This window comes from Bacteroides sp. OF03-11BH, from assembly GCF_003604005.1.
Taxonomy (GTDB): Bacteria; Bacteroidota; Bacteroidia; order Bacteroidales; family Bacteroidaceae; genus Bacteroides; species Bacteroides ovatus.
Genome location: NZ_QTMW01000002.1, coordinates 115343 through 173013 on the forward strand (window position 1 = coordinate 115343; position 57671 = coordinate 173013).

Consider the following 57671-nt stretch of genomic DNA (forward strand, 5'->3'; position numbering starts at 1 on the left):
TCCATTACAGTATCGGCAACTACGGAAGAAATAGTATCAGTCACATTATTGAAAGAGAACTCATATATCTTTTTCAGCTTTGAACGAATCATACAATCGCCACAGCGCTTTTCCGGCTCATAAATCTGTTCGACAGTATACTTCTCTATCTCATTATTATGTATCTGATAAGCATAATACTTTCCCATTCCATCCGTGCCATATTGCATGGAAGTACACGATTTACCATTACTTATATAATGCCAGGCAGCTTCTTTCCCGCTTTTGGAAAAATGGACTCTATAAGATTCCGTTGAAACCTGATCCATTTCTTCCCCGACTTTCAATTTGCCGGTCAATGAATCTAAAGACAACTTGAATGAGCGAAAACGAAGCATCGAAGGATTTCCTTTCAGGTCATACACCTTCAAGGCATCATTTTGTGCCCCAACATACGTATTTGCATTTATAATACAAACTACGAAGAAAAATATAATTTTACTGATACTCATAACATTCCGTTTTAAATTGAGTACTTCACATTCTCATACTGTAAACGTTTGTCCAGTATTTCGACTTTAACATTTGGGAAATCGTCTTTTGCGTGCCTGATAGCTGCATAAGGTACCCGGTCGAACAATACTCCTTCCTGTTAGGAGAAATATATCAATCTCTCATCAGCTATCGTCCAAAGTAGGATTCCGCCTTTCTGATACCATCTTCAAACCAACTTTTGATAGCGGATTCACGTCTCTTTCCAGATCCTATCCATTTCACAAAATCTCCATTTCGATTATATATTAGTATCAAAGTCGGAATTGAATTAACTTTATATCTATCCGCTAATCCATCGCTCTCTTCGTGGTTATCAACATCAATATGACAAAGTCTATATTTACCATTAAAAGTACCAAATAAAGTATCCCAATCTCTATTTAACTCGTTACAAGGTGCCGCCCAAGCCGCATAAAAAGATAAAATTATAGCTTTATTCATATTGGGTAATATCTGTTCCTCAAAAGTCTTTGTAGAAATAAATGACGCTGGTTTATACAAGGGTTTGTTTTGAGTAGATTTTTCAGAAGGCATCACAAATGGTAAATATTTTCCATCACGTAATCGAAAAACAATAGGAATATAAGTTTGAAAACGAACATTTATAAACTTTGAGCTATTACCACGATACCCCGCAGGAGTCCACCTAGGCATAATAGAAACAAGCCTCAAGGCTTCACGAATCAATGCCGGATGTCTATCTTTTGAACTTTCTGATACTTGCGCAGAAATTCGTCCATCCTTTTCAACAATAATCTTTAGCATAATTCTTCCTTCGATATTGTTCGATATACACTCTTTCGGATATATCAAATTTCTATTAATGAAATCAAATAGAGCATTCATTCCTCCAGGAAACTCTGCTATTTTTTCAGTACTAACATAAATCTGATTATCCGCATCCTCGTCTTTTGAGTTTGAATTTGAGTTTGAGTTTGAAGAAGATCTGCCACTGAGATCTATTCCGATAAACTCTAAAATTGCATCATTTACCATTTCATCAACAGTCTTATCCTCTTGTGCTCTTACAACAGTAAAACAACACATCAACATAATTAATGTAATAATTGTACTTTTCATAATCTTAATTTATTATGTTCATTAATAATCTTTTATATACTTCAGACATTGACTGTCAACGTTCAATTCTTTCATTTTTTCTTTCCGCTCAACAGCCATCTGATATACGACTTCTACAGTTTGTTTTGAGATACCTTCTTTGAGAAATTCCGGATATGCACTTTCACGCATAATTAACTGTTTAATAAGAAAATTGACGCAAGTAGCGTATTGACGTTTTTGCATATCGGATAATCTCAATCCAGGCACTTTCATCCTCTTACTAATAACCTGACAAACGATTCCGAATGTATCAGTTTTGGCAATAGACAGCATAGAATCTCTAAACAGCATTTCTTTTCGAACTACATTTGCTATCTTTTGTACAACTGCATCATCCACCTTTGGAACTCTAACGTCTTTAGATTGAGCTGCCTTGACAGCTCTCCGTGTTCCCTCTATAGCTGCTCCTTTCCAACCCTGCGCATACCCGCTACAAAGGCAAAACGCAAAAATACACGTAAACAAACATCTCATATACATAAGCCAATCACATTAAAGTTTACATACTTTTGTTTCATCATCTCACTGCTTTTTCACTATGACCTCCACTATCACAGGAATATTTTTTGCTATTTTTGCCATCTCTTCTGATGAAAACTCTATTCGTTTTGAAATAACTTCATCTGCGGATGAAGAAGAATAGTCCGATACATAATATTGAAAAAAATCAAAACGAAGTACCTCGGAAATACGTTGTAGTTTTAACGTATCAAGCGTCTCACTTTTATAAATATTATTCACATTAGTTCGATGACAATTTATCAGATTGGCAAACTGACTGTTCGTAAGACCTAATTCCTTTACACGCTTTTGAATCTGTGCCCCAATATGCATATGTCCTTGCTTTGTTTCCATAATAAACCTCATCTTAACTATTAGCAAAGAAACTAACTTTTACAAACACTTCAAGCCATTTCGCGTGAATAGTCCAATCACATGCGTTAGAAATATTCACGCTGATAAAGACTGTTCTTTAATATCGTTATCTTCTATGGTGCAGAGATACAGGTGTCAGGAGTGTCTATGAACAACATCAGTGGCCAATAGGAAACTTTATAACTACCTTAACAGGGTAATGGTCTGATGGAATTCGGATTGTACAATCCCGAAATACACATAATTTCTTTTCATGGCATTAATGATTAATTGTGTATATCTATGATAATCTCATGATTAATTGCATAATTATAGAGCCAATAGCTAATATCAGCATAGCTTTTCCGTGGCTTCGGGTACTTCTGTTATATTTAGGAAATTTCTCTCCATTAACAGCGGTCTGGGAAGTAAATGCATAATTAATAGCAAAGGCTAAACCGACCAGGCCACCGAGAAATGAGAATATATATCCCAGAACGATGTATCGGCCTTGCATTCCCTCTTTGAGGAATTGTTTATTGCGACTCTTTATTCCGTACAAGGAAGAGATATCGAATCCTCGTCTTTTAAGCTCATTTTCCGCCAGTTCTTTCCAGCTTTTTACGTAATCAGAGTCATTAGTATAAATCTCCACAAGTTCATCAATCTCTTTTTTTCGGATAATAAGAAAATCAATATTATTTTCTTCCACTTCTGAAGGTACATATCCCCTAAGTGCCAGTTCCTCTTCCGCCAACTGATTAAACAAGGAGTTATAGTCAGCCTTGTTACTATACGCCAATAATAAATTGCGATCTTCCATTTCCTTAATTTTTTCAAGGAAAATAGTTGTTTGATAATTGATAGTTGCTTCCATGTTATTTATGTTTTTAAAGTAATTTTCCATTTGGATTCATCGCAAAGATAACAAACTTTTTTCAACATTTACATCATAGCACTTCCCCCTACTTCCCTTAAACGCTACTATTATTTCCATATTTGACAGGCTACAACCAATATATGAAATTATTACTATCCTCTATACAGCAAGAACAAAAAAAATAAATATAGCACTTTATATACCAATAAAATAGCAACAACAAAAAGAGTTTATCATTTTTCCCTTTACTTCTCTTTAATTCTCTTTACTTCTCTTATCTGAAGAAAATTACACATTTTAAATACATACAAATAATTATTTAAAATTATAGACAAAGGGAATTAAAAGGCTAAAAGCTTATTTATATCATAAAATTTCAACAGGTAAAATTGGGTAAGATAAAACCGAAAAGGGGTAGGAGTTATATTCATTTCGGTACGAAAATGAATGAAACGGTGCAGAAATGAATGAAAGTTTTTCCTACTATAAAGTTGAAAAACTCTACGGGGAAACGACAGTATCCTTACGTAGAAACTGTAGTATCCCGCCTTAGAAACTCTCGTTTCCTGCCGTGGAAACTGTAATTTCTAATGCCGGAAACGACAGTTCCCCGCCTGGAAACGGGAAGTTAATGTATACAATAAACTTCTGCACTCATGGAGAATTTGCTTATGTAAGGTTTATACTGTGTTGCAGATACTTTATCTGCAACTTATCTGCCGCAGGTATCTGCAACGCTCCAACTATTTATCAACTAGTGAATTACACGCTTTTCGTTGCAGGTGGCAGATGTTTTCATGTTTTTTCAACTTTATGGTAGGAGGATTACGCATCAAAATTATGCTCACAACCATAAGTCATAAAACAAATTCACCTCTGTGCCCTCCGTGTCCTCTGTGGTGAAAAGAATCAAATCTGTGCAGAAACAAAGTAGTCAAAGTTAGCAATAGGAGACAAATTAGCGCAGTTCACTACTAATCGTTGTCAGATTTCGGAGCATTGTTACTAAGGGACGAGGTATCATCTGACTTTTTATCTCCTCCCAGCCGACTATACAATAAGCCTATAATTTTGTCTTCTCGCATTACAGGTTCTTGCTTATACAATTCTTCAATACATTTACGTGCACAATTTTTAAATTTTTGTATATTGTTGATTTTTTGTTTACCCTGCAGCCCCAAAGATGCACAAATAGTACTAGCCTTTATATCTGGTATAAAGTATAATACAGCAGCATAAAAGCGGATATCACTTCTCTTTTTTTGCATAAAGGACAATTTTCTTAGTTGAGAATATGCATTGACAAAGTCATCGCATCCTTTTTTGACCATCCTGGAGGATTGCCTTCCATCAACTTTCTCCTTCAAGGATTTTATTTTCTCTTCATGCCCAACAGCTGCATACTGTTCGTAAAAAGTTTGGCTATAGGGAGCTATGCAATCCGCCAAACCATTTTCTAATTTTAATAGCTTCTCTTTGAGTTTATCTATTTGTGTTGTCGTTTGATATTCGATATCTGTTCTTATCTTGTCTTTATCTTCAATAATCTTTTTCAATGATTTTTCAAGCTCATTTGTTCTTATTTTAGGCAGGCTCATTATATTTTTTATACGTTGCTCTACTTCTGCAAGACCCTTCTCGATGTCGGCTGTTGTCATTCCGTCCATACGATTGCGACAAGAAACCATATTGTCCGCCAGATCTCTTTCCAATATCAACAGTTTCTGTTTGAGTGAGTTAATATGCTTTATCGTTTTATATTCGGCATCAACACTTATCCTTTTTTGATATTCGATGATTTCTTCCAATAAATTCTCCTGTTCCTCTTTCTCTATTTTAGGCAGATTCTTCATTATTTCTATTCGTTGAGCTACTTCTTCCAAACTCATTTCGATATATTCATTTAAGGTCAAAGCCTTTTTGAAAAATTCGGTTCTCAACTCATTTACATTCTCTTTCATTTCCCTGACAAAAATACCGGATATATATTCCCCTTGCTTTCGCAGGAGCAGTTTGCCTATAAGATCATCAAATTTCATCAAAAGTGCTTCTCTGTCTTCTTTCTTCACTAAAAGAGATACTTGCGACTTTAACGCATTAACTTCATCCATATATTCAATCAGCTTATTGCTTCTGTATTGCTGTTTCTTTTTCTTTATATAAAAACAATATATTACTGCTCCGCCAATAAGCAACAAAAGCCCCATGATAAAAATATATAAGGTAGTATAGTCTTTTTCTTCTTGTATCGTAATAGGAGATAACGCAGACTGGTCAAACAAGAACAGTCCAAACCGACTGCCCAAAACACAACTTTCCCCTTTGACTGCGATACAGGCCTTACTGAAAGCTATGTCACTGAACAAAGGAAAGGGGCTAACTCGTTTTTCAATCAAGCTATGTGTCAGGCCTTGATAATGGATGCCATGATAATACAGAATAAAGATTCCGTCGCTGGAATTATCCTCATGTACTCTGTAAATCGCCTTAATATCCGCTTTATCAAGAAAGCTCAAAGTCTTGATGTCATCGTTATAAATAATGCCTTCCGATGTATTCAACAGCAAATCCTCTTTACCAGTTATTGCCAACCCGTATGTGCTACCATATTTTTCAGAAAGCCAAATTTTCTCAAATTTTCCCTGTTTTCCTGTCTTCTGAAATAACCCTTTATTCAATGTAGCCACATATATGCCGTCATCCCTGCCTGAAATATCAACTACATACAAATCGGTGGTATCCATATCGGCTATGGATTCAATGGTGTATTCAGATGGTACTTTTCTTCCACTGCCACAAGCAATGCTCCCCAGATATCGCCTCGTCCCTATATACAGTTTCTGCTCATCAGGGGAGAAATACAATGCACTGAAATCATTATCATTGTCCATTTTATTAAAATCCACAATGCACTCGGCAGTATTCCCTTTTATCTTATAAAGATTCTTTTTCGTTGCTAAAAAGAAAACGTTACTACCTGTATGTATAAATTTCACTATTTCATCGTGCACATTCAATCCCTTTAGTTGTCCCATGGGTTCGGAATTATACTTGTCTTTTGAGGTATTATCGAAACGATATTTATGCAATTTAAAATCGCTGGTGATAAAATAGATCCTATCGTCACCGCCGGTTCTGTCGCTCACTGCGATGACACTACTTGCCAATCCCTGTGTATTTTGTCTCAATGGAAATGCCAACAACAATTCCCTGTAAGCAATATAATAGAAATCATTATCCATTAAACCAACCTGTTTGCTACTTGGAGTTATGCCGGAAGGAAGTTTATGTTTATATGTTATTCCTTTTTTCTTTAAAAATACATTCCGTCCGGAAAGAAGCCATTCTTCATTGTCCGGTGTTTTACTGTAAGAGTAGAACTCTCCTGAAGCGATGGTCTTATATACAGAGTCGTTTGTTTGGTAAGGATTGTCTATCTTGACGATAGAATTTTGAGTTAATGCATATATCGTATCATTATCCAGTATTACATTATTGACTCTGACGCCTTTTATAGGATTAAAAAATCGAGAAGGGGATTTGCTGATAAAAAGCCCCGGATCTCCGGCCACATACAAGGTGCTATCCCTAAATAAAACTTTATGAATACCATCCTGTTTTTTATCTCCTAATTCCACACGTTCGAGCATTACCAAACCGGGGTTGTTTTTCAGATCCATCTTGAATAATCCGTTACTGGTTCCGAAATAAAGAATCCGGTTGATACTATCCTCGGCAATACTATACACAGAATAATTCAAATCTTTACTTTCGATATTGAAGTCTTCCGATTTAACACACGAATCATTTTTGAGTGTTATCAATTTTAAGCCACCGTCTCTTGTCCCTATAAACAACGAGTCCTTATTATGTTCCCAAATATCGTATATGATTCGTTTGTCTCCTCCTGAATAAACGTGCCGTTTATCTCCTTCCATCTTCACTATAGAACCATTTTCCAAACCGATATATAATCTGCCGGAGTTACCCACCGATTTAGAAATGGCATGGACAGGTGCTTCAAATGTATTGATAGTGCATGCCAGTTCTATTTCTACAACATCATTTGTGACTTTACCACATGCTGACAACAAAATGATGCCCCCTGCTATAACGATGAAAATGTTTTTCATATCTATCAAGATAAAAGGTTCTTTGGCAAAAATACACAATAATCTTTATATTCATAGAGTTAGCTATAAAAACGTATGAACTAATTTTGTGTAATTAGATAATCCAAATACCATCCAAGACAGTCTACCGGAAATGTTAAGAGATGATCAATGACCTTAGAACTCTTATAAACTCGTCTACATCTTCTTCTGTCGTATCAAAAGAAGTTACCAGACGGATTTCATTCCTCTCTTCGTTCCAGAAATAAAAGAAATAAGACTCCAGCATGCGGTCGATAACCGGGCGAGGCATGGTGAGGAATAACTGGTTACTTTCGGCTTTTTGAGTGAAAGTTACTTCGGGCAGTTTCTTCAATTCAGTGTAAAGTTTGGCAGCCATTGCATTGGCATGGTTGGCATTCTTCAGCCAGAGGTTATCTGTGAGATATGCCGTAAACTGGCAAGAGAGGTAACGCATCTTCGAAGCGAGCTGGGCGGATTGCTTACGGATGAAGCGGGCTTCCGGTTGCAGGTCTTTATTAAATACAATCACACACTCTCCCATCATCAGTCCGTTCTTCGTTCCGCCAAAACTAAGAATATCGACTCCGCAGTCTACTGTCAGTTCCTTTAAGGAAAGATTCAAAGCGGCACAGGCATTGGCTATTCTGGCTCCGTCCATGTGTACATACATACCATTCAGATGGGCAAAGTCAGTCAGACGTTTTAACTCTTCGGGAGTATAGATGGTGCCAAGTTCGGTACATTGGGAAATATAGAGAGCTCTGGGTTGCGAATGGTGCTGATCGCCGAAACCATGCAGATAGGGTTGCGTCAATTCCGGGGTAAGCTTACCGTCGGGAGTGGCAATCGGGCGAATCTGACAACCTGTCATTTTCACAGGAGAGCCGCATTCATCTACATAGATATGAGCCGTTTCCGCACAAAAGATGGAATGATACGGACGGGTCATCAGCTGCAATGCTACCACGTTGCTACCCGTTCCGTTAAATACAAACAAGGGGACACAGTTGGGCGTAAAGGTTTCCTTTATTTTCGCTACGGCTTCTTCTGTCCATTTATCATCGCCATATCCTAAAGAATGGTCTATATTAGCCCGGTTCAATGCTTCCATTACCAACGGATGCACACCGGAATTATTGTCGGAGGCAAAACTTCTCATTGTTTCTTACATTTTAATTCGTGATGCAAAGTAACAGAATTATTTCCGGAAATCCATTGAAAGGAAGAAACATAAAGCAGAAAAAGGATAAAAAAACAAGAATCTCCGAAGTGCTGACTATGCTGTCATTCCTCCGGAGATTCTTCTGTTCTCGTTAAAGCGTCAAACTCTTTCAGCCAATATAAACATTCACACAGAGATATACATAAAGCTCTTCATCGCACTGATCGAACTCTATTTTGCTCTCTCTTGACAACCACCCCAAAGCGGCACCCAGCTCTTTATCTTTCAGCCCGGATTTTCTCTTCAAAAGTCCATAGCTCCACTTCTCATTATTACTAAGCAGTTGCCAAACCTTACCGGCATTCACACCGATTTCATTTCTGTTCATTTTTCTAGAGTAATTAAGAGGTTTAATACATTAGGTTAAGATTTCGCTTATAAAGATAACAAAAGGATATTGCAATTGTTTATACATCTTTACTAAAAAGTTGTTACAGAATTAATTTTAACATAAAAGTGGTGATGTGTCCCGACACAAAGGCGTTATTAGCATATGTTAAATCAGAACTTTTCTTTGCAGCCATCTGTTATTACATAAAAATCAATCCTAAACCAATTACAGCTATGGCAAAAAAAATAGCAGAACAGTTGATAGATACTCTGGTAAAATCCGGAGTTGAACGCATCTACGCCGTAACAGGCGACAGTCTGAATGAAGTAAACGAAGCAGTCAGAAAAAACGATCAAATAAAATGGATACATGTGCGCCACGAAGAAACAGGGGCGTATGCCGCTGCGGCAGAAGCACAACTGACCGGTCGCCCGGGATGCTGCGCGGGAAGTAGCGGGCCGGGACATGTTCATCTGATTAACGGCTTGTATGACGCACACCGGTCCGGCGCACCGGTAATCGCCATCGCCTCTACAATTCCCACCGGAGAGTTCGGTACGGAATATTTTCAGGAGACGAATACCATCAAACTTTTTAACGATTGCAGTTATTATAATGAAGTAGCCACTACTCCCACACAATTTCCACGTATGCTCCAGTCGGCCATACAAACGGCTGTCACCCGCAAAGGGGTGTCCGTTATCGGGCTTCCGGGTGACTTGGCAAAGGCTTCTGCCGTTGCTGTCGACTCGTCGGTTATCAACTATCCTGCCCCACCGGAAGTTTGTCCGTCGGAAGAAGATCTGGCTCAATTAGCTGACATGTTAAACAAACATACGCGTATCACTCTTTTCTGCGGCATCGGTTGCCGGGGAGCTCACGAGGAAGTGATTGCTCTTTCCGAGAAGCTGAACGCTCCGGTTGTATATACTTTCAAAGGAAAGATGGAGGTGCAATATGAAAATCCGTATGAAGTGGGTATGACCGGATTGTTGGGAATGCCGTCAGGCTATTACAGTATGCATGAAGCCGAAGTGCTTCTCATGCTCGGCACAGACTTTCCTTATTCCGCTTTCCTGCCGGATGACATCAAGATAGCACAGATTGATATAAAGCCCGAACGTCTGGGACGTCGTGCAAAGGTGGATATCGGACTTTGCGGTGATGTTAAACTGAGCATCCAAAGTCTATTGCGTATGCTGAATCCGAAGACAGATGATTCGTTCCTGTTGAAACAACTCAAAAGATATGAAGGCGTAAAGAAGGATCTGGCTGCTTACACGGAAGATAAAGGCGACGTAAATAAGATTCATCCCGAATATGTGATGTCCGAAATAGACAAACTAAGTTCGGACGATGCTGTGTTCACAGTAGATACGGGAATGACTTGTGTGTGGGGAGCACGTTATCTGCAAGCGACAGGCAAACGCCACATGCTGGGTTCTTTCAATCATGGTTCTATGGCAAATGCTTTGCCGCAAGCCATCGGTGCCGCACTAGCTTATCCGGATCGCCAGGTAGTGGCGCTTTGCGGAGATGGTGGCTTGTCTATGACTTTAGGAGACTTGGAAACCGTTGTACAATATAAGTTACCAATTAAAATTATCGTATTCAACAACCGTTCATTGGGAATGGTGAAGTTGGAAATGGAAGTGGACGGATTGCCGGACTGGCAGACAAATATGTTGAATCCAGACTTTGCTCAAGTGGCCGAAGCAATGGGAATGACCGGATTTAATGTCAGTGATCCGGAAGAAGTGTTGACTACCTTACTGAATGCATTTGAGTTGGACGGTCCGGTACTTGTTAATATCATGACTGATCCGAACGCACTGGCCATGCCTCCCAAAATTGAATCCGGTCAAATGGTGGGCTTTGCACAATCAATGTATAAGTTGTTAATCAACGGTCGTTCACAAGAAGTAATTGATACGATCAATTCTAACTTTAAGCATATACGGGAGGTATTTTAAGTTATTCTATTTTTAATATTTTCATAACCTCTCTCAAGGTATGACCTACTATTATTGTCAATTTCAATAAGGTAAGTCATACCTTTTTATAGTCTATCTTGAGGTGATAATCATTTTATTTTCTTATGTTTGTAATCATCAAAAAGCAAAAACACATGGAAAAGACCGACTCTTCGCCTTTATCCCGACAAGCGCTGTACGCAGATAAAAAGCAATGGAATCAATTCCTTTCTATTTTTTTATTGGCAGTGGGCGTTGGTTTTACAGTGGCAGGAATTATCTTCTTCTTTGCCTACAACTGGGAGGAATTACCCAAATTTGCAAAGTTAGGAATAGTAGAAGTGTTATTAGTAGCTTCTGTCCTGCTCGCTACATTCACGCATTGGAATAAGCTCGTCAAACAAATTCTCCTGACCGGAGCTACATTCCTGATAGGCACGCTTTTCGCTGTCTTCGGACAAATCTACCAAACGGGAGCCGATGCTTACGATCTTTTCCTTGGATGGACTCTCTTCACTATTCTCTGGGCGGTTGCTATCCGTTTCGCTCCGTTATGGCTGACGTTCATCGGATTACTTTGTACTACGATATGGTTGTACAATATACAGATTGCCAATGCCAACTCCTGGGAAATGACTTTGCTGGCCAATGCAGTAACCTGGATATGTGCCTTAACAACGATCATCACGGAATGGATGAGTGTAAAAGGTCATTTGGACAGCAACAATCGCTGGTTTGTCAGTCTTCTTTCACTGGCTACTATTATACATACCAGTTTTCTGTTAATGATGGCAATCTGCGAAGAGAATGCCATATTGTCTGTTCCTCTCATAAGCACCCTCCTTTTATTCTCTGCGGGACTTTGGTATGGATGGAAAATAAAAAGCCTGTTCTATCTGGCTATCATTCCGTTTGCTGCGTTAATGATTCTATTGACTACATTCATATCACAAAGCGGTCTTAGGGATGTTCAGGTATTCTTCTACGGAGGGGTTATTGTCATCACCGGAACAACTTTACTCATTTACATCATTCTTCATCTAAAAAAGCAATGGTATGACACAGAAGCATAGCCTCACCATTCAAGCCGTATCTATTATCGGAGGAATCCTGACGGCTATTTTCTTTCTGGGATTTCTGGCACTTGCCAGAATCCTCCGCTCCGATATTTCTTGCCTGATTGTAGGAAGTATATTAATTCTCGCTACCCTAACAATCAGCCGCATGGTGATCCGGTCTTTTCTGGATGCAATGAACATCACTTTATACATAGCCGGGTGTGTATTGATTGGTTTTGGTATAAATGCCAGCATTAATATCCTCTTCACTACACTTATAGGAATCAGTATTCTCACATTCTTGTTATCAAGAGGGTTTATCCTCCCCTTTCTTTCAGTCATTCTGTTTAATATATCTTTCTTCGGAGAAGCCGCCCATGTCTTTTCTTCATTTTATCCCTTGCAAATAGCTGTAGTTCCTATCCTTGCACTATTTCTATTTGCCAACATCTTTGAAACTAAGTTGTTTGAATGTATAGGAACAGAGAATTACTTTTCCAAATACAAACCATTTCATTTCGGATTATTCATATCCGGTATCGTCTCACTGGGAGGATTATCAATCAATTATCTGATATCAGAAACAAATAGCTGGCTTGTATCCTGCATACTGTCTGTTTGTATATGGATCGGTATTCTTATAATGGTTCAACGAATCATGCAGGTCATGAAAGTGGATCATCCGGTGAACCAGATTGGTATCTATATTCTTTGTATTGTTATCTGTCTGCCTACCGTGTTTGCTCCTTATTTATCCGGCAGTTTGTTGCTGATTCTAATATGTTTCCATTATGGCTACAAAGCGGAGTGTGCTGCCTCGCTTCTTCTTTTTATCTATGCCGTTTCCAAATACTATTATGATTTGAATTTAAGCCTGCTCACCAAATCCATGACACTTTTCTTCATCGGAATTGCATGTATTACAGCCTGGTATTTCTTCACTCAAAAAAGAACAAGACATGAAAAAGTATAGCCGAATATTGATTATTGCAAACCTGATACTGCTACTGGGATATTTCAACTGGTCGGTTTATAAAAAAGAGCAAACTTTGAAAGACGGACAGTTGATTTTGTTACAGCTAGCTCCCGTCGATCCCCGCTCTCTTATGCAAGGAGACTATATGAGGCTTAGCTACAAAGAAGCTTCATCAGATCTGCTAGACCAACAAACTGCCATACGCGGTTATGCCATACTTCAAATTGACAGTAATCAAGTAGGAAAAATAGTGCGGCTGCAAAACGCTTTAGAGCCTGTAAACGACAATGAGCTAGTCATCAAATATAAAATAGTACGTCACCGGATCTTCCTCGGTGCCGAGTCTTTCTTCTTTGAAGAGGGACAAGATACTCTTTATCAAAAAGCCGTATATGGCGGGCTGAAAGTGGATGGTAAAGGACAAAGCCTGCTCGTAGGACTGTATGACGAGAACTTCCATTATATTCAATCCGATAAATAAATAATAATGAAAAAGCCCGGACTTTCGCAAGCCCGGACTTTCTATATTCTCAAAACATCTCCTTAATCTATAGGGAAATAAGGGACTAGCAAATTGGTTTCTAGTGCAAATAAGGAGATGTTATGAAATAAAGAAAAGGGATACCTGTGGGAAATAAGGGAGGTATCCCTTTCTATAAGAAGAACAGAATTGGAAGGATTGACTTTCACAAGCCAAATCCTTCACTCTGTTTCTTCTCGGCGTATTCTTCACACAAGGTGAAGAAGGGTTTTATTATTCTGAATTTGGAGTAGTTTCAACTGTAATACAATCCTTTGCTTATATAAAGCATTAAGAGGTTTGAAGCAACTCTCCAATTTTTCTTCTTATTCTGCCGGAATAGTTACTGTAATTGTATTCTTTCCTTCATAATTCTTAATTGTACCCCACTTAGATGTAGCTTTTACTTCTACAGTATAAGTTACAGCTTCGTAGAAATGGTGAGATTTACCTTCTGCTGTAAAGGTCACCTTTCCTGTAGCATCATCAAGAGACAGATAAGTTGACGCAGCTGCTTCTTTGAATTCAAAAACAGGAGCTGCCAGACCATAGATATCAAGAGGATTAGTAACTGAATTTGCAAATCCATTGCTTCCTGTTCCTACTACCACAGCACCATCCTTCCACATAGTCTTACCTGCCAAATCATTCCAAGCAAAACCTGTTGAAACATTATATTCTACAGACTTATCAGATAAAGAAAGAGTCGTTGCAGTCGGAGCAACCCAAGTTCCACTAATATCTTTCACTTCAACAATACCTTCAATCGTATCCTCAACTTTACCATTATAGCTAGCTTTAATAGTAAACTTAACTACAGCAGGTACAGTCTTACCACCAACAGTCATCTTACCAGTATAGAGATCTTTATCAAACGTAAACTTAGCCTCGTTTTCATCATAGCTAACGCCAGCAATGCTATTTTCCGTAATGTTAGTAGTAATTACGAAAGTACCACCTTTAGCCAAAACAGCAGCTTTAACAGCATCAAAGTTGGAGAATATAGTAGCAAGCTTAAATTCGGAAGTAATAGCAGTAGCCGCTGTCTCAGAATCTTTTGTCGGAGTAAAGCCTGTACGAGTTTGATCTGAAGACCACATTTCCGACACTCTAGCCAATTTAGCCAAAGTGATAGGCTTAATCTTAACTGGAACATTTACAACAAGCGTATAGCCATCTCCTTCGAACTTAGCTGTTGCGGTATAATCACCAGCAGCTGTATTTTTAGGAATGATTAAAGTCAAGGCATTATTTGCACCATTTTCTAAGCGTATACCTATTGTAGGAAGAAGTTCAACCAAACTCAAACTTTCATAAGCTGATGGGCGGATATTCACAGCCGGATCGTTATAAATGTCAGCAACATTTAGAACTACTCTCTCCTCTGCAGCAACTGCTGTTTCATTAGTCCAGTCACGTTCTACCAAAGCATACGCATGTATAAGTTCATCAATAGTACGTGTTACTTTTACAGTTCCTAACTTTTTAGGATTATCAGAACTAGTTTCCAAATAGAAACCTGGAGCCGTTACTTTAGCCATAACATTAGCAGTTTTATCCAAAGAAGCAATCAGACCGGATGTTTTTAGACTAACGCTACCTGCAGTAGAAACTTCAAATAGATTTGCATCTGTTCCAGTCAAGCTATAAGTCGTCGCAAAGATATTCTCTACATTCAGTTCTTCTAATGTTTTTGTAAATGCTGTGCTTCCACTTGCAGTTGTTGTATATGAAACCGTCAAAGTTCCAACTCCTGAATAATCAACCGGTTGGGGAGCATCATAGATAATCTCGCCTGCTTTCTCTGTTACTACCTCATAATAAGCAGTCTTCAGATAATAACTAGACTGTATCACTGCGATATAATCAGAATTAACATTTGTCGGAGTCAATCCTTCTTTACCTTCCGCATCTTTTGTGCTTACAATATTCAAAGATATCGCATGGCTCTTTTCGCTTGAAGTTGTTAATGATACTGTAAGAACACCAGCTTCACAGTTCTTCACTTCTACGGCAAACGGTTCAGCAGCACGAGTCCAGTTACGTTCTTCAGCATTTAACTTGATTTCGTAGTTTTTATTGAAATCCTCCAATGTCATAGCAGCAGAAGCCGGAGAAATACGGAATTGCAATTCTTTTGCATCTGCACTCTTCGCTGCAACAACATAAGAAGATGAGGTTGAAGTTTTCTTAGCATACAAAGTATAGAAATCTACGCTACGATCTATGCTTGTAGGAATATATACTACACTCTGAATCATACCTTTAATAGCAACACCCAGTTTTGCAAGGTCATCTTCTAACGTATCTATACGGCTATTTACAGTCGTCAGTTCTGCTGAAACAATCGCCTTGACTTTTTCACTGAATTCTGCGCTTGCATAAAGACCGGAAAGAGTCGTTTTAAGAGATTTCACCTCTGCAATAACGGCTTCTACACTCTCGAAACCATTTTCTACCGCTTTATCTTCCAATGCTGTTTGATAGTCTTCCAGCGCAGTCAGTTTAGCAAGGATACCAGTTTTATCAGCATTAATAGCAGCATACAATTCTTTAATAACATCTGCTACAGTTGCATCCTCTCCGGCAAGAGCAGCAACTTCCTTCATACTGCCAAAGTCTGCAAGAACCTTTGTTTGAATAGCATCATTTATTGCAGCGGCAATCTCCCCATCTTCTCCCAAAGCTGTGGCAATTTCATCACTGATAAGTCCTGACAGTTTTGCAGATTCAACGTAGTTCTTCAGCTCTTCTTTTGTAGCGAAATTGACTTTTAAACCATCCAATTCCTCTTTAAGGGCTTCCAGCTTTACAATTCTTGCTGTCAAACCATCAATATCAGACTTTTGAAGTTTCTTCAGTGCTTCTAAATCATTCTTAGCTGTTGCCAAGTCTTTTGTCAGCTGGTCGACCGTTGCCTTATCAGCAGTCTTTGACAATTTGTCCTCCAAATCAGTAATTTTCAGACCCAAATCTTTAATTTGAGAATCCTTATTCTCCAATTTTGTCTTTAAATCAGCCAACTGACTTTCCAAGGCACTTTTAGCCGCATTAATGGCAGTTTGCATGTCTCCCACGCTTACAGGATTGTTTGACTTGATCTGGTCAATTTGTTCCTGTACACTTTTTATGTCATCATCATAGTCCTTACAACCTACATAGGTGACAGTAGAAAGCGCCAACGCCCCGAAGAACATCACTTTTACAAATTTTCTTTTCATAACTACTTAAAAATTACATTAATAATATATTATTAAACACTAAGTTTCAATAATAGACTGCCCGTTACTTTGTAGGTAACGGGAAAACCTTTGTGCCTGCTCTTCGGGAGTAGTCAATACTGAAAAATAATACGATATGCAATGAAACTTTTTTACCCCTGCTTCTGAAAGGCAGTAGAGGGAAGGAGATCTTTTGCAAAAATTTAGAAGTTAACAAAGCCCTAATACAAAGAATCCGCGTGTTTTATTTGGTTAATTCCTGTTTTGAGTAGTTTATTAGAAAAAATGTATGATTTCGTTTGGTTGTTTTAAGAAATATGCTCATATTTGCACCGATATTCATTCCCGTTACCTACAAAGTAACAGAGTAATTTTCAAGCGCTTACACCTACAACAGAGCGTTTCACGAAGTCAAGAACTTGTTTATTTGCTTCATCAATTTTCTTACTTCGGAAAGGTTTCAGATAGGTTTCAGTGACGGTGATAGACGAATGTCCCATCGCTTCGGAGATAATGCCCGGATGGATTTCACAATAATAAGCTGTCGTAGCCCAGGTATGGCGGGCGGTGTACGAGCTCAACTTATCGGATAATCCCAATAATTCACCTAGCAACATCAACTGTTGGTTAAAGCTGCGCAATGCCAACTGATATTCGCGATACGCCTCTTTGGTTCCTTCACGGCTTTTCAACAATGGAAACAAATAAGGAGAAGAAGGATCACGATTCATATACTTCTTCACCAGGATCATCGCTTCGGGAGTCAATGTCACTGACAATGGCCGTCCTGTCTTACGTCTGCGATACGTTATTACGTTATCACGCAAATCACTCTTACGCAAATAAGCGAGATCCACAAATGGCATACCACGAAGCGAAAACATCAGAATAAATAACTCTTGCGCCTGATATACCGCTAATGGCACACCGGACGTACGAGACAATTTTGCAAATACCTTTTTCATATCTTCATCGCCCAATGCACGTTTATGGTCGGCACGAGTACCGGTATAAACAGAACGGAACAGATGAGGTACATAAGAAGCTTTCCGAAGATCAACGGCACGATTGTAAACCGCACGAAACGTGCGCAAATAAGTGGAAACGGTGTTCCAACTGCAACCACGACTGCGAAGATATACTTCAAATCCCTTTAACCACTCCGGACTCACTCCATCAAAGGTGAAGTCCACTTTCCCACTATAAGCAATGATGGCATTCAGACTGCTACGATAGACGTGCGCAGTACCGAAGTTTCCCTCCACCTGTAGCCCGTTAGCTACCTGCTTCATAAATGTTAATACTTTCAACATCTCACTTTTATTAATAAATTTGATTCTAAATATACGAAGTATTCTCATTACTAAGAATACGTTGACCAAACAAAATATAAAGCAAGGATGTTTTGAAAAGATCAATTTGCAGAATAGATTGATAATAAAAAGAACGAGGGTACCCTTTTCGGACACCCTCGTTTTCATATTCATTCAGCGAAAGCCGGAATTACATCATTCCGCCCATGCCTCCCATTCCGGGAGCGCCCATCGGCATTTCTGGCTTATCTTCCTTCTTTTCTACAATTACACATTCAGTAGTCAGGAACATACCAGCGATAGAAGCTGCATTTTCCAAAGCTACACGAGCAACCTTAGCAGGATCTACTACACCGGCAGCGTGCAAGTTTTCGTAAACGTCCGTGCGGGCATTGTAACCGAAATCACCTTTACCTTCACGTACTTTCTGAACAACTACTGCACCTTCTTTACCAGCGTTAGCAACAATCTCGCGAAGCGGTTCTTCGATGGCGCGTTTGATGATACCAATACCAGTTGTTTCATCGGCATTATCACCCTTCATTCCTTCCAAAGAATCAATAGCACGGATATAAGCTACACCACCACCCGGGATGATACCTTCTTCGATAGCAGCACGAGTTGCACGCAAAGCATCGTCCACACGGTCTTTCTTTTCTTTCATTTCTACTTCAGAAGCAGCACCTACATAGAGAACAGCTACACCACCTGACAATTTAGCCAGACGTTCCTGCAATTTCTCACGGTCATAGTCAGACTTAGTTGCTACAATTTGTGCTTTGATCTGTTCGCAACGTTCCTTGATGCTATCTTTGTTACCTGCACCGTTTACAACAGTTGTATAGTCTTTAGTAACTGTAACTTTGTCAGCAGTACCCAACATTTCGATGGTAGCCTGTTCCAGTTTCAAACCTTTTTCTTCGCTGATAACAACACCACCTGTCAGGATAGCGATATCTTCCAGCATTTCTTTACGACGGTCACCGAAGCCCGGAGCTTTCACAGCACAGATCTTCAATTGAGAACGCAGACGGTTTACTACCAATGTAGTCAATGCTTCGCTATCTACATCTTCTGCAATTACCAACAGAGGACGACCTGTCTGTACAGCAGGTTCGAGGATAGGCAAGAAATCTTTCAGGTTAGAAATCTTCTTGTCATAGATCAGGATGTAAGGTTTCTCCATCTCACATTCCATCTTTTCCGTATTTGTCACGAAGTAAGCAGACAAATAACCACGGTCGAACTGCATACCTTCTACTACACCGATAGTAGTGTCTGTTCCTTTTGCTTCTTCGATAGTAATCACACCGTCTTTAGAAACTTTACGCATAGCGTCAGCAATCAATTTACCGATTACCGGATCGTTGTTTGCAGATACAGTGGCAACCTGTTCAATCTTGTCATAGTTGTCACCTACAGTTTCAGCCTGATCCTTGATTGATTCTACCACTTTGGCAACGGCCTTGTCGATACCACGTTTGATATCCATCGGGCTAGCACCGGCAGTTACGTTCTTCAAACCTTCAGCTACGATAGCTTGTGCAAGAACGGTTGCAGTAGTTGTACCGTCACCGGCATCGTCACCTGTCTTAGAAGCAACTTCTTTTACCAACTGTGCACCAGTGTTCTGGTAAGCATCTGCCAATTCGATTTCTTTTGCTACTGTCACACCGTCTTTTGTGATGTGCGGAGCACCGAATTTCTTCTCAATGATAACGTTACGTCCTTTCGGGCCCAGAGTTACTTTTACTGCATTTGCCAAAGCATCGACACCTTTTTTCAATTGGTCACGGGCATCGATATTGAATAATATTTCTTTTGCCATCTCTTTATTTACTATTTAAAGATTTACTATTTACTATTATTAATTAACCCAAAACAGCGAGAACATCGCTCTGACGCATAATCAGATATTTAGTACCTTCAACGTCAAGTTCTGTTCCGGCATATTTACCATAAAGAACTGTATCGCCTACTTTCAATACCATTTCTTCGTCTTTCGTACCGTGACCTATTGCCACAACTTCACCCTTCAAAGGTTTTTCTTTTGCTGTATCAGGGATAATGATACCACCAATTGTTTTTTCTTCTGCAGGTGCAGGGAGGATAAGCACTCTGTCTGCTAATGGTTTAATGTTCATAGTTACTTGTTATATTTTAGTTATACATTTAATAGTAGATGTTACCCGCCATTTTTCAGGCGGAACGCTAAAGTTATTGCGAAAAGCGTGCCAAAGTAAATAAATGATTCTTTGTCAGAAATAGACTGACAAAATGACTGACAACTTGCATTGTATGGCAAAAAAGTATATTTGTCACCTACTTTTTAAACAAAACAAAAGGATTATTCCTTATAATGACGTATATTCGTAAACGAACCATCAAATGCACTGTATAAATAATATGAATGGAATAGCATCCGGCCTCATCATCGCCTCTTGCGTCTTCTACTCCTGCACTTCGCGTACAGGAGAGATTTCTCCTGTACACGAACAACAAACAGACTCGCTGTCACAGGATACAATAGTTCAACCCGAGGTTAAACCTGTTAATAAAAAACTCACGGCAGAGCAGATAGAAATCTCCAAAGATTTATTGTATGACCAATACACATTGGAAGATACCTATCCTTATAAAGACACTACCCGGCAGTTTCAGTGGGATAAAATCAAAGAACGGCTGGCATTACTCGAAAATATACAGTTGCAGCCTTCCACCTGGGCCATTCTCCAGAATTACAAAAACAGAAATGGAGAAGCACCACTTGTGAGAAGTTTCAAAAGAAACGCTTACGGACGAGCGGCAGATACTCTTGGCATAGAACGTTACCAATCCGTTCCGCTTTATCTATTGACTGACACATTAGTACCCGAACGTTACGGACAGGATGGGGAATTAACCCGTTTTATCGAAGATGGAGAGAAATTCATAAAAGCAGAGCCAATGTTTACCGGAGATGAATGGATGATTCCTAAAAAATATGTCAAAGTAATCGGAGATACGATTGTTTTTAACAAAGCTGTTTTCGTAGACCGCCACAATCAGAATATCGCTTCTCTTGAACGTAGCGGAAAAGGGCAATGGGTGGTTCGCAGTATGAATCCTTCCACTACGGGACGTCATCTGCCCCCGTATGCACAGGAAACTCCTTTAGGAATGTTTGTTTTACAAGAAAAGAAAGTGAAAATGGTATTTCTAAAAGACGGCTCGAAAGAAACGGGAGGTTATGCTCCTTATGCGAGTCGTTTCACGGACGGGGCCTATATTCACGGAGTACCGGTCAATGCTCCCCGCAAGACGCAGATAGAATATAGTCCGTCGTTGGGAACTACTCCACGCTCACACATGTGCGTGCGGAATGCAACTTCCCATGCCAAGTTTATCTATGACTGGGCCCCCGTAAATGAAACTATTATTTTTGTATTGGAATAACCGTTGAACAAATCAGCATCGCCATTCCCTGATTCTTATTATCTATCTTATGAAATATGGTTAGAAAACATATTCTCTATAAGGAGGAAACTTACTTTCTTCCTTGGGAAAAGTTGCTTTTCCCTTATCCCAAACTATAACTGCAAGTTCCGGTTATAAAACTGCAACTTTCAGTTATGTAATCAAAAGTTTCAGTTATATAATCAGAACTTGTGGTTATAGTTTATCTTATACTCTAAACAAGTTTTCTCCCTATGCAAAAGAAGTTGGCATAGGATGAAAAGAAACTTACCTATACGTACTTGAGAGAGAAAACAAAGAGGTCCGAACTCTTCAGTCCAGACCTCCAATTATAAAAAGGGATTTCTTTATCCCAGATGATCTCTTATCAATCAAATATCTTCTTTCTTTTATTTTCTCCGGTTTCACTCAACCCATACTTTGCCCTCGTTATATTCTGAATTATCTCTCTCTGTACACTTTCCAATGACTTATTTCTTTTTGTAATAACTCCAAGGCAGAACCTTTCTGCAATAAATAAGACCGTTCAGTATATTTTATATAAGAAGTCGGAATCTCCTGCTTCTTTTCTTTATAATAGGCAATCGCATATCGCAAAGCTTCCGATCTATATTTGCAGACAGCCTTTCGTTCGGCATAGTACAAATCTTTATAAGCATTCTCTTCACTTCTCAACTTTTTCCAGAATGCGGAAAAGGCTGTTGATACAGCATCTTTCTCTTCCTTGGTTACCGCTTCCTTTTGCTTCTTCACCAGATCTTTATATTCTTTGTATGTATTTAAAAACTTATCCAGTTCCTCTTTACTGGCTTTATGTTCCAGACGATAAGTCTCCAAAGAAGCAGGACGCTCATATTCGACAACCTGTTGCAGATAAGGCAAATCATTCCAACTTATATATTTATTGTTTGCTTCACAATAATCTGCGTAAGCAGCTGCAAGCTGCCAACTATATTCTTTTGTCTTTTGACTCAATTCCTCGTTGATGGCGGACAAGTTCTTTTCCATCTCTTTCAAGTCCTGTGCTAATACCGCTTGCATACTTCCCCATCCGGAGAGAAACAAACAAAGCATACTCCATAAAACTGTTTTCATAATAAGATGATTTAAATTTTCTCCAAAGTTATTGTTTCTCTACAGAATTCCAAACACAATTACAGATTTGCGATATATTTCCATAATGGAGCAGCATTCAGCGCTTGCATAATTTCGTTCTTATCGAGCAGACTTCTCACCTCTTCCAATGTGAGCAGATGGACGGTGATATCTTCAGTAGCTTCCAGATGCTGATGGTCTATCAGTTCCACGTCTGTGGCAAGAAAGCAGTAAGTCAGATTGGTATGAGTGCTCGGATTAGCGGAAATCACCATATACTCTTGCCAGTTTCCTTTTCCGTAGCCCGTTTCTTCCCACAATTCACGCTGGGCGGACACCAACGGCGAAGCATCTTCCTTCTCGCAGACACCGGCACAGAGTTCATAACAAGTTCGTTCGATTCCCGGACGGTACTGGCGGACAAAAACGAATTGACCATCTTTGGTAATGGCAATGGTATTTACCCAGTCGGGATACTCAAGGATATAATACTCGGGGATATGATTCCCATTGGGAAGTAACATATCTTCGCAACGCACAGTCAGCCATGGACGGCGAAATAGATATTTGCTACTTACCGTTTTCCAGGCTTTATTCTTCTCTTCCATAAGATTTGTTTTTCTCCCGGCAAAAATACGAATTCCTCCGGATTATCCTACCTTTCGGTTGCTTGTTTTTATTCGTCTGTGTCGATACAAGTGATCTCTATCTCATGTATCTGCTCCAAGTATTTTTTGGTAGAGCTTACCAAAGAACTTCCCATGTAGAATAAAAACATCAGGCTGATAATAACCATCAATGCACCAATCATGGCAAAACGACTGCGCTGTTCAAAAATACTGCTATTCATAACTCTGCCTCCTCTTATTTTTTGTCCACTACAAAGATAACACGCGAGGGCTACAAAAAAGTTACAAGAATGTTTCAAAAAACTTAAATATTGAAATTCTGTTCGTATCTTTGCACCAACTAACTAACAACCTCTTTATTACAATATGGCATTTACGAATAATATTATGATTGTCCGGCATAAACTGCTGGCAGACCTTGTTAGACTCTGGAAAAACGACGAATTAGTGGAAAAGATAGACCGGCTTCCGATTGAGTTGAGTCCACGAAAATCGAAACCCCTAGGACGGTGTTGCGTACATAAAGAACGCGCAGTGTGGAGATACAAGACTTTTCCCCTGATGGGACTGGATATGACAGACGAACACGACGAAGTTACCCCACTTTCCGAATATGCACGATTGGCATTGAGTCGTCCCGAACCAGACAAGGAAAATATCATGTGCGTCATCGACGAGGCCTGTTCTTCCTGTGTACAGATCAATTATGAAATAACCAACCTTTGTCGCGGATGCGTGGCACGTAGTTGTTACATGAACTGCCCTAAAGATGCGATACGTTTCAAGAAAAACGGTCAGGCAATGATTGACCATGACACATGTGTCAGTTGCGGTATTTGTCACAAGAGTTGTCCTTATCACGCTATTGTATATATTCCCGTACCTTGTGAAGAGTCTTGTCCGGTAAAAGCTATCAGCAAAGATGAACACGGCATAGAGCACATTGATGAAAGCAAGTGTATCTACTGTGGAAAATGCATGAATGCTTGTCCGTTCGGGGCTATCTTCGAAATCTCGCAAACATTCGATGTATTGCAACGCATCCGTAAAGGGGAAAAGATGGTAGCCATCATCGCCCCGTCTATTTTGGGACAGTTTAAGACTTCTATCGGACAAGTGTACGGTGCTTTCAAGGAAATTGGATTTACTGATGTGATCGAAGTGGCCGAAGGTGCTATGGCAACCACCAGTAATGAAGCACACGAGTTACTGGAGAAACTGGAAGAGGGACAGAAGTTTATGACTACTTCCTGTTGCCCTTCTTATATCGAACTGGTAGAGAAACATATTCCGGATATGAAACCTTATGTTTCTACCACCGGATCACCGATGTACTACGCTGCACGGATTGCCAAAGAGAAGCATCCGGATGCTAAGGTTGTATTTGTCGGTCCTTGTGTAGCTAAACGAAAAGAAGTACGTCGTGACGAAGCGGTGGATTATATTCTGACGTTCGAAGAAATCGGTTCAATTCTCGATGGACTGGGTATTGAACTGGAACAGGTACAGGAGTTCTCTGTATTACATACGTCTGTTCGCGAAGCACATGGATTTGCACAGGCAGGTGGTGTGATGGGAGCCGTCAAAGCTTATCTGAAAGAGGAAGCGGAGAAAATTAATGCGATACAAGTGTCGGACATCAATAAAAAAAATATCGCTCTGCTGCGTGCCTGCGCCAAGACAGGAAAGGCTGCGGGACAGTTTATTGAAGTGATGGCATGCGAAGGAGGATGTATCACCGGACCGAGTACGCATAACGACATTGTTTCGGGACGTCGCCAACTGGCACAAGAGCTACTCAAACGGAAAGAGAGCTATGAAACAATGGATCGATAAACTACGGCAGGAAAGAACACTGACACCGGAAGAGTTCCAGCAACTGTTGACCGGATGTGACGCAGAAATTCTGCGTTACATCAATAAACAGGCGCAGGAAGTCGCACTCCTCCACTTCGGAAATAAGATTTATATCCGCGGACTGATTGAAATCAGTAACTGCTGCCGGAACAACTGCTATTACTGTGGTATCCGAAAAGGGAATCCGAATATCGAACGTTACCGGTTAAGCCGAGAGAGTATACTGAACTGTTGCAAACAGGGCTATGAACTGGGATTCCGCACCTTTGTATTACAAGGAGGAGAAGATCCTGCACTAACAAACGATCAGATAGAAATGACTGTTGCCCGTATCAGACAGGAGTATCCGGATTGTGCTATTACGCTGTCACTCGGTGAAAAATCACGTGAGGCATACGAACGTTTCTTCCGTGCCGGAGCCAACCGTTATCTGTTACGTCACGAAACTTATAATGAGTTGCATTACCGGCAACTGCATCCAGCGGAAATGTCCGGCAAACAACGCCTGCAATGTTTAGCGGATTTGAAAGAGATCGGTTATCAGACAGGAACCGGAATCATGGTCGGCAGTCCGGGACAAACAGTAGAGCATATCATTGAGGATCTATTGTTTATAGAAAAGCTACGCCCGGAAATGATTGGCATCGGGCCTTTCCTGCCCCATCATGATACACCTTTTGCCGAATATCCCAGCGGAACGGCGGAACAGACGATTCTTCTATTATCCATTTTCCGCCTGATGCATCCGTTCGCATTGATTCCGGCAACAACAGCCCTTGCCACTCTCATTCCTGATGGTAGGGAACGGGGTATTTTAGCAGGTGCGAATGTGGTTATGCCTAACTTGTCTCCTCGAGAGGAACGGAGAAAATATGAATTATATAATGACAAAGCTTCACTCGGAGCGGAATCTGCCGAAGGGCTGGCTGCCTTACAAAAGCAATTGAAGACCATCGGCTACGAGATTTCTACCGAAAGAGGCGACTTTAAGTACACTACAGAGAATATATGATATACCAAAAAGATTCATCAAAAGCAGAAGAGTTTATCCATCATGAGGAGATTCTGGATACGCTGGAATATGCGCAGAACAATAAGGATAACCGTGTCCTGATTGAACAACTGATTGAAAAAGCGGCTTTGTGCAAGGGACTGACGCACCGGGAAGCGGCTATTCTGCTGGAATGTAACCAACCTGACCTGATAGAACGTATCTTTCATCTCGCCAAAGAAATCAAACAGAAGTTTTATGGCAACCGTATCGTCATGTTCGCACCGCTTTATTTGTCGAACTATTGCGTAAATGGTTGCGTATATTGTCCGTATCATGCTAAAAACAAGACGATTGTACGCAAGAAACTGACGCAGGAGGAAATTCGCAGGGAAGTGATTGCTTTGCAGGACATGGGACATAAGCGGCTCGCTCTTGAAGCGGGTGAGCATCCGTCACTAAATCCGATAGAATACATTCTTGAATCTATTCAGACGATTTACAGTATCAAACATAAAAATGGAGCGATCCGCCGGGTAAACGTAAATATCGCAGCTACTACAGTAGAAAATTATCGCCAATTAAAAGAAGCGGGTATCGGTACGTATATCTTATTCCAGGAGACTTATCACAAGAACAACTACGAAGCACTTCATCCCACCGGTCCGAAAAGCAATTATGCCTATCACACCGAAGCAATGGACCGTGCCATGGAAGGGGGAATCGATGATGTAGGTATTGGTGTGCTTTTCGGTTTGAATACTTATCGGTATGATTTTATCGGATTGTTAATGCATGCCGAACATCTGGAAGCCAAATTTGGTGTAGGTCCTCATACAATCAGTGTGCCGCGTATCTGTTCGGCGGATGACATTAATGCGGGAGATTTTCCGAATTCAATTTCCGATGAGATATTCAGTAAGATTGTAGCTGTTATCCGAATTGCCGTTCCTTATACCGGAATGATTATTTCCACACGTGAATCACAAGAATCGCGCAAGAAGGTACTCGAATTGGGTATCTCACAAATCAGCGGCGGCTCACGTACCAGTGTAGGCGGATATGCTGAAACGGAATTACCCGATCATAATTCCGCGCAATTTGACGTAAGCGATACCCGGACATTAGACGAAGTGGTCAACTGGTTGCTCGAACTCGGATATATCCCCAGCTTCTGTACTGCCTGTTACCGGGAAGGACGGACAGGCGACCGTTTCATGTCATTAGTGAAATCCGGTCAGATAGCCAACTGTTGTGGCCCCAATGCCCTGATGACTCTGAAAGAGTATCTGGAAGATTATGCTTCCGAAGATACCCGTCAGAAAGGATTGAAATTGATTCTAAAAGAAACAGACCGAATCCCCAACCCCAAAATCAGGGAAATAGCTATCCGAAACCTCAAAGCCATAGCCGCAGGGCAAAGAGATTTTAGATTTTAAATCATACGCCAATGTGCTAATATGTCGATGTGCCAATTGGCTGTACATGAATTAACAGATTGATAAATTAGTAATTATGAGCTTAACAGATACTCCAAATGCAAGCAGACTTCATATAGCCCTTTTCGGTAGACGGAACAGTGGTAAATCTTCTCTTATCAATGCATTGACAGGACAGGATACCGCCCTCGTTTCAGATACTCCGGGAACGACTACCGACCTTGTATCCAAAGCTATGGAAATTCAAGGTATTGGTCCGTGTTTGTTTATAGATACTCCGGGGTTCGATGATGAGGGAGAACTTGGAGAGCTGCGTATCAGCCGGACTTTAAAGGCTATTGAGAAAACAGATATTGCATTACTGCTATGTGGAGATACTACCTTTTCTCATGAAAAAGAGATGCTGACACTATTGAAAGAGAAGAATATCCCTGTCATTCCGGTATTGAATAAAATAGATATACGAGAGAACAGTGATAGCTTAGCCACATACATTGAGAAAGAATGTAAAATACGCCCATTACTTATCAGCGCCAAAGAAAAGACAGGAATTGAACAGATCCGGCAAGCCATTCTCGAAAAGCTGCCTTCGGACTTCGGTCAACAGAGTATCACCGGGGAACTTGTGACAGAAAACGACCTTGTACTTCTGGTTATGCCGCAGGATATTCAAGCTCCAAAAGGCAGACTGATTTTACCACAAGTGCAGACTATCCGTGAATTGTTGGACAAAAAATGTCTCGTAGTGACTTGCACCACTGACAAGTTTCCGGCAACCTTGCAAGCTCTTGCCCGCCCTCCGAAATTAATTATCACCGATTCGCAGGTCTTCAAAACGATTTATGAACAGAAGCCAAAGGAAAGTGAACTAACCTCTTTCTCTGTGCTTTTCGCAGGATACAAGGGTGATATTCATTATTATGTAGAAAGTGCTGCTACCATTGAAAGACTGACGGAATCGTCGCGTGTACTGATAGCGGAGGCTTGTACGCACGCTCCCCTTTCCGAAGATATAGGAAGAGTGAAACTCCCCCGTTTGTTACGGAAACGAATTGGAGAGAATCTGCAAATTGATATGGTAGCCGGAACTGACTTTCCACAGGATCTGACTCCTTACTCTTTGGTAATCCATTGCGGAGCATGTATGTTCAATCGTAAATACGTACTTAGCCGCATCGAACGTGCTCGGGAGCAACACATTCCCATGACGAATTATGGAGTAGCGATTGCTTTCCTCAATGGAATACTAGATCAAATAAAATATTAAAAAAGAAGTCGACTCTCTTTTAATTTTAAAGTGAACCCCCAAAGTCTTTTATCTGACTTTGAGGGTTCACTTCATTTTTATGTTAAAGCGGCCTCTTTATATAGAGAGTTCTAATATCTCTGCTTATTTCTTCACTACAGCAATCAGTTCTTCTGCCGAAACAAGATTTTGTTCTCCTGTCTCCATATTCTTCAACATGGCTTTGCCTTCGTTCATTTCATTCTCGCCGACAATAGCTACAAACGGAATATTCTTTGTATTGGCATAACTCATCTGTTTCTTCATCTTGGCTGCATCCGGGAAAATCTCGGCACGGATACCGGCAGCACGCACTTTCGACAGAATTCCCATAGAGAATGCAGCTTCCTTTTCACCGAAGTTGATGAATAGAAGTTCTGTTCCATTCACAGCTTCTTTCGGATAAAGTTCAAGTTGGTTCAATACATCGAAGATACGGTCTGCACCAAAAGAGATACCCACTCCCGACACTCCTGCCATACCAAATACTCCGGTCAGATTATCATAGCGACCACCACCTGTGATACTACCAATCTGCACATCCAACGCTTTCACTTCAAAGATAGCACCTGTATAGTAATTCAGTCCGCGAGCCAATGTCAGGTCAAGCTCGATTTCATTCTTCAAGCCCATTGTTTCCAATGTATTCAGGATAAATTCGCTTTCTTCCACTCCTTTCAATCCTACTTCACTGGCCGATAATACATTCTTCAATGTTGCCAACTTTTCCGCATTCGTACCGCTAAGGAGAATGATTGGCTGCAACTTGGCAATAGCCTCATCACAGATTCCCTTCTCTTTCAGTTCGGCATTTACATTATCCAAACCTATTTTATCCAGTTTATCAATCGCTACAGTAATATCGACGATTTTATCCGATTCACCTATAATTTCAGCGATACCGGAAAGAATCTTACGGTTGTTTATCTTAATACATACACGAATATTAAAACGACTGAAAACAGTATCGACAATCTGCATCAATTCCACTTCGTTCAGTAATGAATCGCTTCCTACAACGTCAGCATCACATTGATAAAATTCGCGATAACGTCCTTTTTGCGGACGGTCAGCACGCCATACCGGTTGAATCTGATAGCGCTTGAACGGGAAAGTGATCTCATCACGATGCATCACGACGTAGCGAGCAAAAGGTACTGTCAAGTCATAACGCAAACCTTTCTCACAAAATTTACTTGCCAGTTTGACAGCATTACGGCTTAACAATTCTTCGTCAGTAATCCCGGAAAAGTAATCTCCTGAATTTTGAATCTTAAAGAGTAGTTTATCCCCTTCATCGCCGTACTTTCCCATCAGTGTAGAAAGCATCTCCATAGACGGAGTCTCTATCTGTTGGAAACCATACAAATGATATACGTCACGAATCGTATTGAATATATAATTACGCTTCGCCATTTCTACCGGCGAAAAGTCACGAGTTCCTTTAGGAATACTTGGTTTTGCTGCCATAATATTACTGTTTATAATTTTAATGGCGCAAATTTACTGCAAATTTCCGAGCAATGCTTACATATATTTGAAAAAATCACCCGTATTGTGTCCATCCCCTATTAATATCGTAAAGAAACACTCAAACAAGTCCTCCAAACTATATAAAAAATCCTCCATAGTCTTTGGAAAGACTGCGGAGGATCCCTTTTTATTCTATAGAAGGAAGCTGGCAAAACTGCCTTTTCCCTTTTTCATTTCTTAGTCTCTTCTACCCATGAAGATCATGATGTAGTAAACCAATGTTGCTAATGAACCTAATGCAGCAACTACATACGTATAAGCAGCTGAACGAAGAGCGTCTTCTGCCTGTGCATGATTGTACGAATTAGTAATGCCGGATGAACTCAACCATACCAATGCACGTTTACTTGCATTGATTTCCACCGGCAGCGTGATAAAGCTGAACAGTGTAGTCATAGCAAACAGGATAATACCTGCCAGCAATAACTGCGGGAAAGAGTTTATCAGCAAGATACCACCCAACAATACCCACGTCATAATGGAAGAAGCAAAGTTCACAACCGGAACCAGCGCACTACGCATCTTCAACGGAGCGTACATACGTGCATGCTGCACAGCGTGTCCACATTCATGGGCCGCTACGGCAGCCGCCATAATGCTGTTACTTTCATACACCCCTTCACTCAAATTCACTGTTTTGTTAGTAGGATTGTAGTGGTCGGTCAATCGTCCCGGCGTATGTGTAACCTGCACATCATAAACACCATTGTCATGCAACATCTTCAAAGCAACATCGCGTCCTGTCATTCCGTTTCCTGTAGGAATCTTAGAGTACTTCTTGAATTTGTTTTGCAAATTCATCTGTACCAACCAACTGACAACAGCGATTCCTATAAATAATACCCAATAAGACATCATATACTTTTCAATTTTAATTATTACTCTATATATCTATAAACAAATTGTTTGCCAAAAATAAGGGGAAACGTTCAATGTCAGAATAGTTTCCCCTTGCTTTTATGAAGAATTAGCTAAAAATTAGTCAATTGTCAGTTCTACTACATAGTCAATATCTTTTGGTACCTCGGCGAATTCGAGCAAAACACCAGCTTTCGTCTTTGTGAAACGAACCGGAGACTGATCTTTAAACAAGACTGCTTTCTTAACCTTCTTGCCTGTCAATGGCAGGAACAAAGCTGCATCTTTCAGGTCGAGGATATGTACATAGAGTTTATTTCCTTTTTGTGTGGTCACTCCCCAATCATGCGGAGCAACTATGCCGCTTCGTGTTCCATAGATCGTTTCGCCATATTGTTTCATCCACTCTCCCATCTCTGCCAAGCGTTGCACAGCTACCGCAGGAAGTTCCCCATCAGGTTGAGGGCCGATATTCATCAAAAGATTGGCATTCTTACCGGCTGCCTTCACCAGATAGTGAATCAATGTCTTTGTAGATTTATAATTCTGGTCGGTAATCTTATATCCCCACATACCATTCATTGTTTCGCAAGTTTCCAACGGCAAGCGACTCACCTCCTGTCCAGAAAGTCCCGAAGCATTCTCACCCGGCAGATCGCGTTCGAAAATCTGAATATCTTCTCCATCAAAAGGCGTCTGATGATGATTGTTACCCACCAGGCAGCCCGGTTGGAGTTTATGAATCAAAGCATACTGCTCCGGTAATTCCCAGTTAAAAGATTTAGGTTGATCCCACCATCCGTCAAACCAGATGGCACCTACCGGACCATAATTCGTCAGTAACTCCGTCAACTGGTTATTCATGAATTGATAATAGCTTTTCCAATCCCCTTTCGAGTTCGAACGTCCCGTCCCCTGTCCTGTACGTCCCCAGGGATAGTCCTCACGCGCCCAGTCAAGATGAGAATAATAAAAATGAAGCTTGATTCCCTGCTTGGCACAGGCAGCTGCCAGTTCTTTCACAATATCTCTTTTAAAAGGGGTGGCTTTGACTACGTTATAATCCGAATACTTAGTATCGAACATAGAAAAACCTTCGTGATGACGGCTAGTAAAACAGATATATTTGGCTCCCGAAGCTTTAATAGCCTCCACCCATTTATCGGCATTAAACTTGGAAGGATAAAGTCCACCTGCCAGTTTGGCATACTCTTTATAATTCAGATTATTGTTTGTCATAGTCCACTCACCGGTAGCGAGCATGGCATATAGCCCCCAATGAAGAAAAATACCAAACTTATTGTCCTGAAATTCCTGCCGTGCTTTCAGATTCTCTTCGGCAGGCTGATAAGGAGACTGTGCAAATGCTCCCAAGTTCATGACGAACAACAAAAGGAAAGTAATAAAACGTGTTTTCATAAGGCGTACATTATTTTTCTGTGTGTTTAGAATAGACTACAAAGGCTTGAATAAAAAAGGCGGAGTTTTTCTTCAATCTCCGCCTTTCCTCCATATAATAAATCAATGGTTATTCTTCTGTATAACGTTCGATCGTCTGTGCTCTGTCCGGTCCTACAGAAACAATCTTGATTTCTACGCCAAGTTGTTCTTCCAGGAAAGTCAGATAAGCGTTGAACTCTTCCGGGAATTCATCTTCGCTCTGCATCTTGGTCATATCTGTCTGCCAGCCCGGAAGCTCTGCATAAACAGGTTCTACCCCTTCTGTGATGTCATACGGGAAATAATCGATTTCTTCACCATTCACTTTGTAGGCAACACAAGCTTTGATTGTTTCGAAAGTATCGAGTACATCGCTCTTCATCATAATCAATTTGGTAACCCCGTTTATCATAACGGAATACTTCAGCGCTACCAGGTCGATCCATCCACAACGACGTTTACGTCCGGTAACAGAACCGAATTCATGTCCCAAAGTACACATCTTGTCACCTGTTTCATCAAACAGTTCTGATGGGAACGGGCCTGCTCCTACACGAGTACAGTATGCTTTGAAGATACCATATACTTCACCGATACGGTTAGGCGCCACTCCCAGTCCGGTGCAGGCTCCCGCACATACGGTATTGGAAGAAGTCACGAACGGATATGAACCGAAATCAATATCAAGCATAGTACCCTGCGCTCCTTCACAAAGAACGCTCTTACCATCTTTCAACAGATTATTCACTTCATGTTCGCTATCTACAAAATGGAATTGTTTCAGGTATTCGATACCTTCCAACCATGCTTTTTCCAGTTCAGTAAGATCGTATTCATAATTCAGGCTCTTCAGAATTTGTTCGTGACGAGCTTTTGCGGCAGCATACTTCTGGTCGAAATTATGAAGAATATCACCTACACGAACACCGTTACGGCTCACTTTATCCGTATAAGTAGGGCCGATACCCTTGCCGGTAGTTCCTACTTTGGCGTCTCCTTTGGCTGCTTCATAGGCAGCATCCAGAATGCGGTGTGTCGGAAGAATCAGATGAGCTTTCTTTGAAATGTGCAAACGTTCTTTCAGCGGATGACCTGATGCTTCAAGCGCTTCTGCCTCTGCCTTAAACAATGCCGGATCAAGTACCACACCGTTACCGATGATGTTTACCTTGTTTCCTTGAAAAATACCGGAAGGAATAGAGCGGAGCACATATTTCTGTCCTTCGAACTCAAGCGTGTGACCGGCATTCGGGCCGCCCTGAAAACGAGCAACCACATCATACTTAGGTGTTAAAACGTCGACTACTTTTCCTTTACCTTCGTCGCCCCATTGTAATCCTAATAGAACATCTACTTTCATTTTTCTTTTTTATTGTTGTTATTTACTTTTTTCCGTTTGTTAGCTCTGTCGCACTTACTACATACTCCATATATATATAAGGAGTAATGCGAAAGCTGGAAGCGGCTCAATTTCGTATTTTCAATGGCATGCTGTAATTCCTCGTTCTGAAACTCGGTCACTCTACCACATTGAGTACATATCTGATGATGATGTGTCTCGCGATTATATGATTTTTCGTATTGGGAAGAAGTGCCAAACTGATGCTTAATGACCAGTCGTGCATTGATAAGGAGGATAATGGTGTTGTAGAGAGTTGCACGGCTCACCCGGAAATTCTCCTGGTCCATCATCCGTGAATAAAGCATGTCAATATCGAAATGACCGTCGATAGAATAAATAGTATCGAGTATGGCGTAGCGTTCAGGAGTCTTACGATGCCCGTTCGCCGTGAGATATTCCGTGAATATCTGCCTTACTGTATCTTTCACGTTTTGAGTTTCCATCATCAGCCAAAATTAGCGCGAACAAAGTTAAGCCTTTTTTGCGGAAAGCAAAAGAAATTCCTAGAAATAAGTAATGGGTTAATTATTCTTCAGTCTCTTCTTTCACCATGTTGTAGAGCATCTGCTCCCCTTCCAAGGTAGAATCAGCCATTCCCTCCACCAGACGGCATACTTGAAAGGCATGTTCTTCACTATGCTGCATATATTTGCGGATAACCAATAAAGCAGCGTTACGAACATGATAACTGTTGGAATGTACAGCACAGATTGCCTGATCGAGTAATTCGCCGGAGGCGCGTTCGGTCATATCCCCTTTCTTCATCAGAAGACGGGCAGCAGTCAGAAAACCGCAAGTCTGTATATACTCTTGCTCATCTGCAATCCAGTGAAAAGATTTGGCCGGAGCATACGGCAAATGCTGGAAGAGATTCATGCAAGTCAGCTCGGCTATTTCGATATTCCGGATATTTTCTACCCAAATGTCGGCTATCTCAGGATAAAACGTTTCAATCGGCTGAAGCATCCCCGCCAGAATTTTACATTCGCGAATGTCCTCTTTCCACAGAGCCTGTGCCAGGTCATGATTCTTCTCATAACTTTCGGCAATCATCTTGATACGAGGCAGTTCCACTCCGAAATTGAGTTTATAAACCAGCCCTTTCTCACGCATACTTTGGGACACAGCCCCGTTCATAGAGAGACGGAGCTGTGTCTTGATATCTTTTAATTGTTCTTTTATATCCATTTCAAATCAGTTGTTTATTGAAGGCAGCGGAGAATAATCAGTGCTGTAACGCAGCATTTGTTCTACATAACCTTCATCATAGGAAACTGTGACATCTGTAACAGTTCCGTTTTCATCTGTCACCAGTTCGTATTTCGGATTCACAAAGCCTTTGTAAGGAGCTAGATTCAGCTTCTTATAGCGTTCCAGAACTTCTGCATGCAGAGCCGGATCCACTTTTACCGCATAGTTTTCTACCAATGTACGAGCACCTTCAAAATCGCCAGTCGACTTGATGCGCTGAATTTCAGCTAATAATTCGCCGAAAAGCTGACGTACCTTCTGATAGTCATTGATAACCACATAAGTCTTTCCGTCTTTCTTCACCAGTTCCACCGCTTTATCGGCAGCTCCTTTTTCAAATACCCAACGGGCTATCAGCTGGCGATTGCGCATGTGAGCTTCTTCAACACTATTTCCCGGTTCGATACGTACCAGTTGTGTCATCAACCCGTTCATCAGATAAGTATAGTATTGAGCCTTATAAGCATCGGGAGAAGAGAGCAATCCCAGTTCCACCAGCTTCGGATCGGCTACATAATACAATCCGAATAAATCAGCACGTGCCTCTTCGATGGTAGAGCCATAAGCCTTCAATGCATCCGGATCTACGCCCGGAAGCAACTTACCGGAACCGTGTCCCAAACATTCGTGCAAGTCCGTATGCAGCTCGTCCGTTAAGTCAGAATAGGCATCAATCAGTTGTATTTCAGCATCGCTATAAACAAATTCTTCGTTGAATCCGTTTCCGTGAGCGGCTTTATTATAAGCGTCTGTTATATTTCCGATTGTTACTGACTTAGAGCCGTGATGAGCACGAATCCAGTTAGCATTCGGCAGATTGATACCGATAGCTGTTGCCGGATAAAGATCACCTGCAAGGATAGCAGCAGTAATCACTTTAGCCGATACCCCTTTCACCTTTTCTTTCTTGAAAGATTTATCAACCGGAGAATGATCTTCAAACCATTGCGCGTTACTGCTGATAATCTCCGTACGATGTGTCGATTCCAGATCTTTGAAGTTCACCAAAGATTCCCAACTCGCTTTCATCCCCAGCGGGTCGCCGTAACTTTCAGTAAATCCATTCACAAAATCTATTCGTGAATCCAAGTCTTTCACCCAAAGAATAGCATATTCATCGAAATCTTTCAGATTGCCTGTTTCATAGAATTGAATCAGCTTGGTGATAACGGCCTTTTGCGCCTCATTCTCTGCCACACCTTCCGCTTTCTTCAGCCAATAAACAATCTTCTCAATAGCCTGTGTATAGAGTCCGCCTACTTTCCAAACCTTCTCTGTCAACTTTCCGTTTTCTTTTACCAAGCGACTGTTCAGTCCGTAAGAAACCGGTGTTTCGTCTTTCGGGTCTTTCATATCACTATAAAAACGTTCTGCCTCTTTCTGCGTCACTCCGTCATAATAGTTACAAGCAGAAGTCAACACAAGATCTTCGCCATCCGCCTGGTTTACCCGCTTCGGCATAACTGCCGGATCGAAAATCACCGGGAACAGCTCGGCACAGAGTTGATCGGCAGTCTGCCCTTTCTCCAGCGGAAGCAACTTGGCATCCAGACCGAGCACGGCCTGTTTCAAGAATCCCTGTGAGAAGTTCGGCACAAATTTCTCCGTACCATAGTGATGATGAATACCATTGGAGAACCATACCCTTTTCAAGTACACCTCCATGTTTTTAAAATCAGGCGTCGTTTTATCCCCCTGATAGTTTGTATATACTGCTTCGAGCATCCTACGGATTCTCAAATTATATTTTCCATTCTGGTCAAACAGAATATCCCTTCCTTCCAGAGCAGCCTCTGTCAGGTAATAAATCAGTTCCTTCTGTTTCAGCGTCAGTTCCTCAAATCCGGGAACCTTATAACGCAATATTTGTAAATCAGCAAATTGTTCCACTGTATAATCAAATTTTTCTGCTTCAGCAGTTGTTGTTTTACTTCCTCCGCACGATGTTAAGAGCGTGGCGGCCACTGTCATTAAAATCAGATGTTTTCTCATAATGTTAGTATTGATTAATTAAAATGAGAAAAGGAATTATCTCCAAAATCTTTCATTTAGAGGTAATTCCTTTTGACTAGTTTCGGAACGCGCAATTATTTCTTATTTTCGAGATGTTTTTTGCGATATCCATTAGGAGTCTCACCTACGTTTTTGTAAAATGCAGCGTAAAAAGATTGACGATTTGCAAAGCCAACCATGGCACTAATTTCTTCCACATTTTTGTCGGCATAACGTTTGTCAGTCAATAAATGCAAAGCATCTTTTACTCTGTATTCATTCAACAGGCAAGAATAGTTCATGCCAAAGCGTGAGTTTACTACTGCAGAAAGGTAACGAGTATTCGTTTTCAATTCTTTCGCCAAGTCCTTAGCTGAATAATCAGGATCCTTGTACTTCTTCTGTACAACGATGATATTCAGGATCTTGTCATACAACTCGTCTGCCAATTCCGGTCTAATCAAAGACCTGTATGCAGCCTTTTTTTCTTTCTTTTCCCTCAAATTGTAGGGACGTTTTTTCGGAGTTTCTTCCGTTTTTTTGTTCTCTAAATCACTCATTGAATTAACTGGTTAGGGTTTGTTCATTTGTTAATTATTGCTCATTTGCAACATAACATGTTACAAATGTCTTACTTTTTTTTTAAACACACAATTATTTTGTGCATTTTTTTTCTAAATAAACAATCAAAAACCTTGAAAAAGAGGGAATAGGGTTGAATAATAAGAAACTTTAACTTATTTATAATTCATATCAGAAACTGAAATCTACACATAATGAAAATTGCCAAAGAAAAATGTACCTTTGCAGCATGGATAAATCAGCATCAATGAGAGAAACTCTAAAGACATATTTCGGATACGATAGTTTCCGTCCTCTGCAAGAAGAAATCATCCGCCACATCCTGAACAAACAGGATGCATTGGTATTAATGCCTACTGGTGGGGGAAAATCAATCTGCTACCAACTCCCTGCATTGCTTTGCGAAGGTACTGCCGTTGTCGTTTCCCCACTTATCTCATTGATGAAAGATCAGGTAGAAGCATTGCTGGCAAATGGCATCGCTGCCGGAGCACTGAACAGCAGTAATGACGAAACGGAAAACGTCCAACTGCGTCGCGCATGTGTTGAAGGACGCCTGAAGCTGCTTTACATTTCACCGGAAAAACTTTTAGCAGAAAAGGATTATTTGTTGCGGGATATGAACATCTCTCTGTTTGCTATTGATGAAGCGCATTGTATTTCACAATGGGGACATGACTTCCGTCCGGAATACACACAAATGGGAGTGCTTCACCAACAATTTCCGCAAATACCGATTGTCGCACTAACTGCTACTGCGGATAAAATCACACGCGAAGACATTGTACGGCAATTACATCTCAACCATCCCCGCATCTTTATCTCATCTTTCGACCGTCCCAACATTAGCCTGACTGTGAAACGTGGTTTTCAAGCGAAAGAGAAGAACAAGGCTATCTTAGAATTTATTCACCGCCACGGGGGAGAAAGCGGGATTATTTATTGCATGAGCCGAAATAAGACAGAAACCGTCGCACAGATGTTGCAAAAGCAGGGTATTCGCTGCGGTGTCTATCATGCCGGATTATCCACCCAACACCGGGACGAAACACAGAATGATTTCATTAACGACCGCATACAGGTAGTATGTGCCACCATTGCTTTTGGAATGGGGATTGATAAATCAAATGTCCGCTGGGTCATACATTATAACCTGCCTAAAAGTATAGAAAGTTTTTATCAGGAAATAGGACGTGCCGGACGCGACGGTCTTCCTAGCGACACTGTTCTGTTTTATTCATTAGGAGATTTAATATTACTAACCAAATTCGCTTCGGAAAGTAATCAGCAAAACATCAATCTGGAAAAGCTTCAACGTATGCAGCAATATGCAGAGGCTGACATTTGCCGGCGTAGAATCTTATTAAGCTACTTCGGAGAGACAACAACAGAGGATTGCGGTAACTGCGATGTTTGTAAAAATCCACCTCAACGATTTGACGGTACGGTCATCGTGCAAAAAGCATTAAGTGCCATCGCACGTACGGAACAGCAAATCAGCATAGGACTGTTGATTGATATTCTCCATGGAAACTATTCTGCTGAAGTTACCGGAAAAGGTTATCAGGAACTTAAAACGTTCGGTGCCGGACGCGATATTCCTCCTCGTGACTGGCAAGACTATCTGCTTCAGATGTTGCAACTCGGCTACTTTGAAATAGCTTATAATGAGAACAATCATCTTAAGATAACGTCAAGCGGAAGCAATGTTCTCTTCGGAAGGACACAAGCGGCATTGGTAGTTATCCAACATGAGGAAGCAGTTACCCGAAAAGGAAAAAAGAAAAAAGTGGTTATCGCCAAAGAACTCCCCTTCGGTGCAGCAGGCGGCGAAAGCCAAGATTTGTTCGAAGCATTGCGAGGATTAAGAAAACAGCTTGCCGATCAGGAAGCTTTGCCTGCCTATATCGTCTTGTCAGATAAAGTTTTGCATCTGCTTTGCATCTCACGTCCCACCACTATCGAAGAGTTTGGAGAAATCAGCGGTATCGGAGAGCACAAGAAAAAGAAATATGGAAAGGATTTCGTAAATCTGATTAGACAGTTCGTAGAATAAAAGAAATTCTTTAATAGTATGCATTAACGAGTCACCTGACTAATGATTATTCGTTCCACCCGGGTTATCTTTTCGTTCCACCTATGTTTCCCTTTCGTTCCACAAAGGTAGAACGAAAGGGAAACATAGGTGGAACGAACTAATGCCTGTAATAAAAGACCCTAACTTATGTAAACCGGAAAGATAAAGTTACTTTATTTATAACTTCACTTACATTGCTTAAGCTGTTCGTGCAAATCAGCCGGAGGCACTCCCAATGAAATGGCTTTTTCAAAGTCGGCTTTTGCCAATCCTTTTTTCTTCTGTGTCAGGTAGATATTCCCACGCAGCAGATAAGCATCAGCCGAGGCAGCATCCAACCGGATCGCTTCCTCCAAATCAACCAATGCCAGATCTTCATGCTTCATTTCACGTTCCACGTCGGCACGGGCAATATAAAGCGTCGCATCGTCAGGAGTAGCCGTAATCATCTTATTCAGAATTTCAAGAGATTCCCGAAATTTTCCTTCTTTCTGCTCCAGAGTAGCCAATCCCAGACGACCGCTATAACTCTGCGGATCCAGTTCCAGCAAACGATTATAATCGATTCTCGCAGCCGGATAATCCCGGCGGAGCACATAAATATAGGCACGCATCAACAAAGCTTCCTTGTTCTGCTTATCCTCATCAAGCACCTGACAATAATCGGTATAAGCACGGTCCGTTTTTCCCATTTCCATATAAATAGCGGCACGGTCGAGTAAAATAGGAACTGCCAAAGGAGCAAAATTCAGTGCAAAAGAATAAGACTCCAGCGCTTTATCAAACTCACCCAAGCGACGCTGTACCAATCCCAGGTTAGAAAAAAGCAACGCATTTTTGGCATTCTTCGGTTCCAGCTTCAAAGCCTGAAGCAAAAGTTCCTCTGCTTTGGGAAGACTGTCTTTCTCAATACATTCAATGGCTCTCTCGGACAATTGCTGATAAGTTTGTGCAAAGGCAACAGCCGGAAAACAAAAAAGCAAAGCTATAATTATTCTTACCATGGTTCAGGTCTTTTTTATAATGAATGAATTAATCCAATGGATATGCGTCAAAAGCAAACAGTTCGGTCGACAAATAACGCTCTCCCGTATCAGGTAACAACGCTACTATTTTTTTGTTCTTAAATTCCGGACGCAGTGACAGTTGACGGGCAGCATACACAGCTGCTCCCGAAGAAATTCCCGCCAGCAGACCTTCCGTCGACGCTAACTCACGTCCCGCACGAATCGCTTCATCATCGGGTACACCCATCACCTCATCTACCACAGAAGCATCATAAAGTTTGGGAATAAAATTTGCTCCGATACCCTGAATACGATGCGGAGCCGCCTCTCCTCCTGCCAATACAGGAGACGACGCCGGTTCTACCGCCACAATATAAATATCCGGATTATGTTTCTTTAAAGCACGGGCTACACCGCAAACCGTTCCTCCGGTGCCCACTCCGGCCACAAAAACAGCCACTTCACCGTCTGTATCCCGCCAGATCTCTTCACCTGTCGTCCGCTCATGAACAGCCGCATTAGCCGGATTCTCAAATTGTTGTAAGATCACCGAACCGGGAATACTATCACGCAACTCCTGCGCCTTGGCAATAGAAGCTGCCATCCCTCCTACCCCGTCTGTCAATACAATCTGCGCACCCAGCGCTTTCAACAGATTCCGCCGTTCCAGGCTCATTGTTTCAGGCATGGTCAATATCAAATGATACCCTTTAATAGTGGCTACCATTGCCAACCCGACACCTGTATTTCCGCTTGTCGGCTCAATAATCGTCGCACCGGGTTTCAATAATCCCCGAACTTCGGCATCTTCAATCATCGAAAGAGCCACCCTGTCTTTTACACTTCCCGCCGGATTAAAAGCCTCCAATTTGGCAATAATATTTTGTTCCAGACCGTACTTTCCGCTATAACCGGAAAGTTCCATCAAAGGGGTATTCCCCACTAAATCTGTTAGTTTCCTTGCAATCTTTGCCATCTTATTACTTTATTTTTGTCACAGACACGACAAAGATATGGAAAAAAAGGTATGTTTTATATCACTTCATGAGAAAGATAAGGAAAAGTATAGTAACTTTGTATCCGTTCAATCTTTTTAAGTTTACAGATATGAAAAAGAGAATCATACAATTTCTCACGACCTATTTTTTATTTGTTCTTTTATTCGTTCTTCAGAAACCAATCTTCATGGTTTACTACCATGACTTATATACCAATGTATCTTTAGGTGACTACTTCCGCGTCATGTGGCACGGATTGCCTCTGGATTTATCTCTCGCAGGCTACCTGACCGCTATCCCCGGCTTACTGCTCATCGCCTCCGCCTGGACCAATTCATCCATACTCCGCCGCATCCGGCAAGGATACTTCGGGGTAATCGCCTTTGTCATGGCCTGCATTTTTATCATCGACCTGGGATTATACGGCTTTTGGGGATTCCGTCTGGATGCCACCCCCGTTTTCTATTTCTTCTCTTCCCCCAAAGATGCTATGGCAAGCGTCAGCTTTTGGTTTGTACTATTGGGAATCTTATCAATGCTGATCTATGCAGCAATTTTATACTTCATTTTCTATTACGTCCTTATCCGGGAGAAAAAGGCCCTGAAAATACCTTATCGACGTCAGAATGTCTCGCTTGCGCTCCTTTTGCTGACAGCGGCACTCTTCATCCCTATCCGGGGCGGATTCAGCGTATCCACCATGAATTTGAGCAAGGTGTATTTCAGTCAGGACCAACGCATGAATCATGCAGCTATCAATCCGGCATTCAGCTTCATGTATTCCGCCACCCACCAGAATAATTTCGATAAGCAATATCGCTTCATGGACCCGAAAATAGCCGACGAATTATTTGCAGAGATGGTAGACAAACCTGTCGCAGCAACAGACAGCATCCCCCAATTATTGAATACACAACGTCCGAACATTATTTTTATTATCCTTGAGAGTTTCTCCACACACTTGATGGAAACTTTCGGAGGACAACCTAATGTGGCTGTCAACATGGATAAATTCGCAAAGGAAGGCATACTATTCAGCAACTTCTACGGTAGCAGTTTCCGTACAGACCGCGGACTGGCATCCATTATCAGCGGATATCCCGGACAGCCAAGCACCAGCATCATGAAATATCCCGAAAAGACGGACAAACTTCCTTCTATCCCCCGCAGCTTGAAAAACGCAGGATATAATCTGGAATATTACTATGGTGGAGATGCCGATTTTACCAATATGCGCTCTTACCTGGTATCTTCCGGCATCGAGAAGATTATTTCCGATAAAGATTTTCCTCTGTCCGAACGTACAGGAAAATGGGGAGCACAGGATCACGTCTTATTCCAACGCCTGATGAAAGACCTGAAAGAAGAAAAACAAAAAGAACCGTTTCTGAAACTTGTACAGACATCAAGCAGCCACGAACCATTCGAAGTCCCGTTCCACAGACTGGATGACAAAATCCTCAATTCTTTTGCCTATGCCGATAGTTGCGTGGGAGATTTCGTGAAACAGTATCAAGAGACACCGCTATGGAAAAATACACTGTTTGTACTCGTTCCCGATCATCAGGGTGCATATCCGTATCCAATAGAAAATCCGCTGGACGGCCAAACCATTCCACTGATTTTAATTGGAGGTGCAATAAAACAACCCTTGGTTGTAGATACTTATGCTTCACAAATAGACATCGCCGCTACCCTGCTCGCTCAACTAGGATTGCCGCATGATGAATTTACTTTCAGCAAAAATATCATGAATCCGGCGTCACCTCATTTCGCATACTTTACCCGGCCGAATTATTTCGGAATGATTACCGCCGATAATCAATTGGTATATAACCTCGATGCCAATACTGTGCAACTGGACGAAGGTACTGCCAAAGGAGCCAACCTGGAAAAAGGAAAAGCGTTCCTGCAGAAGCTCTACGACGACCTGGCGAAACGCTAGGAAATGAGTTATATTGAATATTTATAAAGTAATATAGGACAATTTTCTATTCTTTATTGTATATTTGCGACATTAAAAATAGATCAATAAAGCCTGATGATACACACCGGAATTGTCCAATATCTTTCGGAGATAGATACAAATATCTTCTTGTCTTTCAATGGTATACATTCCCCTTTCTGGGATTATTTCATGAGTTCTTTCACGGGTAAATTCATCTGGATTCCCATGTATGCCACTATATTGTATATTTTATTAAAAAACTTCCACTGGAAAGTAGTAATGTGCTACGTGGCTGCCATTGCACTGACTATCACCTTTGCCGACCAGATGTGCAGCAGCATCATTCGTCCGGTAGTAGCACGTCTGCGTCCCGCCAATCCGGAGAACCCGATTGTAGATCTAGTATATATCGTAAATGGTTACCGCGGAGGAAGCTACGGTTTCCCATCGTGCCATGCCGCCAATTCATTAGGTCTTGCCATGTTTGTCATATTCCTGTTCCGTAAACGTTGGCTAAGCATTTTCATCCTGACCTGGGCAATACTCAACTGCTACACACGTATATATCTGGGTGTACATTATCCCGGTGATTTACTCGTAGGAGGTATTATCGGAGGATTCGGCGGTTGGTTGTTCTGCACTATCGCCCACAAAGCAGCCATCTATCTGGAACCTTCCACCCGCACGAAGAGAAAAGAAATAAAACAATGGTCAGTCACTATTTATGTAGGATTACTGACTATACTCGGTATCGTTCTATACTCCACTATTAAAAGTTGGTAGAACACAACAACACTATTTCGAACTAAAAAGTAAAAGCCCGACACCGTTATCCGATGCCAGGCTTTTACTTTTTTATCCGGGTTTATCAAGCTTTCTTGATATAATCAACAATCCACTGTCCTACTTCTTTCGTTCCGTACTTAGCACCGTCAGCCACCTGGATCTCCGGTGTGCGCACATTCTCATCCAAAGAAGCATCCACCGCTTTACGAATCAATGCACCCTCTTCTTTGCAATCGAAATACTCGAACAACATAGCTACAGAAAGAATCTGTGCCAACGGATTAGCAATATTCAATCCTTTAGCCTGCGGCCATGAACCATGAATCGGTTCAAATACCGGAGTACTTTCACCTGTAGAAGCAGAAGGAAGCAAGCCCATAGAACCACTGATTACAGAACCCTCGTCAGTCAGAATATCACCGAAGGTATTTTCCGTTACCATCACATCGAAGAAAGCAGGTTCCTGAATCATCTTCATAGCTGCATTGTCCACAAACATATAGTCAGTTGTCACTTCCGGATAGTTCGGAGCCATTTCCTGTGCAATCTGACGCCACAGACGGGAAGAAGCCAGCACATTTGCCTTATCAACCACAGTCAGATGTTTTCTGCGCTTCATTGCATATTCAAAAGCTACCTTTAAAATACGTTCGATTTCCGGACGAGTATAATAGTTCGTATCATACGCCTTATCATTATCCTGATACTTTTCACCGAAATACATACCTCCGGTCAGCTCACGGATACAGATAAAATCGGCGTTCTCTACCAGTTCCGCACGCAACGGAGATTTGTGAATCAGGCATTTGAATGTCTGTACCGGACGGATATTGGCAAAAAGTCCCAGTTTCTTACGCATCGCCAGCAAGCCTTGTTCCGGACGTACCTTGGCAGTAGGATCATTGTCAAATTTCGGATCACCTACGGCAGAAAACAAAACAGCATCCGCCTCTTTACAAACCTGATAAGTTGCTTCCGGAAACGGATCGCCTACTTTATCAATCGCATCAGCTCCACAGATTGCATATTCGTAACTTACTTTGTGACCAAACTTCTCGCAAACGGCACTCATCACATCTACACCTTGCACAGAGATCTCCGGTCCGATGCCGTCGCCTGCTAATACAGCAATTTTAAAATCCATAATCGTTTATTCTTCTATTTATATATTCTTATAAAAAACATTCTTCGGGCAAGTTGTTTCTCACTTGCTCTTCTCGTATTCATCTTCGATGAGGTTCAACATCTTCATAGTAGCCTTGATGGCAGCCTCTGTCTGGTCGGCATCGAGTCCGCGGGTACGGAACACCTGCTCATCATAACTCCACGTGATAACTGTCTGCACAAATGCATCTGTACGTCCACCGGGAGGGATGGTTACCGCATAATTGGTCAACATCGGGAATTTACGTCCTAATGTCACCTTATATATTTTACGCAGCGCACGAACAAAAGCATCATACTGACCATCGCCGCCTGAACTCTCTTCGTACTCTTTTCCGTTGATTTCTATCTTCAACGTTGCCATCGGTTTCAACCCATGAGCCAGATTCACAAAATAGCTCTTCAGTTTAACCTTCTCACCCACTGCTCCATGTTTCAACACATCCGAAACAATGTACGGCAAATCTTCCTGTGTAACCAGTTCTTTCTTGTCGCCCAACTCGATGATGCGTTCCGTTACCTTGCGCATAGCATCTTCGTCCAGCTCCAATCCGAGATCTTCGAGGTTCTTACGGATATTTGCTTTACCGCTTGTCTTACCCAATGCATATTCGCGCTTGCGGCCAAAACGTTCGGGAAGCAAATCATTGCAGTAGAGATTATTCTTATTATCCCCGTCGGCATGCACTCCGGCCACTTGCGTAAAGACATTCTCACCTACAATCGGTTTATTGGCAGGTATCACAATTCCCGAATAAGACTCCACTACCCGGCTGACATCATTCAAACGGCTTTCGTCGATATTTGTCACCGCATTGAAATGGTCTTTCAGGATAGCCTGCACACTTGCGAGAGGAGCATTTCCTGCCCGTTCGCCCAGTCCGTTGATGGTGGTATGCAGTCCTTTTACACCGCTTAATACAGCTGCAAGCACATTGCTCACTGCCAAATCATAGTCATTGTGCGCATGGAAATCGAGATGAGTATTCGGATAACGTTTCTTCATCTTCCGCATATACTCTATCACTTGCAAGGGATTCAAGATACCCAGCGTGTCAGGCAACATATAACGCTTGACACTCGTCTCTTGCAATCCATCCATCAACTGGAATACATATTCGGGAGAATCCTTGATACCGTTACTCCAATCTTCCAGATAAACATTGACGGTTATATCCTGTTCGTCGGCATAATGCACCACATTAATGATATCTGCAAGATGTTCTTCCGGTGTCTTTTTCAGTTGTTGCGTACAATGCTTCAGTGAACCTTTGCAAAGAAGATTAATCACGCGACAACCGGTACGCTGAATCCAATCGACAGAAGTATGCCCGTCAACAAAGCCGAGCACTTCCACTTTATGGAGCAGATTACGACGGGCCGCCCAGTCGCAAATCATCTTCACGGCTTCAAACTCACCGTCCGACACACGCGCCGAAGCAACCTCCACCCGGTCTACCTTTAAATCTTCTAACAGTAAACGGGCGATCATTAGTTTCTCATGAGGCACGAAAGATACTCCGCTGGTTTGTTCACCATCACGGAGCGTTGTGTCCATGATTTCTATTTTCACGCCTTCTTTTCCCATTCTTCTATTTTATCTTTATTGCTCAACAAGAAATCGATATCGTCCAATCCGTTCATCAAACAAAGTTTCTTGTAAGCATTGATTTCGAAATGTTCACTTTTACCTGTCGCCTTGTTGGTGATGGTCTGTTCGGGAAGGTTCACTTCCACTTCCATCTTCGGGTCCGCTTCTATCGAATCAAACAACTCCTGCAGAAACTCCTCGGTAACAACCACCGGCAGCACAAAGTTGTTCAACTCATTATTCTTATGAATATCGGCAAAGAAACTGGATACCACCACGCGGAAACCATATCCTGCAATAGCCCAGGCAGCGTGTTCACGGCTGGAACCCGAACCGAAGTTTTTTCCTGCCACCAATATCTGTCCGCTATAAGTAGGATTGTTCAACACAAAATCCTTGTTCAGGGAACCGTCAGCATTATAACGCCAGTCACGAAAAAGATTATCACCAAAGAATTTTTCTTCACGAGTGGTTGCTTTCAGGAAACGTGCCGGAATGATCTGGTCAGTATCTACGTTTTCTAAAGGAAGAGGTACACAAGTACTTGTTATTATATTAAATTTTGTCTTAGCCATCGTCTTATTTACAATTTAATGATTTACGAATTACGGTTAAATTACATCAGCTCTCTCGGATCGGTAATCACACCTGTCACCGCAGCAGCGGCAGCTACCAGCGGACTAGCCAGCAAAGTGCGTGCACCGGGGCCCTGACGTCCTTCGAAATTACGGTTGCTGGTAGATACCGAATACTTTCCGGCAGGAATCTTATCATCGTTCATTGCCAGACAAGCAGAACATCCCGGCTGACGGATAGCAAATCCGGCTTCCGTCAATATCTTGTCGATTCCTTCCTTACGGATCTGTGCGTCTACCATCCATGAACCCGGAACCAGCCATGCAATTACATTCTCCGCTTTCTTACGACCTTTCACGATGGAAGCAAATGCACGGAAATCTTCAATACGACCGTTTGTACAAGCACCAAGGAATACATAATCAATCTTCTTACCCAACAAAGATTCACCCGGTTGGAATCCCATATACTCCATTGATTTCTTGAACGAAACCTGTGCAGCTTCACTCATTCCTTCCATAGTAGGAATATGCTGTGTGATTCCCATACCCATACCCGGATTCGTTCCGTAGGTAATCATCGGTTCAATATCAGCCGCTTCGAAACGGACTTCTTTATCAAACACGGCATCATCATCACTCTTCAATGTCTTCCAATAAGCCAAAGCCTTGTCCCATGCTTCGCCTTGCGGAGCACTTTCACGTCCTTTGATATATTCAAAAGTCACTTCATCCGGAGCAACCATACCACCACGCGCACCCATTTCAATAGAAAGGTTGCAAAGGGTAAGACGTCCCTCCATTGTCAGATTGCGGATAGCCGAACCTGCATATTCCACGAAGTAACCCGTAGCACCACTGGTAGTCATCTTAGACATCATATACAGAGCCACATCCTTTGCAGTCACCCCTTTACCCAGTTCACCGTCTACAGTGATACGCATTGTTTTCGGTCTCGACTGGAGAATACATTGTGAAGCCAGCACCATTTCCACCTCGCTCGTTCCGATACCGAAAGCAATCGCTCCCATTGCACCGTGAGTAGAAGTGTGAGAGTCACCGCAAACAATCGTCATTCCCGGCAAGGTCAAACCACGTTCGGGACCTACCACATGAATAATACCATTCTTCGGATGCATCATGCCGTAGTGTGTCAGACCAAAATCCTTCGCATTCTGCGTCAGCGTGTCCACCTGCGTTTTAGAAATCGGATCTTCAATCTCCTTATCCTGATCGTGTGTCGGTGTATTATGGTCGGGCATACAAAATACCTTTTCGGGACGCAATACTCCGATTCCACGTTCACGCAATCCCGCAAAAGCCTGCGGACTAGTCACTTCGTGACAATATAACCGATCAATATAAAGCTGTGTAGGGCCATCTTCCACAGTAGTCACCACGTGGGCATCCCATATCTTATCAAATAATGTATTCATCTGTTTATTTACTATTTTACTAATTACTATTTACTCTTTCAATCAATCTCTGTAATACCAAACCGACTGTCAATCTCTTTTTTACGATTTGAATTTGTTAATACAGTCGATGTAGGCTTCTACCGAAGCAGCAATAATATCTGTATTGGCACCAAAACCATAATAAATCTGGTTATCGTATTCTACCTGCATGTGCACTTTACCTACATCATCACTTCCCTTACTGATAGCCTGAATAGTAAACTCTTTCAGAGTCATGTGGCGTTCTACAATCTTTTTCAATGCTTTGATGGCAGCATCTACCGGACCATTACCACTGGCACAAGCTTCAAACTTCTCACCGGCAATATTCAATCCCAAACTAGCTACCGAACGAACACCGACACCACTCGTCACCTGCAAGTAATCCAGTTTGATACGATGGTTCTGGCTACGGTCTGCACCTGCCAATACTAAAATATCATCATCATTAATATCTTTCTTCTTATCAGCCAACTTCAGGAACTCATCATATACCTTATCCAGTTTTTCCTGATCCAGATTCACTCCCAATATAGAAAGACGATTTTTCAATGCAGCACGTCCGCTGCGGGCAGTCAATACGATAGAGTTATCATCAATACCCACATCATGCGGATCGATAATCTCATACGTCTGTACATTTTTCAATACGCCATCCTGATGGATACCTGAAGAGTGTGCGAAAGCGTTACGTCCAACGATTGCTTTATTGGGTTGTACCGGCATATTCATCAGGCTGGATACCATACGGCTGGTCGGATAAATCTTCTGCGTATTGATATTGGTTTGAATATCTATTTCGTGATGGCTCTTAATAATCATGGCGATTTCTTCGAGAGCAGTATTTCCTGCACGTTCGCCAATACCGTTGATGGTAACTTCCACCTGACGCGCACCGTTCAAAACACCGGCTATCGTATTGGCAGTAGCCATACCCAAGTCATTATGACAGTGAGTAGAAAGTATGGCATTATCAATGCCGTCTACATGGTCAACCAAGTATTTTATCTTGGCGCCATATTCTGAAGGCAAGCAGTAACCTGTTGTATCAGGGATATTCACTACGGTAGCTCCCGCTTTGATGACAGCTTCTACCACACGTGCCAGATATTCGTTATCCGTACGGCCTGCGTCTTCTGCATAAAATTCCACATCGTCTACAAAACGGCGGGCATATTTCACAGCAGCTACTGCACGTTCGATAATCTCTTCACGATTCGAATTGAATTTATATTTAATGTGCGAATCAGAAGTACCGATACCGGTGTGAATACGTTTATGTTTAGCAAATTTCAGTGCATCTACGGCTACATCAATATCTTTTTGAACTGCGCGGGTCAAAGCACAGATAGTAGGCCAAGTCACCGCTTTTGAAATCTCAATTACTGAATTAAAATCCCCCGGGCTCGAAATGGGGAATCCGGCTTCAATCACGTCTACTCCCAACGCTTCCAATGCCTTTGCTACCTGAATCTTTTCTACTGTATTCAACTGGCATCCCGGAACCTGTTCACCATCTCTAAGAGTGGTATCAAAAATAAATAACCTATTGTCCATATTCTTATGTATATTATATAATTATTAGCATTAAAAAAAGCCTTTCACACTTGGAAGTGAGAAAGGCTTTCGTATATTTTCATTTATACACATTTACGCGCAGCACTCACTTCCACTAACCTTTGATAGTAGAATAATAATACCGCATAGTAGAATATGTATAAACATCTGATTCATTTCTTGTCTCTTTTATTAGTTTGACGGTGCAAAGGTATGGATTATTTCTTTACCACCAAATAATACGTTACTTTTTTATCGAAAAAAATATCATTTCATAAGTTAAAGCCGATTATTAGCAAAAATGTATCACGAATAAAGCGATATGTTTATTAAAACAGAAAGAGGGAGTAGAATGTTTGAACCATTCTCTCCCTCTCCTTCTTTATTGTTCTAAATCAATAGATTACTTCTTATCGCAACATTCTTTCTTTTCTGCGCAATCAGCTTTTTTGTCGCAAGCAGTAGCACAAGAGTCCTTAGCCTGGCAGCAAGAATCAGTTTCAACAACAGCTTCCACTGTTTCTACAGTTGTCTCTTCACCTTCAGAAGCAGCGTTAGTAGTTTTGTTACCAGTACAAGACATCATTGCAAAAGAAAATGTTACTGCTACAGCAGCCAAAAATAATTTAGTTTTCATACCTTTTAAATTTGCTTTAAACGTTTAATAAAATAATTGTCGGTCGCAAATATAGCACTTTTTTCGCAAAGTACCAAATGACAGAAGCCCCTTGACTCAAAATGAATCAAGGGGCTTCTTAAAAAACGGCGGCTACCTACTCTCCCACTGTTACGCAGTACCATCGGCGTGACGAGGCTTAACTTCTCTGTTCGGAATGGGAAGAGGTGGAACCCTCGTGCTATAACCACCTGAATAAGGTTATGACATGATGAAAAGTAAAACTTCAGTGTCTAGCAAGCTAAACGTATATACCCAACCGGTACATGTTCGAAAGAAAGTGAACGGGCAATTAGTAATGCTCGGCTTTGATGTTACCACCTTTACACCTGCATCCTATCAACGTCATCGTCTTTGACGACCCTAAGAAATCTAATCTTGTGGCTGGCTTCGTACTTAGATGCTTTCAGCACTTATCCAATCCCGACTTAGATACCCAGCAATGCACCTGGCGGCACAACTGGTAAACCAGCGGTCAGTCCAACACGGTCCTCTCGTACTAGTGTCAGAGCCACGCAAATTTCATACGCCCACGATAGATAGAGACCGAACTGTCTCACGACGTTCTGAACCCAGCTCGCGTGCCACTTTAATGGGCGAACAGCCCAACCCTTGGGACCTTCTCCAGCCCCAGGATGTGACGAGCCGACATCGAGGTGCCAAACCCCTCCGTCGATATGAGCTCTTGGGAGGGATCAGCCTGTTATCCCCGGAGTACCTTTTATCCTTTGAGCGATGTCCCTTCCATACGGAAACACCGGATCACTATGCTCTAGTTTCCTACCTGATCGACTTGTCTGTCTCCCAGTCAAGCGCCCTTATGCCATTACACTCTACGGACGGTTACCAATCGTCCTGAGGGCACCTTTAGAAGCCTCCGTTACACTTTTGGAGGCGACCACCCCAGTCAAACTACCCACCAAACAGTGTCCTCGTATCTACGAGTTAGAACTCAAATAATCAAAGGGCCGTATTTCAACAGCGACTCCACAAATACTGGCGTACCTGCTTCAAAGTCTCCGGCCTATCCTACACATCAATTACCCAAATTCAATGTTAAGCTATAGTAAAGGTTCACGGGGTCTTTTCGTCCCATCGCGGGTAATCGGCATCTTCACCGATACTACAATTTCACTGAGCTCACGGTTGAGACAGTGTCCAGATCATTACACCATTCGTGCAGGTCGGAACTTACCCGACAAGGAATTTCGCTACCTTAGGACCGTTATAGTTACGGCCGCCGTTTACTGGGGCTTCAATTCAATGCTTCTCTTGCGATGACATCTCCTCTTAACCTTCCAGCACCGGGCAGGTGTCAGGCTGTATACGTAATCTTTCAATTTGGCACAGCCCTGTGTTTTTGTTAAACAGTTGCCTGGACCTATTCTCTGCGCCCAACTCTCGTTGGGACCCTTTATCCCGAAGTTACAGGGTCAATTTGCCTAGTTCCTTAACCGTGAATCACTCAAGCGCCTTAGTATATTCAACCCGACTACGTGTGTCCGTTTGCGGTACGGGTACCTTAAAGATTAAGTTTAGCGGATTTTCTTGGGAGTATGCTTACACGCACTATTACCTTATTCCGAAGAATTTGGTATACTATCAGGTTCGACTCTTATCCCGGATTTGCCTGGGATAATCAACATCTACACCCTTCAACGGACTATTCCGTCAGTCCGCGGCGCTGTCACTCCTCCGTCTCCACGTCACTCCTTAAGGTAGTACAGGAATATTAACCTGTTCTGCCATCGGCCTCACCGTTCGGCTGAGCCTTAGGACCCGACTAACCCTGATCCGATTAGCGTTGATCAGGAAACCTTAGTCTTTCGGCGAGGGGGTTTCTCACCCCCTTTATCGTTACTTATACCTACATTTGCTTTTCCACACGCTCCAGCAAAGCTCACGCTTCACCTTCGACGCAGAGTGGAATGCTCCCCTACCGATCCTTACGGATCCCATAGCTTCGGTAAATTGCTTGATGCCCGATTATTATCCACGCCAAACTCCTCGACTAGTGAGCTGTTACGCACTCTTTAAATGAATGGCTGCTTCCAAGCCAACATCCTAGCTGTCTTAGCAATCTGACTTCGTTAGTTCAACTTAGCAATTATTTCGGGACCTTAGCTGATGGTCTGGATTCTTCTCCTTTAGGACATGGACCTTAGCACCCATGCCCTCACTCCTGGGATCGAACTACTGCGCATTCGGAGTTTATCAAGACTTGATAGGCGGTGAAGCCCTCGCATCTTATCAGTCGCTCTACCTCACAGTAGTAATTCCCAAGGCTGCACCTAAATGCATTTCGGGGAGTACGAGCTATCTCCAAGTTTGATTAGCCTTTCACCCCCACCCTCAGTTCATCCGGAAGCTTTTCAACGCTTATCGGTTCGGTCCTCCAGTTAGTGTTACCTAACCTTCAACCTGACCAAGGGTAGATCACTTGGTTTCGCGTCTACTCCTTCCGACTAATCGCCCTCTTAAGACTCGCTTTCGCTTCGGCTGCGGATCTCAAGATCCTTAACCTTGCCGGAAAAAGTAACTCGTAGGTTCATTATGCAAAAGGCACGCCGTCACTGCTGAAGCAGCTCCGACCGCTTGTAGGCGCACGGTTTCAGGGACTATTTCACTCTTCTATTCGAAGTGCTTTTCACCTTTCCTTCACAGTACTGGTTCGCTATCGGTCTCTCGGGAGTATTTAGCCTTACCGGATGGTCCCGGCAGATTCACGCAAGATTCCTCGTGTCCCGCGCTACTCAGGATACCACTACGCTTCATTTAGCTTCGAATACCGGACTATCACCGTCTATGGTCCCATTTTCCAAAGGGTTCTTCTCACTAAACTTCTTGCGAGAGCGTGGTCCTACAACCCCAATATTGCCGTAACAACATTGGTTTGGGCTAATCCCCGTTCGCTCGCCACTACTAGGGGAATCATTATTATTTTCTTTTCCTACAGGTACTAAGATGTTTCAGTTCCCTGTGTTAGCCTCTTGCTATGCAAGATGTCATTCCTTCAGAATGACGGGTTGTCCCATTCGGAAATCTTCGGATCAAAGGTTATTTGCACCTGCCCGAAGCTTATCGCAGCTTATCACGTCCTTCATCGCCTCCGAGAGCCAAGGCATCCGCCATGCGCCCTTGCTTACTTTCTTTCAAACGTTTTATTCTCGTACTGGTATTGGTAGTGGAATTGCTTCCTTCTATCAATATTGCGTACTCGAACACGTACGGTTTGATATATACTTTTAGCTCTTACTAAAATTTTACTTTTTGTACATCATGTCAAAGATCGTTTCTCTTTTTCAGAGATCGTGGAGAATAACGGATTCGAACCGTTGACCCTCTGCGTGCAAGGCAGATGCTCTAGCCAGCTGAGCTAATCCCCCAAGAGGTTATTCAAGAATTTTGTTTTTTAGCTTTTAGCTTTTAGCTTTCGCTGTTCCTCATTCTTGAGCTTGGTAGTCCCAGGCAGAGTTGAACTGCCGACCTCTACATTATCAGTGTAGCGCTCTAACCAACTGAGCTATAGGACTAGTTCAACCTTGTCTACCTGTATGTTAGACTCGGCTTCTTTTTTCTCTTGTTTATCTCTATCTATACTTCTATAGATGGTTGATCTATATGTTATAAATAAACAAGTACCAGTAGTACAAAAAACAGAACCTTTAAAGTCTTTAAGTGGCTGCCACGTTTTGTGACAGTTACGGCATCGCTCCAGAAAGGAGGTGTTCCAGCCGCACCTTCCGGTACGGCTACCTTGTTACGACTTAGCCCCAATTACCAGTTTTACCCTAGGACGCTCCTTGCGGTTACGTACTTCAGGTACCCCCGGCTTTCATGGCTTGACGGGCGGTGTGTACAAGGCCCGGGAACGTATTCACCGCGCCATGGCTGATGCGCGATTACTAGCGAATCCAGCTTCACGAAGTCGGGTTGCAGACTTCGATCCGAACTGAGAGAGGTTTTTGGGATTAGCATCCTGTCACCAGGTAGCCGCCTTCTGTACCCCCCATTGTAACACGTGTGTAGCCCCGGACGTAAGGGCCGTGCTGATTTGACGTCATCCCCACCTTCCTCACATCTTACGACGGCAGTCTCTCTAGAGTCCTCAGCATGACCTGTTAGTAACTAAAGATAAGGGTTGCGCTCGTTATGGCACTTAAGCCGACACCTCACGGCACGAGCTGACGACAACCATGCAGCACCTTCACAACAGCCTTACGGCTATACTGTTTCCAATATATTCTGTTGCAATTTAAGCCCGGGTAAGGTTCCTCGCGTATCATCGAATTAAACCACATGTTCCTCCGCTTGTGCGGGCCCCCGTCAATTCCTTTGAGTTTCACCGTTGCCGGCGTACTCCCCAGGTGGAATACTTAATGCTTTCGCTTGGCCGCTTACTGTATATCGCAAACAGCGAGTATTCATCGTTTACTGTGTGGACTACCAGGGTATCTAATCCTGTTTGATACCCACACTTTCGAGCATCAGTGTCAGTGACAGTCTAGTGAGCTGCCTTCGCAATCGGAGTTCTTCGTGATATCTAAGCATTTCACCGCTACACCACGAATTCCGCCCACCTCTACTGTACTCAAGACTCCCAGTTTCAACTGCAATTTTACGGTTGAGCCGCAAACTTTCACAACTGACTTAACAATCCACCTACGCTCCCTTTAAACCCAATAAATCCGGATAACGCTCGGATCCTCCGTATTACCGCGGCTGCTGGCACGGAGTTAGCCGATCCTTATTCATATGGTACATACAAAATTCCACACGTGGAAAACTTTATTCCCATATAAAAGAAGTTTACGACCCATAGAGCCTTCATCCTTCACGCTACTTGGCTGGTTCAGGCTCTCGCCCATTGACCAATATTCCTCACTGCTGCCTCCCGTAGGAGTTTGGACCGTGTCTCAGTTCCAATGTGGGGGACCTTCCTCTCAGAACCCCTATCCATCGTAGTCTTGGTGGGCCGTTACCCCGCCAACAAACTAATGGAACGCATCCCCATCGATAACCGAAATTCTTTAATAAAAATATCATGCGATATTCGTATGCCATCCGGTATTAATCTTTCTTTCGAAAGGCTATTCCGGAGTTATCGGCAGGTTGGATACGTGTTACTCACCCGTGCGCCGGTCGCCATCTTCAGTTTGCAAGCAAACTAAAATGCTGCCCCTCGACTTGCATGTGTTAAGCCTGTAGCTAGCGTTCATCCTGAGCCAGGATCAAACTCTTCATTGTAAAAGTATTTTTTATCATCGGTTAAGATGACTTTTTTGCTCTGTTCAGGACGCCGTAAATTTATTGACCTTATTCAAACACCTATTAGTCTTAACTGTATCGCTACTGAATAAGACAAGTATTGACGGTTCTATTTTTTACTTGTACTACTTGTATTGTTTATCAATATTTCAAAGAACTAACGTGGCTTCCGCCGCGCCTGCTTTCTTTGCGAAAGCGGATGCAAAGATAAGGACTTTTTCAGATAACCTCCAAACTTTTTTCAAAGTTTTTTTGTTTTTATTTTCTGTGGCCTTCATCTTATAGCAGAATGTCAATCATTAGGCTCTGTCTCTCTAGCAAAGCGGGTGCAAAAGTAGACAACTTATCTATAACATCCAAATATATCTGACTATTTTTTCTAATTTTTTTTAGATATCCGCCCTAACTTACTGAATCATAACGATGTTGTAGAACATATTTTTCTTCATATATGTTACATCTATATGAAAACAGGCCGGAAATGGTACATTATTATATTACATACGCGCGTGTAGAGCAAATAACAAAAAGATATTCGCAAAGAGAGGGTAAAAAGAGAAGTACTCTTAAAGAAACAAACTAAAAAATAGATTTCTACAGGACAAGAACACATAAA

The 57671-nt window shown here is 41.9% G+C and carries 42 protein-coding genes, 2 tRNA genes, 3 rRNA genes and 1 pseudogene (1 of these 48 cut by a window edge); 12 read left to right on the forward strand and 36 right to left on the reverse strand.

The window, feature by feature from the left end; genetic code table 11:
• The 8 genes from DXA54_RS02170 to DXA54_RS02210 form a co-directional block, all read right to left on the reverse strand.
• Positions 1–491, reverse strand: partial view of a hypothetical protein gene (locus tag DXA54_RS02170; RefSeq protein WP_120078890.1) — the 5' end (the start) only. Its footprint begins 520 nt before the window's first position; 491 of the gene's 1011 nt are visible here — the first part of the coding sequence; its start codon is at positions 489–491; the stop codon falls past the left edge of the window.
• A gap of 169 nt (positions 492–660) precedes the next feature.
• The gene (locus DXA54_RS02175) at positions 661–1614 is read right to left on the reverse strand and encodes a TonB family protein (protein WP_120078891.1); all 954 of its coding nucleotides are present in this window, start codon (positions 1612–1614) and stop codon (positions 661–663) included.
• A gap of 21 nt (positions 1615–1635) precedes the next feature.
• Positions 1636–2136: a hypothetical protein gene (locus DXA54_RS02180; RefSeq protein ID WP_120078892.1), complete on the reverse strand. Its 501-nt coding sequence runs from the start codon at positions 2134–2136 to the stop codon at positions 1636–1638.
• A 42-nt stretch (positions 2137–2178) separates the two neighbouring features.
• Positions 2179–2511 carry a hypothetical protein gene (locus DXA54_RS02185; RefSeq protein ID WP_133304682.1) on the reverse strand — a complete coding sequence of 111 codons (333 nt, stop codon included), beginning with the start codon at positions 2509–2511 and terminating at the stop codon, positions 2179–2181.
• A gap of 301 nt (positions 2512–2812) precedes the next feature.
• Positions 2813–3388 (reverse strand): hypothetical protein, encoded by a 576-nt coding sequence (locus DXA54_RS02190; RefSeq protein ID WP_138301332.1) that lies wholly within the window; start codon positions 3386–3388, stop codon positions 2813–2815.
• Positions 3389–4365: 977 nt separating this feature from the next.
• A complete protein-coding gene (locus DXA54_RS02200) occupies positions 4366–7524 on the reverse strand; it encodes a hypothetical protein (protein WP_133304683.1) in 3159 nt (1052 codons plus the stop codon).
• Positions 7525–7660: 136 nt separating this feature from the next.
• A complete protein-coding gene (locus tag DXA54_RS02205) occupies positions 7661–8686 on the reverse strand; it encodes a threonine aldolase family protein (protein WP_120078896.1) in 1026 nt (341 codons plus the stop codon).
• Positions 8687–8858: 172 nt separating this feature from the next.
• Positions 8859–9077 (reverse strand): winged helix-turn-helix domain-containing protein, encoded by a 219-nt coding sequence (locus DXA54_RS02210; protein WP_004301053.1) that lies wholly within the window; start codon positions 9075–9077, stop codon positions 8859–8861.
• A 236-nt stretch (positions 9078–9313) separates the two neighbouring features.
• Between DXA54_RS02210 and DXA54_RS02215 the strand changes: the two genes are divergently transcribed.
• From DXA54_RS02215 to DXA54_RS02230, 4 genes are all read left to right on the forward strand, one after another.
• Positions 9314–11053 (forward strand): thiamine pyrophosphate-dependent enzyme, encoded by a 1740-nt coding sequence (locus DXA54_RS02215; RefSeq protein WP_120078944.1) that lies wholly within the window; start codon positions 9314–9316, stop codon positions 11051–11053.
• A gap of 155 nt (positions 11054–11208) precedes the next feature.
• A complete protein-coding gene (locus tag DXA54_RS02220) occupies positions 11209–12126 on the forward strand; it encodes a DUF2157 domain-containing protein (RefSeq protein WP_120078897.1) in 918 nt (305 codons plus the stop codon).
• A complete protein-coding gene (locus DXA54_RS02225; RefSeq protein ID WP_004307156.1) occupies positions 12110–13084 on the forward strand; it encodes a DUF4401 domain-containing protein in 975 nt (324 codons plus the stop codon). Before DXA54_RS02220 ends, DXA54_RS02225 begins: the two co-directional genes overlap by 17 nt.
• Entirely contained in the window at positions 13071–13568 is a 498-nt protein-coding gene (locus DXA54_RS02230) for a GDYXXLXY domain-containing protein (protein ID WP_004307158.1), read from the forward strand. Before DXA54_RS02225 ends, DXA54_RS02230 begins: the two co-directional genes overlap by 14 nt.
• Positions 13569–13933: 365 nt before the next feature.
• On the opposite strand, the gene DXA54_RS02235 is transcribed toward DXA54_RS02230, so the two are convergent.
• The 4 genes from DXA54_RS02235 to DXA54_RS02250 all read right to left on the reverse strand — a co-directional run bounded on the left by DXA54_RS02235 (position 13934) and on the right by DXA54_RS02250 (position 20285).
• Positions 13934–16828, reverse strand: a complete 2895-nt coding sequence (locus tag DXA54_RS02235) for a MepB protein (RefSeq protein WP_120078898.1) — start codon at positions 16826–16828, stop codon at positions 13934–13936.
• Between the two features lie 374 nt (positions 16829–17202).
• Positions 17203–18141, reverse strand: coding sequence for a tyrosine-type recombinase/integrase (locus DXA54_RS02240; protein WP_120078899.1), 939 nt, complete (start codon positions 18139–18141; stop codon positions 17203–17205).
• Positions 18142–18331: 190 nt separating this feature from the next.
• Positions 18332–19969, reverse strand: coding sequence for a chaperonin GroEL (gene groL / locus DXA54_RS02245; RefSeq protein WP_004301061.1), 1638 nt, complete (start codon positions 19967–19969; stop codon positions 18332–18334).
• A 43-nt stretch (positions 19970–20012) separates the two neighbouring features.
• Complete coding sequence (locus DXA54_RS02250) at positions 20013–20285, reverse strand: co-chaperone GroES (RefSeq protein WP_004301062.1); 273 nt, start codon at positions 20283–20285, stop codon at positions 20013–20015.
• A gap of 244 nt (positions 20286–20529) precedes the next feature.
• Here DXA54_RS02250 and DXA54_RS02255 point away from each other — a divergent pair, with 244 nt between their 5' ends.
• Complete coding sequence (locus DXA54_RS02255) at positions 20530–21576, forward strand: L,D-transpeptidase (RefSeq protein WP_120078900.1); 1047 nt, start codon at positions 20530–20532, stop codon at positions 21574–21576.
• Between the two features lie 388 nt (positions 21577–21964).
• Here DXA54_RS02255 and DXA54_RS02260 read toward each other — a convergent pair.
• The 3 genes and pseudogenes from DXA54_RS02260 to DXA54_RS28125 form a co-directional block, all read right to left on the reverse strand.
• A pseudogene (locus tag DXA54_RS02260) lies at positions 21965–22692 on the reverse strand (DUF5039 family protein).
• Between the two features lie 59 nt (positions 22693–22751).
• A complete protein-coding gene (locus tag DXA54_RS02265) occupies positions 22752–23300 on the reverse strand; it encodes an NUDIX hydrolase (protein ID WP_004301068.1) in 549 nt (182 codons plus the stop codon).
• A gap of 68 nt (positions 23301–23368) precedes the next feature.
• Positions 23369–23542, reverse strand: a complete 174-nt coding sequence (locus DXA54_RS28125; protein WP_004301069.1) for a hypothetical protein — start codon at positions 23540–23542, stop codon at positions 23369–23371.
• 145 nt (positions 23543–23687) lie between these two features.
• Here DXA54_RS28125 and DXA54_RS02270 point away from each other — a divergent pair, with 145 nt between their 5' ends.
• The 4 genes from DXA54_RS02270 (at position 23688) to hydF (ending at position 28875) form a co-directional block, all read left to right on the forward strand.
• A complete protein-coding gene (locus DXA54_RS02270) occupies positions 23688–25157 on the forward strand; it encodes a 4Fe-4S dicluster domain-containing protein (RefSeq protein WP_004311775.1) in 1470 nt (489 codons plus the stop codon).
• Positions 25138–26190 carry a [FeFe] hydrogenase H-cluster radical SAM maturase HydE gene (hydE, locus tag DXA54_RS02275; protein WP_120078901.1) on the forward strand — a complete coding sequence of 351 codons (1053 nt, stop codon included), beginning with the start codon at positions 25138–25140 and terminating at the stop codon, positions 26188–26190. Before DXA54_RS02270 ends, hydE begins: the two co-directional genes overlap by 20 nt.
• Entirely contained in the window at positions 26187–27608 is a 1422-nt protein-coding gene (hydG, locus tag DXA54_RS02280; RefSeq protein WP_165863211.1) for a [FeFe] hydrogenase H-cluster radical SAM maturase HydG, read from the forward strand. Before hydE ends, hydG begins: the two co-directional genes overlap by 4 nt.
• Positions 27609–27684: 76 nt before the next feature.
• A complete protein-coding gene (gene hydF, locus DXA54_RS02285) occupies positions 27685–28875 on the forward strand; it encodes a [FeFe] hydrogenase H-cluster maturation GTPase HydF (protein ID WP_117514697.1) in 1191 nt (396 codons plus the stop codon).
• A 123-nt stretch (positions 28876–28998) separates the two neighbouring features.
• Here hydF and hisS read toward each other — a convergent pair whose 3' ends face one another.
• From hisS to DXA54_RS02325, 8 genes are all read right to left on the reverse strand, one after another.
• Positions 28999–30363 carry a histidine--tRNA ligase gene (gene hisS / locus DXA54_RS02290; RefSeq protein WP_120078902.1) on the reverse strand — a complete coding sequence of 455 codons (1365 nt, stop codon included), beginning with the start codon at positions 30361–30363 and terminating at the stop codon, positions 28999–29001.
• 240 nt (positions 30364–30603) lie between these two features.
• Complete coding sequence (locus DXA54_RS02295) at positions 30604–31284, reverse strand: zinc metallopeptidase (protein WP_120078903.1); 681 nt, start codon at positions 31282–31284, stop codon at positions 30604–30606.
• Between the two features lie 120 nt (positions 31285–31404).
• Complete coding sequence (locus tag DXA54_RS02300) at positions 31405–32703, reverse strand: alpha-L-fucosidase (RefSeq protein WP_120078904.1); 1299 nt, start codon at positions 32701–32703, stop codon at positions 31405–31407.
• Between the two features lie 109 nt (positions 32704–32812).
• Positions 32813–34084: an adenylosuccinate synthase gene (locus tag DXA54_RS02305; protein WP_004301093.1), complete on the reverse strand. Its 1272-nt coding sequence runs from the start codon at positions 34082–34084 to the stop codon at positions 32813–32815.
• Entirely contained in the window at positions 34081–34569 is a 489-nt protein-coding gene (locus tag DXA54_RS02310; RefSeq protein WP_004327109.1) for a Fur family transcriptional regulator, read from the reverse strand. Before DXA54_RS02310 ends, DXA54_RS02305 begins: the two co-directional genes overlap by 4 nt.
• Positions 34570–34651: 82 nt before the next feature.
• Positions 34652–35314: a DNA alkylation repair protein gene (locus DXA54_RS02315; protein ID WP_074560006.1), complete on the reverse strand. Its 663-nt coding sequence runs from the start codon at positions 35312–35314 to the stop codon at positions 34652–34654.
• 6 nt (positions 35315–35320) lie between these two features.
• Positions 35321–37369, reverse strand: coding sequence for a dipeptidyl-peptidase 3 family protein (locus DXA54_RS02320; protein WP_165860901.1), 2049 nt, complete (start codon positions 37367–37369; stop codon positions 35321–35323).
• Between the two features lie 95 nt (positions 37370–37464).
• On the reverse strand, positions 37465–37929 hold the full coding sequence (locus DXA54_RS02325) for a helix-turn-helix domain-containing protein (RefSeq protein ID WP_004301101.1): 465 nt from the start codon (positions 37927–37929) through the stop codon (positions 37465–37467).
• A 269-nt stretch (positions 37930–38198) separates the two neighbouring features.
• On the opposite strand from DXA54_RS02325, the gene recQ reads away from it, so the two are divergent.
• Positions 38199–40007, forward strand: coding sequence for a DNA helicase RecQ (recQ, locus tag DXA54_RS02330; RefSeq protein WP_120078906.1), 1809 nt, complete (start codon positions 38199–38201; stop codon positions 40005–40007).
• Positions 40008–40213: 206 nt separating this feature from the next.
• On the opposite strand, the gene DXA54_RS02335 is transcribed toward recQ, so the two are convergent.
• Together DXA54_RS02335 and cysK are read right to left on the reverse strand one after the other, a co-directional pair.
• Positions 40214–41032, reverse strand: coding sequence for a tetratricopeptide repeat protein (locus DXA54_RS02335; protein WP_120078907.1), 819 nt, complete (start codon positions 41030–41032; stop codon positions 40214–40216).
• A 28-nt stretch (positions 41033–41060) separates the two neighbouring features.
• Positions 41061–42011, reverse strand: coding sequence for a cysteine synthase A (cysK, locus tag DXA54_RS02340; protein ID WP_008651981.1), 951 nt, complete (start codon positions 42009–42011; stop codon positions 41061–41063).
• 131 nt (positions 42012–42142) lie between these two features.
• Between cysK and DXA54_RS02345 the strand changes: the two genes are divergently transcribed.
• Both DXA54_RS02345 and DXA54_RS02350 read left to right on the forward strand, forming a co-directional pair.
• The gene (locus DXA54_RS02345; RefSeq protein WP_165863212.1) at positions 42143–43978 is read left to right on the forward strand and encodes an LTA synthase family protein; all 1836 of its coding nucleotides are present in this window, start codon (positions 42143–42145) and stop codon (positions 43976–43978) included.
• 96 nt (positions 43979–44074) lie between these two features.
• Positions 44075–44764 carry a phosphatase PAP2 family protein gene (locus DXA54_RS02350; RefSeq protein ID WP_004301114.1) on the forward strand — a complete coding sequence of 230 codons (690 nt, stop codon included), beginning with the start codon at positions 44075–44077 and terminating at the stop codon, positions 44762–44764.
• A gap of 85 nt (positions 44765–44849) precedes the next feature.
• On the opposite strand, the gene leuB is transcribed toward DXA54_RS02350, so the two are convergent.
• The 11 genes from leuB to DXA54_RS02405 form a co-directional block, all read right to left on the reverse strand.
• Positions 44850–45911 (reverse strand): 3-isopropylmalate dehydrogenase, encoded by a 1062-nt coding sequence (gene leuB / locus DXA54_RS02355; protein WP_118219971.1) that lies wholly within the window; start codon positions 45909–45911, stop codon positions 44850–44852.
• Positions 45912–45971: 60 nt separating this feature from the next.
• Positions 45972–47519, reverse strand: a complete 1548-nt coding sequence (locus DXA54_RS02360) for an alpha-isopropylmalate synthase regulatory domain-containing protein (protein WP_008651988.1) — start codon at positions 47517–47519, stop codon at positions 45972–45974.
• Positions 47501–48097 (reverse strand): 3-isopropylmalate dehydratase small subunit, encoded by a 597-nt coding sequence (gene leuD / locus DXA54_RS02365; RefSeq protein WP_004307192.1) that lies wholly within the window; start codon positions 48095–48097, stop codon positions 47501–47503. The genes DXA54_RS02360 and leuD overlap by 19 nt, the downstream gene beginning before the upstream one ends.
• 41 nt (positions 48098–48138) lie before the next feature.
• Positions 48139–49533, reverse strand: coding sequence for a 3-isopropylmalate dehydratase large subunit (gene leuC / locus DXA54_RS02370; protein ID WP_004301124.1), 1395 nt, complete (start codon positions 49531–49533; stop codon positions 48139–48141).
• 81 nt (positions 49534–49614) lie between these two features.
• A complete protein-coding gene (locus DXA54_RS02375) occupies positions 49615–51111 on the reverse strand; it encodes a 2-isopropylmalate synthase (protein ID WP_004301125.1) in 1497 nt (498 codons plus the stop codon).
• A 403-nt stretch (positions 51112–51514) separates the two neighbouring features.
• Positions 51515–51748, reverse strand: a complete 234-nt coding sequence (locus DXA54_RS02380; protein WP_004307193.1) for a hypothetical protein — start codon at positions 51746–51748, stop codon at positions 51515–51517.
• A 123-nt stretch (positions 51749–51871) separates the two neighbouring features.
• Positions 51872–51982, reverse strand: a 5S ribosomal RNA gene (rrf, locus tag DXA54_RS02385).
• Between the two features lie 77 nt (positions 51983–52059).
• Positions 52060–54939: ribosomal RNA gene (locus DXA54_RS02390) — 23S ribosomal RNA — on the reverse strand.
• Between the two features lie 160 nt (positions 54940–55099).
• Positions 55100–55173: transfer RNA gene (locus DXA54_RS02395), tRNA-Ala, on the reverse strand.
• Positions 55174–55243: 70 nt separating this feature from the next.
• Positions 55244–55320: transfer RNA gene (locus DXA54_RS02400), tRNA-Ile, on the reverse strand.
• Positions 55321–55505: 185 nt separating this feature from the next.
• Positions 55506–57034 (reverse strand): 16S ribosomal RNA (locus DXA54_RS02405).
• Together the 16S, 23S and 5S rRNA genes with 2 tRNA genes alongside form the textbook arrangement of a ribosomal RNA operon.
• Positions 57035–57671 lie beyond the last annotated feature (637 nt).

Excerpts from the sequence above, each read along its gene's own strand:
- DXA54_RS02225 (WP_004307156.1), top strand. The coding sequence starts at position 12,110 with ATGACACAGAAGCATAGCCTCACCATTCAAGCCGTATCTATTATCGGA.
- DXA54_RS02295 (WP_120078903.1), bottom strand. The coding sequence starts at position 31,284 with ATGATGTCTTATTGGGTATTATTTATAGGAATCGCTGTTGTCAGTTGG.
- DXA54_RS02250 (WP_004301062.1), bottom strand. The coding sequence starts at position 20,285 with ATGAACATTAAACCATTAGCAGACAGAGTGCTTATCCTCCCTGCACCT.
- hydF (WP_117514697.1), top strand. The coding sequence starts at position 27,685 with ATGAGCTTAACAGATACTCCAAATGCAAGCAGACTTCATATAGCCCTT.
- hisS (WP_120078902.1), bottom strand. The coding sequence starts at position 30,363 with ATGGCAGCAAAACCAAGTATTCCTAAAGGAACTCGTGACTTTTCGCCG.
- DXA54_RS02180 (WP_120078892.1), bottom strand. The coding sequence starts at position 2,136 with ATGTATATGAGATGTTTGTTTACGTGTATTTTTGCGTTTTGCCTTTGT.
- DXA54_RS28125 (WP_004301069.1), bottom strand. The coding sequence starts at position 23,542 with ATGAATAGCAGTATTTTTGAACAGCGCAGTCGTTTTGCCATGATTGGT.
- leuD (WP_004307192.1), bottom strand. The coding sequence starts at position 48,097 with ATGGCTAAGACAAAATTTAATATAATAACAAGTACTTGTGTACCTCTT.
- DXA54_RS02255 (WP_120078900.1), top strand. The coding sequence starts at position 20,530 with ATGCACTGTATAAATAATATGAATGGAATAGCATCCGGCCTCATCATC.
- DXA54_RS02335 (WP_120078907.1), bottom strand. The coding sequence starts at position 41,032 with ATGGTAAGAATAATTATAGCTTTGCTTTTTTGTTTTCCGGCTGTTGCC.
- DXA54_RS02200 (WP_133304683.1), bottom strand. The coding sequence starts at position 7,524 with ATGAAAAACATTTTCATCGTTATAGCAGGGGGCATCATTTTGTTGTCA.
- DXA54_RS02315 (WP_074560006.1), bottom strand. The coding sequence starts at position 35,314 with ATGGATATAAAAGAACAATTAAAAGATATCAAGACACAGCTCCGTCTC.
- DXA54_RS02325 (WP_004301101.1), bottom strand. The coding sequence starts at position 37,929 with ATGAGTGATTTAGAGAACAAAAAAACGGAAGAAACTCCGAAAAAACGT.
- DXA54_RS02265 (WP_004301068.1), bottom strand. The coding sequence starts at position 23,300 with ATGGAAGAGAAGAATAAAGCCTGGAAAACGGTAAGTAGCAAATATCTA.
- leuC (WP_004301124.1), bottom strand. The coding sequence starts at position 49,533 with ATGAATACATTATTTGATAAGATATGGGATGCCCACGTGGTGACTACT.
- DXA54_RS02215 (WP_120078944.1), top strand. The coding sequence starts at position 9,314 with ATGGCAAAAAAAATAGCAGAACAGTTGATAGATACTCTGGTAAAATCC.
- DXA54_RS02310 (WP_004327109.1), bottom strand. The coding sequence starts at position 34,569 with ATGGAAACTCAAAACGTGAAAGATACAGTAAGGCAGATATTCACGGAA.
- cysK (WP_008651981.1), bottom strand. The coding sequence starts at position 42,011 with ATGGCAAAGATTGCAAGGAAACTAACAGATTTAGTGGGGAATACCCCT.
- DXA54_RS02350 (WP_004301114.1), top strand. The coding sequence starts at position 44,075 with ATGATACACACCGGAATTGTCCAATATCTTTCGGAGATAGATACAAAT.
- DXA54_RS02190 (WP_138301332.1), bottom strand. The coding sequence starts at position 3,388 with ATGGAAGCAACTATCAATTATCAAACAACTATTTTCCTTGAAAAAATT.
- DXA54_RS02220 (WP_120078897.1), top strand. The coding sequence starts at position 11,209 with ATGGAAAAGACCGACTCTTCGCCTTTATCCCGACAAGCGCTGTACGCA.
- DXA54_RS02270 (WP_004311775.1), top strand. The coding sequence starts at position 23,688 with ATGGCATTTACGAATAATATTATGATTGTCCGGCATAAACTGCTGGCA.
- hydG (WP_165863211.1), top strand. The coding sequence starts at position 26,187 with ATGATATACCAAAAAGATTCATCAAAAGCAGAAGAGTTTATCCATCAT.
- DXA54_RS02380 (WP_004307193.1), bottom strand. The coding sequence starts at position 51,748 with ATGAAAACTAAATTATTTTTGGCTGCTGTAGCAGTAACATTTTCTTTT.
- recQ (WP_120078906.1), top strand. The coding sequence starts at position 38,199 with ATGAGAGAAACTCTAAAGACATATTTCGGATACGATAGTTTCCGTCCT.
- DXA54_RS02235 (WP_120078898.1), bottom strand. The coding sequence starts at position 16,828 with ATGAAAAGAAAATTTGTAAAAGTGATGTTCTTCGGGGCGTTGGCGCTT.
- DXA54_RS02230 (WP_004307158.1), top strand. The coding sequence starts at position 13,071 with ATGAAAAAGTATAGCCGAATATTGATTATTGCAAACCTGATACTGCTA.
- DXA54_RS02360 (WP_008651988.1), bottom strand. The coding sequence starts at position 47,519 with ATGGGAAAAGAAGGCGTGAAAATAGAAATCATGGACACAACGCTCCGT.
- leuB (WP_118219971.1), bottom strand. The coding sequence starts at position 45,911 with ATGGATTTTAAAATTGCTGTATTAGCAGGCGACGGCATCGGACCGGAG.
- DXA54_RS02205 (WP_120078896.1), bottom strand. The coding sequence starts at position 8,686 with ATGAGAAGTTTTGCCTCCGACAATAATTCCGGTGTGCATCCGTTGGTA.
- DXA54_RS02185 (WP_133304682.1), bottom strand. The coding sequence starts at position 2,511 with ATGGAAACAAAGCAAGGACATATGCATATTGGGGCACAGATTCAAAAG.
- hydE (WP_120078901.1), top strand. The coding sequence starts at position 25,138 with ATGAAACAATGGATCGATAAACTACGGCAGGAAAGAACACTGACACCG.
- DXA54_RS02210 (WP_004301053.1), bottom strand. The coding sequence starts at position 9,077 with ATGAACAGAAATGAAATCGGTGTGAATGCCGGTAAGGTTTGGCAACTG.
- DXA54_RS02300 (WP_120078904.1), bottom strand. The coding sequence starts at position 32,703 with ATGAAAACACGTTTTATTACTTTCCTTTTGTTGTTCGTCATGAACTTG.
- DXA54_RS02345 (WP_165863212.1), top strand. The coding sequence starts at position 42,143 with ATGAAAAAGAGAATCATACAATTTCTCACGACCTATTTTTTATTTGTT.
- DXA54_RS02240 (WP_120078899.1), bottom strand. The coding sequence starts at position 18,141 with ATGTTGAAAGTATTAACATTTATGAAGCAGGTAGCTAACGGGCTACAG.
- DXA54_RS02175 (WP_120078891.1), bottom strand. The coding sequence starts at position 1,614 with ATGAAAAGTACAATTATTACATTAATTATGTTGATGTGTTGTTTTACT.
- DXA54_RS02305 (WP_004301093.1), bottom strand. The coding sequence starts at position 34,084 with ATGAAAGTAGATGTTCTATTAGGATTACAATGGGGCGACGAAGGTAAA.
- DXA54_RS02320 (WP_165860901.1), bottom strand. The coding sequence starts at position 37,369 with ATGAGAAAACATCTGATTTTAATGACAGTGGCCGCCACGCTCTTAACA.
- DXA54_RS02375 (WP_004301125.1), bottom strand. The coding sequence starts at position 51,111 with ATGGACAATAGGTTATTTATTTTTGATACCACTCTTAGAGATGGTGAA.
- groL (WP_004301061.1), bottom strand. The coding sequence starts at position 19,969 with ATGGCAAAAGAAATATTATTCAATATCGATGCCCGTGACCAATTGAAA.